The organism is Copranaerobaculum intestinale (assembly GCF_009831105.1).
Lineage (GTDB): Bacteria > Bacillota_I > Bacilli_A > Erysipelotrichales > Erysipelotrichaceae > Copranaerobaculum > Copranaerobaculum intestinale.
Map to the genome: position 1 here is coordinate 287945 of NZ_WUUQ01000002.1, position 57671 is coordinate 345615.

Annotated in this window: 61 protein-coding genes and 1 other annotated feature (2 of these 62 running past the window's edge); of the genes, 47 read left to right on the plus strand and 14 right to left on the minus strand. The window is 43.2% G+C overall.

Annotated elements, in window-relative coordinates:
• A protein-coding gene (gene rnjA, locus GSF08_RS06195) for a ribonuclease J1 (protein WP_160624965.1) crosses the window boundary here: on the minus strand, positions 1-767 show its start. The gene continues 1105 nt to the left of window position 1, outside the view; 767 of the gene's 1872 nt are visible here — the first part of the coding sequence; it begins with the start codon at positions 765-767; its stop codon lies off the left edge, out of view.
• Between the two features lie 90 nt (positions 768-857).
• Complete coding sequence (gene def, locus GSF08_RS06200) at positions 858-1412, minus strand: peptide deformylase (protein ID WP_160624966.1); 555 nt, start codon at positions 1410-1412, stop codon at positions 858-860.
• Positions 1413-1545: 133 nt separating this feature from the next.
• Between def and GSF08_RS06205 the strand changes: the two genes are divergently transcribed.
• The 8 genes from GSF08_RS06205 (at position 1546) to GSF08_RS06240 (ending at position 9708) form a co-directional block, all read left to right on the plus strand.
• A complete protein-coding gene (locus tag GSF08_RS06205) occupies positions 1546-2739 on the plus strand; it encodes an FtsW/RodA/SpoVE family cell cycle protein (protein ID WP_160624967.1) in 1194 nt (397 codons plus the stop codon).
• Between the two features lie 114 nt (positions 2740-2853).
• On the plus strand, positions 2854-3441 hold the full coding sequence (gene rsmD / locus GSF08_RS06210; RefSeq protein ID WP_347337996.1) for a 16S rRNA (guanine(966)-N(2))-methyltransferase RsmD: 588 nt from the start codon (positions 2854-2856) through the stop codon (positions 3439-3441).
• Positions 3434-3931, plus strand: coding sequence for a pantetheine-phosphate adenylyltransferase (gene coaD / locus GSF08_RS06215; protein ID WP_160624969.1), 498 nt, complete (start codon positions 3434-3436; stop codon positions 3929-3931). Before rsmD ends, coaD begins: the two co-directional genes overlap by 8 nt.
• Positions 3932-4079: 148 nt before the next feature.
• On the plus strand, positions 4080-5096 hold the full coding sequence (locus tag GSF08_RS06220; protein WP_160624970.1) for a YeiH family protein: 1017 nt from the start codon (positions 4080-4082) through the stop codon (positions 5094-5096).
• Positions 5097-5549: 453 nt separating this feature from the next.
• On the plus strand, positions 5550-6704 hold the full coding sequence (locus GSF08_RS06225) for a M20 metallopeptidase family protein (protein ID WP_160624971.1): 1155 nt from the start codon (positions 5550-5552) through the stop codon (positions 6702-6704).
• Between the two features lie 13 nt (positions 6705-6717).
• Positions 6718-8088: an aldehyde dehydrogenase gene (locus GSF08_RS06230; RefSeq protein WP_160624972.1), complete on the plus strand. Its 1371-nt coding sequence runs from the start codon at positions 6718-6720 to the stop codon at positions 8086-8088.
• Positions 8089-8098: 10 nt separating this feature from the next.
• Positions 8099-8956, plus strand: a complete 858-nt coding sequence (locus tag GSF08_RS06235; RefSeq protein ID WP_160624973.1) for a ribokinase — start codon at positions 8099-8101, stop codon at positions 8954-8956.
• A 182-nt stretch (positions 8957-9138) separates the two neighbouring features.
• Complete coding sequence (locus GSF08_RS06240) at positions 9139-9708, plus strand: GNAT family N-acetyltransferase (protein ID WP_160624974.1); 570 nt, start codon at positions 9139-9141, stop codon at positions 9706-9708.
• Between the two features lie 15 nt (positions 9709-9723).
• Here the strand turns inward: GSF08_RS06240 and GSF08_RS06245 are convergent, their stop codons facing one another.
• From GSF08_RS06245 to GSF08_RS06255, 3 genes are all read right to left on the minus strand, one after another.
• Positions 9724-10128 carry an HIT family protein gene (locus tag GSF08_RS06245; protein WP_160624975.1) on the minus strand — a complete coding sequence of 135 codons (405 nt, stop codon included), beginning with the start codon at positions 10126-10128 and terminating at the stop codon, positions 9724-9726.
• Positions 10129-10218: 90 nt separating this feature from the next.
• Positions 10219-11094 (minus strand): peptidylprolyl isomerase, encoded by an 876-nt coding sequence (locus tag GSF08_RS06250; RefSeq protein ID WP_160624976.1) that lies wholly within the window; start codon positions 11092-11094, stop codon positions 10219-10221.
• 14 nt (positions 11095-11108) lie between these two features.
• On the minus strand, positions 11109-12098 hold the full coding sequence (locus GSF08_RS06255; RefSeq protein WP_160624977.1) for a peptidylprolyl isomerase: 990 nt from the start codon (positions 12096-12098) through the stop codon (positions 11109-11111).
• A 244-nt stretch (positions 12099-12342) separates the two neighbouring features.
• Here GSF08_RS06255 and sufC point away from each other — a divergent pair, with 244 nt between their 5' ends.
• From sufC to sufB, 5 genes are read left to right on the plus strand one after another with little or no spacing between them, the layout of a single operon-like run.
• A complete protein-coding gene (gene sufC / locus GSF08_RS06260) occupies positions 12343-13164 on the plus strand; it encodes a Fe-S cluster assembly ATPase SufC (protein WP_160624978.1) in 822 nt (273 codons plus the stop codon).
• A gap of 1 nt (position 13165) precedes the next feature.
• Positions 13166-13966, plus strand: coding sequence for a SufD family Fe-S cluster assembly protein (locus GSF08_RS06265; protein ID WP_160624979.1), 801 nt, complete (start codon positions 13166-13168; stop codon positions 13964-13966).
• Positions 13959-15191, plus strand: a complete 1233-nt coding sequence (locus GSF08_RS06270; RefSeq protein ID WP_160624980.1) for an aminotransferase class V-fold PLP-dependent enzyme — start codon at positions 13959-13961, stop codon at positions 15189-15191. Before GSF08_RS06265 ends, GSF08_RS06270 begins: the two co-directional genes overlap by 8 nt.
• Before the next feature lie 13 nt (positions 15192-15204).
• A complete protein-coding gene (sufU, locus tag GSF08_RS06275) occupies positions 15205-15654 on the plus strand; it encodes a Fe-S cluster assembly sulfur transfer protein SufU (RefSeq protein WP_160624981.1) in 450 nt (149 codons plus the stop codon).
• Positions 15647-17047, plus strand: a complete 1401-nt coding sequence (gene sufB, locus GSF08_RS06280) for a Fe-S cluster assembly protein SufB (RefSeq protein WP_160624982.1) — start codon at positions 15647-15649, stop codon at positions 17045-17047. The genes sufU and sufB overlap by 8 nt, the downstream gene beginning before the upstream one ends.
• Before the next feature lie 106 nt (positions 17048-17153).
• On the opposite strand, the gene GSF08_RS06285 is transcribed toward sufB, so the two are convergent.
• From GSF08_RS06285 to GSF08_RS06300, 4 genes are all read right to left on the minus strand, one after another.
• A complete protein-coding gene (locus GSF08_RS06285) occupies positions 17154-18215 on the minus strand; it encodes a sensor histidine kinase (RefSeq protein ID WP_160624983.1) in 1062 nt (353 codons plus the stop codon).
• Positions 18203-18871, minus strand: coding sequence for a response regulator transcription factor (locus tag GSF08_RS06290; RefSeq protein ID WP_160624984.1), 669 nt, complete (start codon positions 18869-18871; stop codon positions 18203-18205). The genes GSF08_RS06285 and GSF08_RS06290 overlap by 13 nt, the downstream gene beginning before the upstream one ends.
• An 83-nt stretch (positions 18872-18954) precedes the next feature.
• Positions 18955-19620 (minus strand): ATP-binding cassette domain-containing protein, encoded by a 666-nt coding sequence (locus tag GSF08_RS06295; protein ID WP_160624985.1) that lies wholly within the window; start codon positions 19618-19620, stop codon positions 18955-18957.
• Positions 19621-19636: 16 nt separating this feature from the next.
• Positions 19637-20998, minus strand: coding sequence for an ABC transporter permease (locus GSF08_RS06300; RefSeq protein WP_160624986.1), 1362 nt, complete (start codon positions 20996-20998; stop codon positions 19637-19639).
• Positions 20999-21204: 206 nt separating this feature from the next.
• Here GSF08_RS06300 and GSF08_RS06305 point away from each other — a divergent pair, with 206 nt between their 5' ends.
• The 3 genes from GSF08_RS06305 to GSF08_RS06315 are packed head-to-tail and all read left to right on the plus strand — an operon-like array spanning position 21205 to position 23797.
• Complete coding sequence (locus GSF08_RS06305) at positions 21205-22362, plus strand: MFS transporter (protein ID WP_160624987.1); 1158 nt, start codon at positions 21205-21207, stop codon at positions 22360-22362.
• Between the two features lie 59 nt (positions 22363-22421).
• A complete protein-coding gene (locus tag GSF08_RS06310; protein WP_160624988.1) occupies positions 22422-23201 on the plus strand; it encodes an HAD-IIA family hydrolase in 780 nt (259 codons plus the stop codon).
• A gap of 41 nt (positions 23202-23242) precedes the next feature.
• Positions 23243-23797, plus strand: a complete 555-nt coding sequence (locus GSF08_RS06315; RefSeq protein ID WP_160624989.1) for a YqaA family protein — start codon at positions 23243-23245, stop codon at positions 23795-23797.
• Here GSF08_RS06315 and GSF08_RS06320 read toward each other — a convergent pair.
• Positions 23786-24451 carry a gamma-glutamyl-gamma-aminobutyrate hydrolase family protein gene (locus GSF08_RS06320; protein WP_160624990.1) on the minus strand — a complete coding sequence of 222 codons (666 nt, stop codon included), beginning with the start codon at positions 24449-24451 and terminating at the stop codon, positions 23786-23788. The two genes, GSF08_RS06315 and GSF08_RS06320, sit on opposite strands and share 12 nt — an antisense overlap.
• Before the next feature lie 382 nt (positions 24452-24833).
• On the opposite strand from GSF08_RS06320, the gene GSF08_RS06325 reads away from it, so the two are divergent.
• Together GSF08_RS06325 and GSF08_RS06330 are read left to right on the plus strand one after the other, a co-directional pair.
• Positions 24834-26018, plus strand: a complete 1185-nt coding sequence (locus tag GSF08_RS06325) for an alanyl-tRNA editing protein (protein WP_160624991.1) — start codon at positions 24834-24836, stop codon at positions 26016-26018.
• A complete protein-coding gene (locus tag GSF08_RS06330; RefSeq protein WP_160624992.1) occupies positions 26015-26521 on the plus strand; it encodes a GNAT family N-acetyltransferase in 507 nt (168 codons plus the stop codon). Before GSF08_RS06325 ends, GSF08_RS06330 begins: the two co-directional genes overlap by 4 nt.
• 121 nt (positions 26522-26642) lie before the next feature.
• On the opposite strand, the gene mnmL is transcribed toward GSF08_RS06330, so the two are convergent.
• Positions 26643-27584: a tRNA modification radical SAM protein MnmL/YtqA gene (gene mnmL / locus GSF08_RS06335; protein ID WP_160624993.1), complete on the minus strand. Its 942-nt coding sequence runs from the start codon at positions 27582-27584 to the stop codon at positions 26643-26645.
• 194 nt (positions 27585-27778) lie between these two features.
• Between mnmL and GSF08_RS06340 the strand changes: the two genes are divergently transcribed.
• From GSF08_RS06340 to aroD, 11 genes are all read left to right on the plus strand, one after another.
• Positions 27779-28462 carry a M48 family metallopeptidase gene (locus GSF08_RS06340; protein ID WP_160624994.1) on the plus strand — a complete coding sequence of 228 codons (684 nt, stop codon included), beginning with the start codon at positions 27779-27781 and terminating at the stop codon, positions 28460-28462.
• A gap of 19 nt (positions 28463-28481) precedes the next feature.
• Positions 28482-29312 (plus strand): DegV family protein, encoded by an 831-nt coding sequence (locus GSF08_RS06345; protein ID WP_160624995.1) that lies wholly within the window; start codon positions 28482-28484, stop codon positions 29310-29312.
• Between the two features lie 122 nt (positions 29313-29434).
• On the plus strand, positions 29435-30271 hold the full coding sequence (locus GSF08_RS06350) for a sulfide/dihydroorotate dehydrogenase-like FAD/NAD-binding protein (RefSeq protein WP_160625380.1): 837 nt from the start codon (positions 29435-29437) through the stop codon (positions 30269-30271).
• 1 nt (position 30272) lies between these two features.
• A complete protein-coding gene (gene gltA, locus GSF08_RS06355; RefSeq protein WP_160624996.1) occupies positions 30273-31658 on the plus strand; it encodes an NADPH-dependent glutamate synthase in 1386 nt (461 codons plus the stop codon).
• A 288-nt stretch (positions 31659-31946) separates the two neighbouring features.
• Positions 31947-32459, plus strand: coding sequence for a P-loop NTPase family protein (locus GSF08_RS06360; RefSeq protein WP_160624997.1), 513 nt, complete (start codon positions 31947-31949; stop codon positions 32457-32459).
• Positions 32460-32490: 31 nt separating this feature from the next.
• Positions 32491-32685, plus strand: a binding site (T-box leader).
• Between the two features lie 35 nt (positions 32686-32720).
• Entirely contained in the window at positions 32721-35123 is a 2403-nt protein-coding gene (leuS, locus tag GSF08_RS06365) for a leucine--tRNA ligase (RefSeq protein WP_160624998.1), read from the plus strand.
• A gap of 60 nt (positions 35124-35183) precedes the next feature.
• On the plus strand, positions 35184-35630 hold the full coding sequence (locus GSF08_RS06370; protein ID WP_160624999.1) for a type II 3-dehydroquinate dehydratase: 447 nt from the start codon (positions 35184-35186) through the stop codon (positions 35628-35630).
• A gap of 101 nt (positions 35631-35731) precedes the next feature.
• Positions 35732-36463: a YebC/PmpR family DNA-binding transcriptional regulator gene (locus GSF08_RS06375; RefSeq protein WP_160625000.1), complete on the plus strand. Its 732-nt coding sequence runs from the start codon at positions 35732-35734 to the stop codon at positions 36461-36463.
• A gap of 49 nt (positions 36464-36512) precedes the next feature.
• Positions 36513-37004, plus strand: a complete 492-nt coding sequence (locus tag GSF08_RS06380; RefSeq protein ID WP_160625001.1) for a GNAT family N-acetyltransferase — start codon at positions 36513-36515, stop codon at positions 37002-37004.
• A gap of 2 nt (positions 37005-37006) precedes the next feature.
• On the plus strand, positions 37007-37801 hold the full coding sequence (locus GSF08_RS06385) for an HAD-IIB family hydrolase (protein ID WP_249805938.1): 795 nt from the start codon (positions 37007-37009) through the stop codon (positions 37799-37801).
• Positions 37782-38540 (plus strand): type I 3-dehydroquinate dehydratase, encoded by a 759-nt coding sequence (gene aroD / locus GSF08_RS06390; protein ID WP_249805999.1) that lies wholly within the window; start codon positions 37782-37784, stop codon positions 38538-38540. Before GSF08_RS06385 ends, aroD begins: the two co-directional genes overlap by 20 nt.
• Positions 38541-38562: 22 nt before the next feature.
• Here the strand turns inward: aroD and GSF08_RS06395 are convergent, their stop codons facing one another.
• Positions 38563-39810 (minus strand): shikimate kinase, encoded by a 1248-nt coding sequence (locus GSF08_RS06395; protein WP_160625004.1) that lies wholly within the window; start codon positions 39808-39810, stop codon positions 38563-38565.
• 171 nt (positions 39811-39981) lie between these two features.
• Between GSF08_RS06395 and GSF08_RS06400 the strand changes: the two genes are divergently transcribed.
• The 4 genes from GSF08_RS06400 to GSF08_RS06415 all read left to right on the plus strand — a co-directional run bounded on the left by GSF08_RS06400 (position 39982) and on the right by GSF08_RS06415 (position 44578).
• Positions 39982-41376, plus strand: a complete 1395-nt coding sequence (locus tag GSF08_RS06400) for a GH25 family lysozyme (RefSeq protein WP_160625005.1) — start codon at positions 39982-39984, stop codon at positions 41374-41376.
• A gap of 10 nt (positions 41377-41386) precedes the next feature.
• Positions 41387-42739, plus strand: a complete 1353-nt coding sequence (locus GSF08_RS06405) for a cadherin-like beta sandwich domain-containing protein (protein WP_160625006.1) — start codon at positions 41387-41389, stop codon at positions 42737-42739.
• 122 nt (positions 42740-42861) lie between these two features.
• Entirely contained in the window at positions 42862-43545 is a 684-nt protein-coding gene (locus GSF08_RS06410) for a dihydrofolate reductase family protein (protein WP_160625007.1), read from the plus strand.
• A 352-nt stretch (positions 43546-43897) separates the two neighbouring features.
• Positions 43898-44578 carry a PHP domain-containing protein gene (locus GSF08_RS06415; RefSeq protein ID WP_249805940.1) on the plus strand — a complete coding sequence of 227 codons (681 nt, stop codon included), beginning with the start codon at positions 43898-43900 and terminating at the stop codon, positions 44576-44578.
• 585 nt (positions 44579-45163) lie between these two features.
• Here GSF08_RS06415 and rpsD read toward each other — a convergent pair.
• A complete protein-coding gene (gene rpsD / locus GSF08_RS06420) occupies positions 45164-45766 on the minus strand; it encodes a 30S ribosomal protein S4 (RefSeq protein ID WP_160625008.1) in 603 nt (200 codons plus the stop codon).
• Positions 45767-46065: 299 nt separating this feature from the next.
• Between rpsD and GSF08_RS06425 the strand changes: the two genes are divergently transcribed.
• From GSF08_RS06425 to ffh, 6 genes are all read left to right on the plus strand, one after another.
• Complete coding sequence (locus GSF08_RS06425) at positions 46066-47826, plus strand: septation ring formation regulator EzrA (RefSeq protein WP_160625009.1); 1761 nt, start codon at positions 46066-46068, stop codon at positions 47824-47826.
• Positions 47827-47837: 11 nt separating this feature from the next.
• Positions 47838-48968, plus strand: coding sequence for a cysteine desulfurase family protein (locus tag GSF08_RS06430; RefSeq protein ID WP_160625010.1), 1131 nt, complete (start codon positions 47838-47840; stop codon positions 48966-48968).
• On the plus strand, positions 48949-50169 hold the full coding sequence (thiI, locus tag GSF08_RS06435; RefSeq protein WP_160625011.1) for a tRNA uracil 4-sulfurtransferase ThiI: 1221 nt from the start codon (positions 48949-48951) through the stop codon (positions 50167-50169). Before GSF08_RS06430 ends, thiI begins: the two co-directional genes overlap by 20 nt.
• Before the next feature lie 45 nt (positions 50170-50214).
• Positions 50215-50496, plus strand: a complete 282-nt coding sequence (locus GSF08_RS06440; RefSeq protein WP_249805942.1) for a hypothetical protein — start codon at positions 50215-50217, stop codon at positions 50494-50496.
• Between the two features lie 79 nt (positions 50497-50575).
• The gene (locus tag GSF08_RS06445) at positions 50576-51364 is read left to right on the plus strand and encodes a putative RNA methyltransferase (RefSeq protein WP_160625012.1); all 789 of its coding nucleotides are present in this window, start codon (positions 50576-50578) and stop codon (positions 51362-51364) included.
• Between the two features lie 72 nt (positions 51365-51436).
• Positions 51437-52819 carry a signal recognition particle protein gene (gene ffh, locus GSF08_RS06450; RefSeq protein ID WP_160625013.1) on the plus strand — a complete coding sequence of 461 codons (1383 nt, stop codon included), beginning with the start codon at positions 51437-51439 and terminating at the stop codon, positions 52817-52819.
• A 71-nt stretch (positions 52820-52890) separates the two neighbouring features.
• Here ffh and GSF08_RS06455 read toward each other — a convergent pair whose 3' ends face one another.
• A complete protein-coding gene (locus tag GSF08_RS06455) occupies positions 52891-54210 on the minus strand; it encodes an MFS transporter (RefSeq protein WP_160625014.1) in 1320 nt (439 codons plus the stop codon).
• Positions 54211-54357: 147 nt separating this feature from the next.
• Between GSF08_RS06455 and GSF08_RS06460 the strand changes: the two genes are divergently transcribed.
• The 8 genes from GSF08_RS06460 to lepB (GSF08_RS06495) all read left to right on the plus strand — a co-directional run.
• A complete protein-coding gene (locus GSF08_RS06460; protein WP_160625015.1) occupies positions 54358-54567 on the plus strand; it encodes a hypothetical protein in 210 nt (69 codons plus the stop codon).
• A 91-nt stretch (positions 54568-54658) separates the two neighbouring features.
• Positions 54659-54928 (plus strand): 30S ribosomal protein S16, encoded by a 270-nt coding sequence (gene rpsP / locus GSF08_RS06465; RefSeq protein ID WP_160625016.1) that lies wholly within the window; start codon positions 54659-54661, stop codon positions 54926-54928.
• 1 nt (position 54929) lies between these two features.
• Positions 54930-55178 carry a KH domain-containing protein gene (locus GSF08_RS06470; RefSeq protein ID WP_160625017.1) on the plus strand — a complete coding sequence of 83 codons (249 nt, stop codon included), beginning with the start codon at positions 54930-54932 and terminating at the stop codon, positions 55176-55178.
• Between the two features lie 33 nt (positions 55179-55211).
• Positions 55212-55712 carry a ribosome maturation factor RimM gene (gene rimM, locus GSF08_RS06475; protein ID WP_160625018.1) on the plus strand — a complete coding sequence of 167 codons (501 nt, stop codon included), beginning with the start codon at positions 55212-55214 and terminating at the stop codon, positions 55710-55712.
• A complete protein-coding gene (gene trmD, locus GSF08_RS06480; protein ID WP_160625019.1) occupies positions 55709-56434 on the plus strand; it encodes a tRNA (guanosine(37)-N1)-methyltransferase TrmD in 726 nt (241 codons plus the stop codon). The genes rimM and trmD overlap by 4 nt, the downstream gene beginning before the upstream one ends.
• 138 nt (positions 56435-56572) lie before the next feature.
• A complete protein-coding gene (rplS, locus tag GSF08_RS06485; protein ID WP_160625020.1) occupies positions 56573-56920 on the plus strand; it encodes a 50S ribosomal protein L19 in 348 nt (115 codons plus the stop codon).
• A gap of 51 nt (positions 56921-56971) precedes the next feature.
• Positions 56972-57568, plus strand: coding sequence for a signal peptidase I (gene lepB, locus GSF08_RS06490; protein WP_160625021.1), 597 nt, complete (start codon positions 56972-56974; stop codon positions 57566-57568).
• 45 nt (positions 57569-57613) lie between these two features.
• Positions 57614-57671 carry the 5' end (the start) of a signal peptidase I gene (gene lepB, locus GSF08_RS06495; RefSeq protein ID WP_160625022.1) on the plus strand. Its footprint extends 554 nt past the window's final position, so the window shows 58 of its 612 coding nt (coding positions 1-58); its start codon is at positions 57614-57616; its stop codon lies beyond the right edge, outside the window.

Consider the following 57671-nt stretch of genomic DNA (forward strand, 5'->3'; position numbering starts at 1 on the left):
GTTGCTACGATCAAGCGTCCATTGGTTTTTCTGGTGATTTCCAGGATCATCTGTGCTACCTTTTTTTCGGAAATTGAGAAATCCTCAACTCCCGAATTGGTAGAATCACTCATCAAAAGAGTAATGCCGATCTGTCCCATATACGCCATGATTTGATAATCCGCATTGGTTCCTACCGGAGTAAGATCAAACTTAAAATCTCCGGTTTCTACCACCCTGCCATTGGGGGTATTGATCAATACTCCTAGTGAATCAGGGATGGAATGCACGGTATTGAAAAACCCCACCGTGAAATGCTTCATATTGATCGAGCTGGAAGAATTGATCTCCCGAATTTTCACACTGCGCAGCATTCTGCGCTCCTCTAATTTCTTATTGATCAGTGCCACTGCAAATTTCGGAGCATAGATTGCTTCGATATCGACACTTTTCAAGAGAAAAGGTATCCCGCCGATATGATCTTCATGACCATGCGTGATCACCAATACTTTTCTTTTATGATTATTTTTTACCAGATATCCGAAATCTGGGATCACATAATCAACACCGAGCAAATTCTCTTCAGGGAAATGAACTCCGGCATCAATGATAAGAATTTCATTTTCGTGTTCAAAACAGTACATGTTTTTACCGATTTCACCTAACCCTCCTAAGGCATAGATCATCGTATCTGTACGTTTATGAAGTATTTTATGATTATCATTTATTTCCTTATTAATTCCTTGATGTTTACTTCGCGGTGCGCTTTTTTTGTTTGTAACTGTCATTATAAACTCCTTTCTGTAATAATCAGCACCTTATCTAACTATTTCTATTATAGCATAAGCCAAATTGTTTAAACATAAAAACGCTGTCCGTTATATTACGACAGCATTTTCGTCTTCCTTCCACGGATCAAATTGATCGATATGGTCATAAAACAAGACACCACTTAAATGATCGATTTCATGCTGTAAAACGATGGCTTCATATCCTTTGGCACGAATCGTAACGAATTCATCACGCAGTGCATCATATGCCTTTACGGTAATGCGGGCGTGTCGGAACACATGTCCAACATGTTCATCCTCTACCGATAAACAGCCTTCACCGTTTTCTAAGTAGGAATTCTGTACGGAATGGGATACAATACGCGGATTGATCAGGGCATGCTCGATCTTTGTATCGTCATCCAAATCAATGGCGATCGCCACCATTTGTTTCAGCACACCGACCTGTACGGCCGCAATACCGACTGCCGGCCGCAGGTTATCCTGCTCGCACAGCTCTGGATCATGGGAATTTTTTACATAGGTCAGCATGTCCATGATCAGCTCTCTATCTTGATCGGAAAGCGGAAGCTCCACTTTCTGAGAAGTTTTTCTCATAACCGGGTCATTATCTTTAACCACAACATCCATATTTATTTTCATAGATAACCTCCTTCCTCTGTAAACTCTATTCTTTATTCTAAACAATTTTTTTAAATAAAGAAAGTATTTTCATCTTCTTATTTAAAAAAACTATGAAATTGTGTAAAATAGAAAAAGATTAGGAGCGATGTGGATGAAGGACAAAAAAGTAAAGCTTGCCCTGCGAATGCCGGCAAAATATGATTTCTGGCTGCACCTCTCCATGCTGGTGCTGATCGCATTTGGATCGCTGATGATCATGTCGGCTTCGCTGGGGGAATCCGGTAAAAATTCCTTAGTGGTTTATACGACCGCCATTAAGCAGTTTGCTTTCGTGCTGCTCAGCTATTTTGTTATGTTGTTTCTGGCCAACCATTTCACGATGGTAAAAGCCCGCAAATACGGTCGGCCGATTGGGATCATCCTATTTTTGGTTCTGCTCTCCACATTGTTTTTCACCGATAACGGGACCGGCTCTCACGCATGGATCATCGTACCGCTTCCGTTTGTATCCTTTACCATCCAGCCGTCTGAATTTGTCAAAGTATTTTTGATTGTTATGATGGCTGTATCGATTGAGGTAACCGGACGGCGCAATTTTAGTATCTGGACCATTGTGAAGGTACCGGTGTTGTTTTTTCTGGCCTATGCGGCAGTGATTTTGCAGCAGCCGGATTTCGGTACGCTCGCGATCATTGTCATTATATGCGGGGTTTGTTTTTTGATTCCCAGTCATGTGAACTTGCGGAAATGGCAGAAATATGAAAAATTTTTAATTGTGCTGGGCTTTGCGGCACTGATCTTTTTGATGTCGAATGCCGGTTCGGGACTGCTGGAAAAGCTGCCGTTTGTCGGTTATCAGGTAAAGCGTTTTGAAATGAGCTTAGATCCGTTTGTATCGCCGTTCGGTGATGGTTACCAGCTGATCAATGGATTATATGCGATTGTGCACGGCGGCATTCTCGGAGTAGGGTTTGCCCAGTCTTCGCAGAAGTGGGGCTTCTTAACGCAGGCCAATTCGGACTATATCATGGCGATTACGATTGAAGAACTCGGCATTTTTGGATTGCTGATCGTAGTAATCGGCTATGTGATCATATTACAGCGATTGTTTCATTATGCATTTCTCACGAAGAGTGAGGGTTATAAGATCATTTTAATTGGTACTGCAATGTATATCTTTGTTCATTTCGCTCTCAATGTCGGCGGGATCAGCGGGATGATTCCGCTGACTGGTGTTCCGCTGCTGTTTATTTCAAGCGGTGGATCTTCACTCATATCGATCATGGCGGCCATTGGCATTTCCCAGGCGGTCATATCTCGCATTCGCCGTCAGGAGAACGGATAAAGTAAAAGAACTCCGGACACGGAGTTCTTTTAGAAAGGGAAGAGGAGAAACAAAGATTGGGGGGTTAGCATCTTTACCAGATGCATTCTTAATGTACCCCGTTAAAACCGCTTTATACATAAGGAGTTGAAAAAAATGCGAATTGTTGCAGGAAAGTATCGGTCACGTCCAATCAAAAGTGTACCAGGTGAGCATACCCGTCCCACTGCGGATAAGATCAAGGGAGCAATTTTCTCAAGAATCGGACCTTATTTCGAAGGGGGAAGGATGTTGGATTTATTTTCAGGCAGCGGTAATATGGGATTGGAATCACTGTCACGGGGAATGGATCATGTGGTTTTCTGCGATCACAATCATCATTCAATTCGCGTAATCAAGGAGAATATACATGCGCTGCGGGCTGACGGTGAGAGCGCAGTATGGAAATTGGATTATCGACAGGCATTGCGGCGCTGTTATGAGGAACATTTATGTTTTGATTTGATTTTTTTGGATCCTCCCTATGCTTTAGAGAATAAAGCGGACATTTTAAATCAAATCAGCAGCCTTGGACTGCTGAAGCAGGACGGCAATTTGATTTTTGAAACGGCGAAAACGGAAATTCTGCCGAATGAGATACATCATATCAAGCAGGTAAAATGTGCCGAATATGGAATTACTAAAATTACATACTATCAAAACGAGGTGAAAGAAGATGCATAAAACAGCGATATATCCGGGAACCTTTGATCCGATAACCAAGGGTCACATCGATGTTATTCAGCGCAGCGCCGCGATTTTTGATGAAGTGATTGTCGTGATTATGGATAATGCGGCCAAGCAGTGTCTGTTTACGGAAACTGAGCGGCTGCTGATGATCCAGGACGCATGCAGAGAAATACCCAATGTGAAAACTGATGTCGGTACGGGGCTGAGCGTGCATTATGCTAAGGAGCATGGCGCTCAGATCATGATAAGAGGTATCCGCGAGGTACTGGATTATGAATATGAGCTAAAGACAGCGACGGCTAATATGTGGCTGGCACCGGAAATTGAGACGATGTTTTTGCTGAGCCGGTCGGAATTTGCTTTTCTGTCTTCCAGTGCGGTAAAAGAAATTGCCATGTATACCGATCATTTAGAAGAATTTGTAACCCCGCTCACAGCCAAGAAACTAAAAGAAAAATTTCATTCTGACCAAAAACACGAGTAATCGTGTTTTTTATTGCTTTTGGATACTTTGGATAAGATATCTGATCGATGAATTCTATTCAGGTAAAGACAGCAAACATAAATAATGTTTGCAATTTATTACCATTTTTTATACAATGGAATGGTTTTGTAAGGAAGGATATGGAAGTATGGAAAAATGGAAACAACGAATACCCGGTATTATAGTATGTTTGGTGATCGCGGTTCCGGCTTGGTTTCTTGGACGGAAGCTGCCGCTGATCGGTGGTCCGGTATTCGCGATTTTGTTTGGCATGGTGATTGCGCTGATCAAGCGTCCCAGCGCTGAGATTGAAATAGGAGTAAAGTACACAAGCAAAGCTCTGCTTCAAATTTCAATCATATTATTAGGCTTTGAAATGAATCTTTACAATGTTATTGAGGTTGGTCAGCAATCTCTGGTAGTCATGCTGTTCACGCTGACATCGGCATTTTTAACTGCTTATTTTGTCGGTAAGCTGATGAAGCTTGAAAGTAAGACAACTACGCTGATCGGCGTTGGTACCTGTATTTGCGGCGGCTCGGCGATCGCTGCGACAGCACCGGTCATTCAGGCGGAGGACGATGAAGTGGCACAGGCTATTTCAACGATTTTTTTGTTTAATATTGCGGCGGTATTTCTTTTTCCGGCCCTTGGACACCTGTTGGGACTGAGTGATACGGGATTTGGTATGTGGGCCGGTACTGCGATCAACGATACATCCAGTGTGGTAGCGGCCGGCGCTTCTTGGAGCGCAGCGGCAGGCAACAACCTTGCGTTATCGCTGGCAACGATCGTTAAGCTGACCCGCACCCTAATGATCGTTCCGATTACCTTTGTGCTTGCTGTATATACTTCAAGTAAAGCAAAAAAGGCTGCCGAACCAGGAAGTAATTTTAATATTATGAAAATATTTCCTTGGTTTGTCATCGGTTTTATCCTCGCGGCGATCATAAATACCTTTGTACCGATGCCAAAGGGCTTGAGCCCTAATCTAGTGATGATCGGTAAGTTTATGATCGTTATGGCAATGGCCGCAATCGGCTTGAATACCGATTTGAAAAAGCTGATTACCAACGGTATGAAGCCGATCGGTTTAGGACTATGCTGCTGGTTTGCTGTGGCTGTTGTGGCTTTGATCGTTCAATCCTTTATGGGAACATTATAAAATATATGATTCCAAAATATACCCTCTTTACCGATTAACCCGATAAAGAGGGTATTTTTATATAGGATGCTTGGGGATAAAACTTGTATCGTTAGACCTCTGTACTGATATCCTGCTTGTAACAGCTGCAAATTTTGATATGAGGATAAGTGCTGGGTAGAAATTGATCAACTTGCTGATTAAGAGACAAACGGTATAAAATTATCATAAGGTTTTAATTCCCGATCAGAAACTTGAAATTAACATGTAAAATAAACAGATTTCCTTTATAATAGGAATAGAGGTTTAACGTATCGACATATGGAAATTCGCAGCACCCGCAAGTATGATCAATGGCAAGAAAGCTTTTATCAGATTTCTGTGAAAATTGTAGTATGAAGAAATTGCACAGAATTTGTTCATAAAACAATAAATAAGCAGGATATTTCAAACATATAGTAAGTTGAGGTGAAAATGATGAAAATAAGAAAAGAAATCATGGAATTGCTTCCGGAAGTGAAGCATAACCGCCGAGAGCTGCATCAGATACCAGAGATCGGTTTGGCTACGATAAAGACAAAGGAGTATTTGATTGAACAGCTGAGCGGTTATGGTGTTGATGAAATAAAGACCGGTTATGCAGAAAATGGATTTGCCGTATGGGTGCAGGGACAAAGCAGAGACGCGGTAGGTTTTCGCAGTGACATGGATGCCCTGCCGATTCAGGAAGAAACTACAGTCGCTTTCAAAAGTCATCATGAAGGAAATATGCACGCCTGTGGTCATGACGGTCATATGGCAAATATGCTGGCTTTGTGCCATTATATATGCAAGCACAAGAAACAGCTCAAGCAAAGTGTTTTGTTTATCTTCCAGCCCGGTGAGGAAGGGGATGGGGGAGCACGCCGTATGATCGATCAGGGACTGTTTCGGGATTATCCGATCCAACAGGTTTTCGGAACTCATTTGGTCGGCGATCTTCCCAAAGGCAAGATTGGATGTAAAGCTGGTCCGTTCATGGCACGAAACGGAGAAATTACGATCAAACTGTATGGACAAAGCGCTCACGGTGCTCAGCCGCATACCGGTAATGATATGAGCATTGCGATGAGCAGTCTGCTGCTTCAGCTTCAAACGATCGTATCGCGTAATATGGATCCGCTTCATAATACCGTCATCACCTTTGGTGAAATTCATTGCGGACAGGTAAGCAATGTTATTGCCGATCACGCGATCATGCGGGGGACAATGCGTTCCTTTACGGATGCGATGTATGAGAAAATGAAAATCAGAATGCAACAGATCTGCGATGGAATTGCGGAGAGCTTTCAATGTAAGGCGGAATTGTATATCGAGGACTGTTATCATGTAGTAGATAATGATGAAACCTTAAATGAATTATTGAAACAGGTATGCGGGGATGATTATCTGGAAATTGAACCACGGATGATCAGTGAGGATTTCAGTGATTATCAGCGGGAAGTTCCGGGGTTGTTCTATTTTACTGGAATTCAGGATGAGCGATACAATAAGAATATTCATGACTGTCAGTTTGATTTTGATGAAGCGGCGCTGTTAACCAGTGTTGAAGTCAATGTCCGGCTGCTGGAGGCCATGCATATTTTATAAAAGGAATGATAATATGGATATAAAAATGCTTGTGGAAACGCAGCGAGCCTATTTTAAAACACATCAAACCAAAGGCTATGCATTTCGCATGGCCGCTTTAAAACGTCTGGAAGAATGGATCACGCATCATGAAGATGCTATATCCGCAGCGCTGAAAGCGGATCTGAAGAAAGCGGAAATGGAGAGCTATTTCAGTGAGATCGGTATGGTGAAAAGTGAGCTGAGAGAGGCTCAGAAGCACTTGAAAAAATGGATGAAAAAGAAATATGTGACAACGCCGCTGGCGCAGTTTAAAGCCCGCAGCTATATTCTGCAGGAACCTTATGGTAATGTATTGATTATGTCACCTTGGAATTATCCGTTTTTATTAAGCATCGATCCGCTGATCGGTGCGATTGCGGCCGGAAATTGTGCGATTGTCAAGCCTTCCGCTTACGCTCCTGCCGTCTCGCATGTGATTGCGGAAATGATGACTGCTTGCTTCGATGAAGCATATGTCGCAGTTGTGGAGGGCGGTCGCACAGAGAATACAGCGCTGTTGGATCAGCGGTTTGATTTAATTTTTTTTACCGGCAGTGTGAACGTAGGAAAACTGGTAATGGAGAAAGCGAGTCGTTATGCAACACCGGTTGTATTAGAGCTGGGCGGTAAGAGCCCGTGTATTGTTGATCATAGCGATCATCTTGAGCTTGCGGCAAAGCGGATTGCATTCGGTAAATTTCTTAACAGCGGTCAAACCTGCGTTGCCCCCGACTATGTATTGGTGCAGCACAGTCTCTATGAACCGCTCTGTAGATGTTTGAAAAAGGAAATAGGTAATTTCTTTGGCAGCGATCCTCTGTTAAGCAAGGAGCTTCCCAAAATCATAAATGAACGGCATTTTCATAGACTATGTCATCTCCTGGATGCAGAACCGCATGTGATCGGCGGAAAACGAAATCTGGAAACATTGCAGATTGAACCGACCATTGCGGATGTCTGCACGTTTGATTCCGCCTTGATGCAGGAAGAGATATTCGGGCCGATTCTGCCGGTGATCGCATATGAAAAGCTTGATGAAGCCATCGGGTATATTCGCGAACATGATAAGCCTTTGGCATTATATCTGTTCAGCGATGATGCGAATACGGTTGATCGAGTGCTGAAGGAATGCAGCTTTGGCGGCGGCTGCATCAATGATACGATTATCCATCTGGCATCCTCAAAGCTGCCGTTTGGTGGCGTCGGTGCAAGCGGAATGGGACATTATCACGGATATTACAGCTTTGAAGCTTTCTCACATGCGAAAAGCATCGTTGATAAAGCGGTATGGATCGATATTCCTTTACGATATCATCCATATACAAAGAAAAAAGAAAAATGGATTCGACGGTTTATGAAATAGAGGTGAGCAAATGAAAACGATTAGTGTGGTTGGCAGCTTGAATGTCGATTATATGATTCAAACCGCCCGGTTGCCGATGCCGGGAGAAACACTATTTGCCGAAACGTTTCAAAAAATGCCCGGAGGAAAGGGAATGAATCAAGCAGTCTGCTGTGCTGATTTGGGCAACCATGTACATATGATCGGCTGTGTGGGCAAGGATGATCAGGGACAATTTCTGCTTTCAAAGCTTCATGAACATCATGTGGATACAAGCGGCGTATATCAGACGAATGCTTTGACCGGCTGTGCATTTGTGGCAACCTCTCCCGAGGATAATTCCATAATGGTCGTTAAAGGGGCAAATGATCAGGTTCGCATAGCGATGATTGATGAACAGGCAGATGTGCTTTTGAAAAGTGATATGATCATCGCACAATTTGAAATACCGATGGATACCGTCTCTTATCTGATTGATTTCTGTTATCGAAATCAAAAGTCCCTGCTGATCAACCCAGCTCCGGTGCATACTTTATCTGCATCTGATCTGGAAAAGATTACATATCTTACGCCGAACGAAAAAGAATTTGATTTTCTTTATCGGGAAGAGCGAGAACAAATACTGGCGGCAAATCCGCAAAAGCTGATCATGACTGCCGGCGGCAATGGTGTCTATGCGTACGATGGAAAAAAGCTGCTGCATATTCCGGCGGAAAAGGTAGAGGTTGTGGATACGACCGGAGCAGGGGATGCCTTTAATGGGGCCTTTGCCAGCGCAATAGTGAATGGACGAACCTTTATGGAAGCGCTTATTTATGCCAATCATATAGCAGCGTGCGCCATCCAGCATTTTGGCGCGCAGGCTGCCATTGCTGATTGTGAAGAATAAAAAGAGGATCTGCATTTTGCGGATTCTTTTTGCTTATCTCATTAAAAATATTATCCAACAGCAGGGGTTATGCTATACTGTTAACAGATGATTTCACTGCAAAGAGGAGGTATCTATATGAGGAGCACTACACACTGATATTTTTTCACAAGCTTTGATTGAAACAATGGAGGAAATATACAGTGAAATCAAATTCTTATGAATATCTATTCCTGGAAACCCAGGATCTTTATCTTCGTCCCTTTCAGGAAGCGGACGAAGCATATTTTGCCCGCTGGTGCAATGAACCGGAAAACCGCGGGAAAACAGGTCTGACTAGACCTATCACCCCAGATGCCCAATACCAAGCGCTTCATAAATCATCTTCCGATTCGATATGGTTTGCGATCGTGCGAAAGTCAGATCGGCAGGTGATTGGTGAAACCGGACTGCTGCGGATGTTTCCCGACTGGGGCTGTACCGATGTTTCCATTATGATCTATGATCCAAGCTATCAACATCAAGGCTATGGCAGACAAGCGCTTCTTGCATTGATGAATTATGCATTTGGCGATCTCCACATGCATCGGCTTGCGATCGGAGTAGTCGGCTTCAATCATGCGGCACTGACATTTTATAAAAGCATCGGCTTCAAACAAGAGGGAATTCAGGAAGAGGGGTATTACTACCATTATCAATATCACGATTTTATCATGATGCGTATCCTGAAAGGTGAATTTATTGCTTCCCAAACTAAAAAAAGAGCTCTTTGAAGCTCTTTTTTATGTTTATAGGGTATTCATCCGGATGTTGTCAGCAACCTCCTGCAGATTTTGTTTTGAACTTTCATGAAAGGTGAATTCCACGGCGTCATTTTCATCATAACGGGGTATGAGATGTACGTGAAAATGTTCAACCGTTTGCCCGGCAGCCTCATGGATATTACTTAACACATTGAGACCGGCCGCACCGGTTTTTTCCAAAATATGAGCGCTTAATTTTTTCACGACCTTCATAACGTGCTGATAGATTTCTTCATCACAGTCTACTAAATCGGCCGTATGTTTTTTTGGCATCACCAATGTATGGCCTTTGGTAACCTGCGATATATCTAAGATGGCCAATACTTGTTCATCCTCATAAATAACCTGTCCAGGTATTTCTTTCTGAATGATCTGACAGAAAATACACATCGTATTACCTCCTTTATTTTTTCTATATTGTATCACAATTCTGCATGCATAAGCGATGAAAAGAGACACTGAAACCAGTGTCTCTGCATGCTATTTCTGTACGATGTACGTCGGTTTACTCTCCTTGATGGAATTGTAAATATCAATATCGTATATGGTAAAGTTATACTTTTTTAAATAATATGTGAAAGCTTTGTCGGAGGCATCATCCAATTCTGTTACGGAAGCAATTGCCTCATCCTTGAAATTGTTAGGATCACTATCTACAACTTTTACGACATAAAATTTTCCGGTCGATGCATCACTGATCACTTCATCAATTAATGTATTCGCTTTTTTCACGCTCTTCATTTTGGTGAAGGCAACGGATGACATACCGGTAGTTTTTGAATTGACAACCTTTAAAGCACCATTGAAATTTGTTGTGTTACCGGTCTTTGCATAATCTGAGAAGTCTTTTCCGCCCTTGATCTCATCAAATACTTTTTTTGCAGACTCCTTGTCATCAAATACTAAAATCTGTGCTTTCATAGGATGATATTCATTCATCAGTGTCTTATAATTGTCACTGACATATTTTTTATTTAAAGCCTGTTTCTGCTGATCGACTAAGAAAATGTTCTTATAGTATTCTTCTTCGGTCTTATAGCCGCTGTTCTTTAAGTAATCTGCGAAGCTAGTACCAGCTGATTTCTTATAGTCTTCAAACGCAGCTTTTGCGTTGGTTTCCATTTCCTTGGTTACCGGTACTTCTTTATCGACGATCTGCTTCGTCACCTGTTCAATAACGGTGTTATAAGCGTTACTCATTTTCATTGTTGTATATAAATCTTCTTTTGTGATTTCCTGATTACCGACCTTGGCCACTACCTTATCACCATTTGAAATATCGGCTTTCGCATCACTGCATCCGCTCAGCGCCAATACAGCAGCCGCGGCACACGTGATCCATACGGTTTTTTTCATATCGCTTCAGCCTCCTATTCCTTGATGCCCATGTAATCCATCAGGGCTTTTTTCAATTCTTTATCTTTAAAATCAATTTTTAATTTTTTCGCCTGCTCCCAAATGATTGTGCTTCGCATTTCCGGATTGGCAGTCTGGATGGCTTTATATAAACCTTCCTTGGCATTTTTGTCCTTCATGATTGTATTCATGTCAGTTTCGTCAATTTTGATTTTATGCCAGCCGTTGTAGTCAGTTGAGCTTACTTGTACCCAATCGCTCACTTCGCCTTCCTTCATCGCAAAGGCTTTGTCTTTGAAAGCTTGTACGAAGCTTGTATCGGTATCCGCATAACCGAGGTTTCCGCCAGCTGCTTTTGATCCGGCATCATCTGAGTATTTTTTCGCTACCTTGGCAAAGTCTTCTCCTTTTGCCAGTGCGTCTTCAACCTTTTTCACTTTTTTAAGTTCTTTTTCAGTTGGGTTTTTAGGATCCTCCATCTTGATTAAGATATGAGAGACGACCCGAGGATTTTTTTCCTTATAAATCGGCTCAAACAGTTTTTTCAAATGCTTTTCAATATAACTGTTTGTCAGTTTATCAACTTTCAGATAATGCAGGAAGTAGTCCTCCAGTTCATCAGCACCATAGCCAATGCTGTTTAACCCCTTGCGCAGGAATTCATCAGTATCTGTACCATACTGAGCTTCTACCTGCTGACGGTATGCTTTTGCTTTTGTCTGTGCTTCCTCTTTCAGCTTGGAAGTCGTATCCACCGACTGATCGACAACGGCGCGTTCAAAATACAAATACATGACCGAACCGCCCATGCTGTTTTTCAAATCCTTGTATACATCTTCAGCAGAGATGTTTTTGCCGGAAACGGATGCAACCAGATCCTGGCCGTCGACGCTCTTGCCGGGCAGCTTGTCTTTATTGGTGTCATATGCGTAGAAAATCGCAAAGCTGACAAAGATAAGCGCGATCAGAATTACAAACCATTGTTTTTTTAGTATTTCAATCATGAAAATCCTCCTTAAAAAACGTTGTGTGCATGTACAGCAGCTTCCTTGTACATAATGGACATAAAAAATGTCCAAGCCTGTATTATTATAGTGTATTTCCTATGGAAATGCAATTTATATAGGCTTTTCACGCAATTTCCCACAAATCTTTGAGCATACTAGGAACACGTGTTCGAGATAATCGTTTCAATTGTTTCGATAGGGAAAATCTGCTATGATAGTACGAGCGAAAGGATGTGTGTTTATGAGTGAACTGTTAATCCACAATCTGCATGTTGATGTAGATGGGAAAGAAATATTAAAAGGACTGAATCTGCACGTGAAAAGTGGAGAAATTCATGCCTTGATGGGACCGAACGGGAATGGCAAATCCACCCTGTTAGCTGCTGTGATGGGACACCCGCGCTACCATGTGAGTGAAGGGGAAATCCTGCTTGACGGCAATAATGTATTGGATATGGATGTGGATGAGCGCAGCCGTGCAGGGCTGTTTTTAGGAATGCAGTATCCGGCAGAAGTGCCGGGCGTTACCAATTCGGATTTTTTGCGGGCAGCGATGAACGCCCGTGAAGAACGGCCGGTTTCCTTGTATAAATTCATCAAGGAGATGGAAAAAACGATCGGTGATCTTCAGATGAAACCGGACTTGGCACATCGGTTTTTAAATGAAGGCTTTTCCGGCGGTGAGAAAAAACGCAATGAAATCGTGCAGATGAAAATGCTTCATCCTTCGATCGCGATGCTGGATGAAATTGATTCCGGACTGGATGTCGATGCGTTGAAGGTTGTGGCGGATGCCATAGTGGATATGTATCAAAAGGAAGAGCTCGGATTGATCATCGTATCCCATTATGAACGATTTTATCAGCTTTTGAATCCAACCCATGCCCATGTGCTGATCGATGGAAAAATTGTTATGGAGGGTGATCATGAGCTGGTTTCCCGTATTGATGAGCAGGGGTATGACTGGATCATTGAGGAATTGGGAATTACGCTTGATGAACAAGAGGAAAAGCCACAGCCGCGGATGAGTCTTGGCAGCTGCGCGGTAAAGAAAGAGGCATAGTATGAAGCAGCTGGAAAAGGCAACACATTATGAATTCCATGAGGACGGCTGCTATCATCTTGTTTTAGACGGTGATTGTACGATCACTGTGGATGAACGCATAAACGTTCAGATATATTTCACATATGATAAAGAGCAGACAGATCAAAGGCTGGAGCTTATTGTGAAACCCGAGGCGCAGGTAAAGGGGCTGTTTTTGGCACATGCCCGGTCTGCGGGTTCCCTTCATCATCATTTTCGGGTAATGCGGGATGCCGGCTTGCAAATCGGATACGGAGAATTGCAGGAGGGTTCCATAGATGCGGACATTGTTTGTGATTTGGTGGAGACGGGGGCAAATGCAAGACTGCTTCATACCTGCTTAGCAAATGAACACAAGCATTTTCATATTACCTGCAATCATTTAAAGCCGCATACTGAAGGGCTGATGGAGAATTATGCCGTCGTATCGGAAGACGGAAATTATCGGATGGAAGCCTGCGGTAAGATTGTTAAGGGGGCTTATGGCAGTGCATCGCATCAGCATACGCATGTGCTGACGATGAGTGAGCATCATCGCAGCGAGGTTATTCCTTTACTTTTAATTGATGAAAATGATGTAGAGGCTTCTCATGCGATGAGTCTTGGTCAGCCGGATCGCGAGCAACTGTATTATCTGCAAAGCCGCGGACTTAGTCATAAACAAGCGCTGGGGCTGCTGATGCTGGGGTATATCATGCCGTTATGTCATATCATATCTGACGATGATCTGCAAAAGCAGCTGCAGGAACTCATAGAAAAGAAGGTGGGACTATATGCTTGATCCAAATTTTTACCGCAAGGATTTTCCCATGCTTCAGCATCATCAGATGCAGGGGCAGGAACTGATTTATTTTGATAACGGTGCGACAACTTTTAAGCCGCAGCCGGTAATTGATGAAGTGATGCGTTATTACACCGAGGTGACATCCAATGCTCATCGCGGTGATTACGACTTGAGCTATCAGGTAGATACGGCATTTGAAAATGCCCGTGCCAGCATTGCAAAGCTGATTCATGCCGATCCATCTGAGATCGTCTATACCTCAGGCGCCAGCGGTGCTTTAAATCTAGTGGCATATGGCTTCGGCCGCAAATTCTTACAGGAGGGTGATATTGTGCTTTCAACCGAAGCAGAACACGCTTCCTGTATTCTTCCCTGGATGAAAACATGTGAGGAAACCGGGGCTGAGCTGGATTATATTCCGCTGGATGAGGAAGGACGGCTCACTCTGGATAGTTTTACGGAAGTAATGAATGAACGGGTCAAGATCGTCGCGATAGCACAGGTAACCAATGTGCTGGGATATCAGGCACCGGTAAAGGAAATCTGTGAAATTGCTCACCAGATGGGAGCGATCGTGGTGATCGACGGTGCTCAGTCGGTGCCGCATTTCAGTGTCGATGTGAAAGCGCTGGGCTGTGATTTTCTGGCATTCAGTGCGCATAAGATGCTGGGCCCAAGCGGGGTTGGCGCACTGTATGGCCGCTATGAGCTGTTGGATGCTATGGATACGTTTTTGCTGGGGGGCGGAAGCAATGCCCGCTTTGATATGTGCGGGAATATACTGCTGAAGAATCCGCCGTATAAATTTGAGGCAGGCACTCCTGCTATTGAGGCATCAATGGGATTTGGAGCAGCCTGTGAGTATTTGATGAAAATCGGTATGGACAATGTGCATGCCTATGAACAAGAGCTTCATCGCTATATGATTGACCGGCTTTCCAAGCTGGATAATATTATTTTATACAACGAGCATGCCGATGCGGCAATCGTCACCTTCAATGTGGCAGATGTCTTTGCCCAGGACGCCGCTACGTATTTTAATGCCCACGGCATTGCGGTACGAAGCGGTCAGCACTGTGCAAAATTATTAATTGATAAGCTGCAGACCGGTGCTACCATCCGGGCATCCTTGTATTTCTACAATACTAAGGAAGAGGTAGATCGTTTTGTAGAACTGGCAGCAAAGGCAAATCCTGAGAGCTGTCTGGATGTTTTCTTTTGAAAGGAAGGGTAGTATGGCTTCAATGTTGAATGATCCGATGGTGCTTCGCCAGATTATTATGGATCACTATGAATATCCCCGCAATCATGAATTGACGGACAATGAAAAATATCGGGAAAAGCATATGGCCAGCGATTCCTGTATTGATGATATACGGGTGCAGGCGAAAATCAGTGACGGGGTAATCGATGATATCCGTTTTGATGGTGTTGCCTGCACCATCTCCACGGCATCCACTTCCATTATGAGCGATCTTTTAAAAGGGAAAACGCTGGACGTGGCAAAGGAAATTATCGCGAATTATTACCGCATGATTGATCAGCAGCCGTATGATAAAGAGCTGCTGGAAGAAGCGGTTGCGTTCCATACGGTAGGTTCTCAGGCAAACCGCATCAAATGTGCGACAATCGGCTGGAAAGCCATCGAGCAGCTGATCGAGGAAAGTGAGTCTAAGCATGAGTAACCGTGATGTGTTGAAACAGGAAGAATATCAGTATGGCTTCCATGATGAAGATGTCAGTGTTTATAAAACCAAAAAAGGATTGCGCGAAGAAACAATCCGTGAAATATCAAGCATCAAACAGGAACCGGAATGGATGCTGGATTTTCGTTTGAAGGCGTATCGTCAATTTGAATCAATGCCGCTTCAGGACTGGGGCCCTAATCTGGATGCCCTGGCTTTTGATGACTATACATATTACATCAAACCGAGCGAAAAGCAGGGAAAGGATTGGGAAGAAGTACCGGATACGATTAAAAATACCTTTGACCGACTAGGAATACCGGAGGCAGAACAAAAGTTTTTAGCCGGTGTATCTACACAATATGAGAGTGAAGTAGTGTATCATAACATGTTGGAGGAAGTTGAATCCAAGGGGGTAATCTTCTTGGATACTGACAGCGCACTGCGTAAATATCCGGAACTGTTCAAGAAATACTTTGCTTCGATCGTTCCTTACAGCGACAATAAATTCGCAGCCTTGAATTCAGCGGTATGGTCAGGCGGAAGCTTTATTTATGTGCCGCCGGGGGTGAAGCTGGAAAAACCGCTGCAATCCTATTTCCGTATCAACAGTGAACAGATGGGGCAGTTTGAGCGTACTTTGATCATCGTGGATGAAGGTGCAGATGTGCATTATGTTGAGGGCTGTACAGCGCCTACGTATTCCAAAGACTCGCTGCATGCCGCTGTCGTGGAAATCTTCGTTCACAAGAATGCCCGCTGCCGCTATTCTACCGTTCAAAACTGGTCAGGCAATATTCTGAATTTGGTGACTAAGCGTTGTAAGGTAATGGAGAACGGCTCGATGGAATGGATTGACGGTAATATCGGTTCTGGGATTACGATGAAATATCCGTGCTGCATTCTGGCTGAAGAGGGTGCACGGGGAATGACGATTTCTATTGCCGTTGCCGGTAAAAATCAGATTCAGGATGCCGGAGCGAAAATGATTCATCTGGCGCCTAATACCTACAGCAACATCGTTTCCAAATCAGTATCCCGTAATGGCGGCGAGGTCAACTACCGCGGTACGATCCATCACGCACCGGGCGCTCATCATGCCAAAAGCAAGGTGGAATGCGATACTTTGATTCTCGATAAGGAAAGCCGCAGCGATACGATTCCGCTGAATATCAGCCGCAATCGGGAATCGCAGATTGAACATGAAGCAACAGTTTCCAAAATCAGTGAAGAACAGTTGTTTTATCTGATGTCGCGGGGACTGAAGCAGGAGCAGGCAACGGAAATGATCGTAATGGGCTTTTTAGAGCCGTTTACTCGAGAACTGCCAATGGAATATGCAGTGGAGCTCAATCAACTGCTGAAGCTTGATATGGAGGGCTCAGTCGGCTAATCGAATAATCCTAATGATTTAAACAATCAAAAAAATCATTCTATGCATGCTAAATAAATATAGAAAAAGCAGAAATTGGCGTAAGATTTTACGGATTTCTGCTTTTTTACGTTATGTTTTGTCTGTGATCAGCTAGTGGAAAAGCGAGGATAAAGGTACTTCCTTGATCAGGATAACTTTTGACATGAATAAATCCATCGCAGAGTTCACAAACATGACACACTAGGCTGAGACCGATTCCATAGCCGTCTTTTTTCAAGGTATGGATGCGGTATCCATAATCAAAAATACGCTCCTGCTGGACTTCGCTCATTCCTTTTCCGCGATCTTGCACATATAAAAGAACACTGTTATAGGCTTGACGAAGCGATACTTCAATCGGTTTTTGATCGCCGTATTTTACGGCATTTTCAAGCAGGTTGTCCAATGCTCGGCGAAGCCACTGCTCCTTTCCCAGGATACTGTAATCAGCTTCTTCATCAAATTGAAAAGACAAGGATGGATAAATGCTTCGATATCGGTCACACTGTTCTGCCGCAATCATGGCTAGGTCACAGATCGTTTTCTGCATATCCTGATGAGCGGACAATGCCAGTATGTCATCAATGGATTGTGACAGCTTATCAATATCTCTTGTAATCTGCGGATCATTTGATTGAATCCGTGCTTTCAGCAGCATGATCAGATTTTTCTGTTCATGTGAAATATAGGCATGCAGCCGTTTTTGATCTTCTTCAAAAGCGGTCATTTTTTGATGCAGGATCTGGTATTCTGCTTTTAAATCGTTTGCTTTCACCAAATCAATACGATCATATGATACCTGCATCAGATCATCGGCTATTTCTTTACTGTGTTTTTTATCCAATATGCGGACGCCATATAAAATGATAAATGAAAATAATAAAATACAGAAACAGATCATGGCAATCAATAGCGGCAGATATTGATAAAAAGCTTGTCGGAAATAATCATGCAGCTGCTTGGCGGTGATTGTTGAACGAGTGATTACTTGAGTGCGGAGATTGTCATAATAGTAAATTTGCGGAATATTCTGCATATCGGCATCGGATTTACTGATAAAGAAATAAAAAGATAAACAGATCATCAAAATGAGCAGAAAGGTGCCAATGCTGATCAAAAGCCATTTCTTTTTACTTATGGATGGCATAGAAAGTAACCTTTGCCCTTTTCATTGCATAATACCGATTTTCCGTCAATGATTAGTTTTTTTCGTATATTTGCCATATGGACCCGGATCACTCCGGAGAACGGATCAAATTCTTCATTATATACATGCTCGGCAATTTCACTATTTGAGATGATACGGGGATGCTGACTCGCGATATATTCAAGAATATCATATTCCTTAGGTGATAAAGCAATTTTTGTTTGATCCAGCAGAACGGTTCTGGTATCAACGTCGATGGATAATCCGGCGACTTCAATTTTGGATATCGGCCGACCGTGAAAGCGGCGAATCACCGCCTGGATGCGGGCATGAAGCTCTTTGAAATCAAAGGGCTTTGAAATATAATCATCGCTGCCAAGCTGAAGTCCTTTGACACGGTCTTCAATATCATTTCGGGCACTTACCACCAATACCGGACATGCTACTCCTTTCATACGCCACGCTGCCAGCAAATCAAATCCATCCTGATCAGGCAGATTTAAATCCAACAAAACCGCATCATATGTATTATCATGTATTTTTATATCAGCAGCTTCACCACATGATGCGTAATCACAGGCGTAGCCATATTCACAAAGACGCTCGATCATCAGCGCAAGCAGCTCTTCATGATCCTCAACGATCAACAGCCGCATCAAATCACCATCCTTTCTTTTCGTTTATAAACTATCAAAGGTACAAAGCTTACGTTTCAAGCTCTGTACCGTTGCTTATGAAGCTAACCAGCGTATACTAGATTTCCGCTGCTCATGCCCCAAATTTCATCAGCATATTTGGTGACTTTTTTTGAATGTGTAACGATGATTACACACTTGTTCTGATTGTGTGCAAGATCAACGAGTATTTTAATGATTTCTGCTTCAGTTTCCTGATCGAGATTTCCGCTTGGTTCATCAGCCAGCAGAATATTGGGATCATGAGACAAGGCACGGGCAATTCCGATCCGCTGCTGTTCTCCTCCCGATAATTTTAACACTTTCCGAAAGGCGGTTTTTTCATCAATTCCGACACTTTGAAGGAGCTGCAGAATATATTGCCGATCGTGGGTATGCTTCGACTTGCTGATTGCCATGGACAATTCAATATTCTCGTAGGCTGATTTATTTAATAACAAATTGTAGCCTTGAAAGATGACACCAATTTTATGAGCACGGTAATCATCACGGTCAGCTTTACCAAGATCGTTATTTTCATAAAGGATGGAGCCTTCGCTGCTGACATCCAATCCGGACAACAGGGAGAGCAAAGTTGTTTTTCCGGATCCGGACTTTCCGATAATACAATAGACCTTACCGGCTTCAAAATCAATATTAATATTTTTCAGCGCACGGCGTTTGGTATTTTCATACCGATAGCTTACATTTTTAACTGATAATAGAGACATATGTGTTTATCCTTTCTTAATTTCGTTCCCGAAGAATTCGCATCGGTTCGAATTTCATAGCATAATAGGAGCTCATGATACTTGCCAATAGGACTAGGAAGAGTGCAATGCCGCCTAGCTGCAATATGGAAGATATTTGCAGTACTGCATCAATATGTGTGATTGCGGTATGATCAGTAGCCAAACCACCGGAGAACGAGCTGCCAATGTTTTGGGATAAGCTGCCGCCCATTCCCTGAGAAGCTAATTTATCAGCCAGCATCATGTCTGTAATAGGCTGTGCCAGCAGACTGCCGATAATAAGGCCAATGGCAAGACAGACTACCATGATCATAGCAGATTCTAGCAGCATTTGAAGAACAATATTTCGCTTTTTCATACCCATTGCGCGAAGGACACCAATCTCGTATTTTCTTTCGCGTACTGCCAGCATAGATAGTAGCAGCAGAATAGTGGCTCCCAACACAAGTACCACACCGAGGAACACAGCGGCGACTGTGGACATTTGCTCAATCGGCTTGATAAATGCATTATAAGCAATATCATCGGTTTTTACAGAATAATAGTTTGATAATCCAGCTTTATAAGCTGCTTTTTTAAAGGCATCCAAATCTTTTGGATTTGATAAAAAGAAAGTTCCTTGCAAAATCGGGTTATAAGCATATTCTGAATTGATAAGGCGATCTGTCTTAGTAAAGATCTCACTGTATGTTTCATCATTTTCGCGATGGTAGATACCGCTGATGCGGAATGTCATCGGTTTTAAAACCGTACCTTCCAGATTTTGGTCATGGATATCCTTTGCCTGAAAGGTATCACCGATTTTAAAATGATTCAATTTTGCCAGCTCATCGGATATCACGGCTTCGTCTGCTGCTTTTGGAAATCTTCCCTCACGCAGCTGTGCTTCACGGCTTTGGAAAGCCAGCGCGTTGGATACATTGTCAAATCCGCTGATCTGCATATAAGGCACTCGAGCTCTTTCTAACAGTTCACCGACTCGCTGCATTTCAGTATAACGTTTTTCGATTGGTTCTTTGAAGGTGATCTCATCAGCGATTGCTTCCATGCTGGCCGCGTATTCAACCTTTTTTAGGTAGGGAGAAGCTGCCATTTTTTTGACGATCTCATTAGTAATCGGAGGAGTGGTAAAATCTTCATTTTCGTTAAATTGATTTGCGATTTTTTTATAATCCGGTTCTATATAAACCTGAGTACTGAGCTGATCCTTATATTCTTTAGCGATCTCATCCGTATTGTCACGAATGACGATGGCGACACAGCTCATCGTTATTACGAGCAGAAATATAACTGCAATCATAATATTTCTGCCGGCATTTTGAAAAATATTGCGAAAAGCATTTTTAACAATATACATAATATACCTCATTTCTTTCATCATGTACCACATCTTAACACAGCCTGTGTTAATTTTAAGGCAAGATTTGTGAGGCTTACGGTGATTATTTAAAAAATATGAAGTTGCTGAATTTGATGCTGATACCTCACTGATAATCTTACTGTTTTGTTGACAGTATGAAACCTATCAACTTTTTCCATACTAAAAAATGAGGATGTGAAGGTATGAAAAAAATCGGTCCGGCGGTTTATCTAATGAATTTTTTGGCTTTTTTTGCGATATCTATGGTGAATACCCAAATGATACCGTATTTGTCTAAGGTGGGATATGGGGTCATGGAGCGTGGGTATATTTTGGCTGCTAATTCCATTGTCGCGATCGGCGGACAGCTGCTGTTTGGTTATTTGTGTGATCGCTGCCGCAAGATTCGCCGTTTCTTCGGCATTGCCTATGTTTTACTGCTGTTCAGCAGTATCGCGATGTTTGTCGTGCAGCAAGAGCTTTTCTTTTATCATCTGTTTACGGTAGCGTTAATGGGCGGTATGGTAAAGGTCATCATGGGTCTGGATGAAACATGGATGCTGGAGCTTGATCAACAAAACTACGGCAAGCTGAGGGCGGCCGGAGCCATGGGACTTACGATTGGATCTCCGATCGCCGGCTATTTGATACGACAGTTTTCTTATATGTCATTGGTATACAGCATCATCGGTATATCAATCCTGCTGTTTGTCTGTTTAAAGAAATCTCCGGATGCCAAGCGTGAGGGGGATGAACGGGTGAATTTTAAGAGCTTGGGTCTGCTTTTAAAAAATAAAGCATATCTATTATTGGTTACGATCTTTCTGCTGGTCTATATGATCGGTACAGCGGATCAGTATGTCGTAATCGATAAGATGCTGGCAATCGGGGCAAACAACGCGCAGGTGGGCTTTAAATGGGCATTGCAGTCATTTATGGAAGTACCATTGTTTTTAGGTGCCGCTTGGATCTTGAAAAAGTTTAAAAACTATACGCTTTTGATCTTTGGTACGGTGATGTATTCTTTGAAATTTGTCTGCTATGGCTTTTCGTTTCATCCTTGGATGATCATTGCGACGACTACCTTGCAGCTGGTTACACTGCCGATCATCATGCTTACCAGTAAGGTGCTGGTAAATGAGATCACACCTAAAAAGCTGCAGTCCAGTGCTCAGATGTTCGCGATGGCGATCTTTATCGGGGTCAGCGGATTGATCACGCCGCTCATAACGAGCTTTCTTTGTGATCATATTGGTTATGACTGGACGCTGTATACGGTTGCGATTTTTGGCATCGTACCGTTTCTGTTGATTCTTTGGTACAAGCACATGGATAAAAGTGATTATCAGCAGTCGAAATAATCGATGTGATTTCATAAGGAAGATGATATAATAGGAACGCTGAGAAGGGGTGGAAATGAATGAAAGCTTCAGAACGCACCTGGCTCATTGATTTGGATGGTACCATGTATAAGGGAAATCAAAATATTGAAGGAGCCAGAGAATTTATCGCTTTCTTACAAAAGCAAAAGGCAGAGTACCTGTTTGTTACCAATAATGCGACCAGAACGTGCCTTCAAAACGCAGAGCATATGCAAAAGCTTGGTTTCACCAACCTTTTTGAACGTGATTTTTTTACCAGTGCGATGGCATCGGCCAGCTATATTGCCCGTCATTTTGATCAGCGCAGAGCCGCATATCTGGGCGAAGCGGGGATGGAAGAAGCGCTGCTTGCAAATCATTTTCAAATTTGTGAGGAGCACGCCGATTTTTTATTTGTCGGACTGCAGAAGCAGGCTGATTTTATGGATTACAGCCGTGCTCTGAATATTCTTTTGGGCGGGGCAAAGCTGGTTGGAACCAATGCTGATCGGCGGCTGCCTGATGGTGATGATTATCTGATCGGTAATGGGGCGGTTGTGGAAATGCTGAGCTATGCCAGCGAACAGCTGCCGATTATGATCGGCAAACCCAATGCTTCCATGATGGAAGAGGTCATGCTGTATCTGGGCAAAGCAAAAAGTGAATGTATCGTTTTGGGTGATAATCTTGAGACCGATATTGCATTTGGCATGAATAACGAAATGAATACTGTCTTTGTAAGCAGTGGCGTACACACTTTTGAAGACGTGAAAAAATGTCATAGTAAGCCATATATGCAGGTGTCTGATTTATATGAATTAATGGAATTACTGGTATAATGAAAAAGCAGATACGATAAACTGAAGTAGGAGTGATGTTTATGGATGTATCTACTTTTTTTATCGTATGGCGGGATCTCGGACTGTTTTTGTATGCGGTTTTGAAAGCATTTCTGCCGCTGCCTTCACTGGAGGTTATCCTGGTGCCGCTGTGTATTACGAGTCCTGAACGTTGGATCATCTATTCACTGGAGGGAGCAGCCGGGACATTTATCGGTGGGGCAATCGGATATTTTATCGCGTACTGCATGGGACGTTCCGCACTAAGCCATATGGCAAGTGAGAAGGATATCGTAAGCGGAGAGCGATTGATGGAGCGCTATGGCATGCTGGCGGTATTCATCGGCGGCGTTACGCCGATTCCGGATTTTCTGCTTGCGTATTTAGCCGGCTTTACTCATATGTCCTTCTTAAAATTCACCTGTACCGATGCGATCGCAAGGCTTATGCGATCCCTGCTGGTAACAGGCGTATTAAAAGAGCTTGGTACGGTCATGAATGTAGATCGTTATGGAACAATTTTTTCATTTGGCATCATGGCCATTTTATTGCTTCGATGGCTGTTTGATAAAGTAAAAAGCCGCTCAGCGAGCTGAACAGCTTTTGATAAAAGCGGGAATTATCCGATCGGATTTACCCATTCGTTCGGGATGCCACTGCACTGCCCAGACTGGTAAAGAATCGTGCTGGAACGCTTCAATCGTACCATCGGGATGCGTTGCGGCAATTTGCAGATGATCGGCGAGCTTGGCAATGCGTTGATGGTGATAGCTGTTAATGAAGATCGGTTCTTCATACAGATTGCTCATAAAGGTATGATCGTGAAGTTTTAAAGCATGCATCGGCTGAGTTCCATCACTTTGCGCGTGTTCTTCTTTATTAAAATGCTGCTGCAGCGTACCGCCGAAATAGACGTTCAATACCTGAAGACCGCGGCATATACCCAAAATCGGATTGCCGGCTTTCAAAAAGGCTGAGATCAGCGCATAATCCAGCGCATCAATCGGCCGCTCATAGATATGTGCAAGCGGATGTAACGGCTCTTGAAAATAAGCGCTGTCCATATCATTGCCGCCTGGTACTAATAAAGCATCGCACTGCTTGGCAAACCAATCACTCTGATCATAGCTCATCGCCATGATGAGGCTTGCACCTGCCTGCTGGAAGGCATCCGTGTAAAAAGCATTACAGAAATACTTCTCCATGCCATCCAGAATCTCACAGCGGGCAGCTACTGCTATCTTTAACATAAACATCCAACCTTTCCCAATATACTATGTTAAATCAAGGAAACTTCTCCTGTATCATAGCGTAAAATTTACACAATGAAAAGAGATGTTTTAAAATGTTCGTTTTATACCCGAGAAGGTATAATTAATCGTAGTATTTTATTGACAAGGTTTTGAAAAACCAGTATGATTATTGCAGGTAGAGATACCTCGTGGAAGTATTTCGCTAGTCTATCTTTTCTTCCCCCACCCATATGGATAGATTAGTATCTCCCCCAAAAATTATGATATACTTCCACGCAATCAACGAAAAAAAGACGTCTTAAGGGATGTCTTTTTTTATCTGTGCTTCGCTTTGCTTTATGCTATAATGTAAATTATAGATAAAAGCAAGGGAGTGGTGATGATGTTTAATCCATATTATGATGACTGGATGAAATTAGAGCTAGACACAGCGGTGCTGGAGGTTAGGGAAGCAGCGGGGAAATACTGGCATGCTTTTGAGGAAACCGTCTTTTATCCGGAAGGTGGCGGCATGGATCGGGATACGGGTACGATCAATGAACATGAAGTGCTGGATTTAAAGACGGAAGATGACAAGGTATGGCATCTGCTGGATGAGAAAATACAGGGTCGTGTCCATATGCGTGTGGATAAGGATCAACGGGTGATGAAATGTCAGGTACACAGTGCATCACATTTGATGTGCGGAATTATGAACAAGGTTTATCATGCGGATACGATCAGTTTTTATATGAATGAACATGACAGCGGAGCTGAAATGGGTTTTGAAACGTTTAATGATGAAATCATGAAGGAGCTGGAACGGCTATGCAATGATTACATTTTACAGGATCTGCCAATTGAGATTATTTATCCGACACCAGAGGAAGCACAGCAGCATGTGCTCGACGAAAAATTAAATCATGAAGATCTGCGTGCAGTGATCATCGGAGATATTGACTATAATATGTGCGGCTGCATTCATGTGCCGAGCCTTCGCTACCTGCAATCGTTTAAATTTTTAAACTATGAAAAAACGACTCGCGGTTACAAAATCAACTTCGTCTGCGGAGAGCAGCTGTTACAAACCTATGGCAAACAGATCAAGGTGCTCGCGGACAGCGCTAAGAGCTTAGGCGTGCCGCAGTTGAATCTGAAAGCGGGTATAGACAAGCTTCAAAGTGAATTGAAAGCATCGAAAAATGAAGCGAATAGCTGGAAGCAGCAGGTAATCGAGCTGAAAGCAAAAATCATGCATGAAGAAGCAGAAGCACCGTGTCTGTTTCATGAATTCGACGATATGGATATTAAAACCTTTCAGGGCTTCTGTTCTTATTTTGTGCGGAATTATGAGCATGGTATCTTCTTTCTATGCAAGGTCGAGGATCGCTGTCATGTGATGATATCTCACAGTAAATCTTTTGCCTATCCGTGCGGAGAACTGTTTAAAAAATTATCGGCTGAATACGGACTGCGCGGCGGCGGAAATCCATCCATGGCGCAGGGCGGCGGGGAGTACAGCGAAGCGCTGGTCAACGCCTTGAAGGCTCTTTGCGATGAACAAAATCAGAGTGCCGCATCATGAATGTAACGATTCGGCCGCTGGTTATGAGCGATTTGCCGGATATGGTGAAAGCCGCAAATGATCAGGGCGTATCTGCTTTTTTGCGAGATCGCTTCCCGTATCCGTATACTGAGGAAGCCGGCCGCAGCTATTTGGAATTTTGTGAGAATGCCGATCCTTCGCAGACACTGCAGTATGCAATTCTTGTCAATGGAAAATTTGCCGGCACAATCGGCGTTGAAAAAGCGTGTGATGTATATCGCTTGAACGGTGAGCTTGGCTACTGGCTTTGTCGATCCTATTGGGGGCAAGGGATCGCTACCAAGGCTGTTTCGCTTATGGTGAAGGAAGCTTTTGCCAAGCTGGACATCAACCGTATTCATGCAGAGGTATTTGAACCCAACAAGGCATCTCAGCGGGTTTTGGAAAAAAACGGCTTTGTAAAAGAAGGTCATTTTCATAACAGTGTTATTAAATACGGGCAAATCATTGATTCCGTTATTTATGCAAAATTACTGAAATGATATTATTTACTGAATGATAGAGAATAGCGATCATTATGCGGAAGTTATACGATAATAGATTTTTATGCATAATCTCAAATGAAAAGTACATCCTTCAATTTTGAGTTGAGATGTACTTTTTTTATTTTTGTAAATATTTACCCTGCCAGCTATTCCGCCGTGCAAGCTCTTGATCAATGCCGTTCAGCACTTTCTTTTTATCAGTTGTCCATACCGGAGCGATGAGATCACATGCACGTCCGTCACCGGTTAACCGCTGGATAACGATTGATGAAGGTATGCGTTCCAGCTGATCGACAACTAGAGAGATATAGGCATTTCGAGACATGATCGGAAAAGGAGTTTGTTCATAAAGCTCTGCGAGCCGTGTGTTTTTCAGGATATGAAGCATGTGAAGCTTTAAGCCATGGATCGGAAGTTTTCCCACCCGTACTGCATTATTCAGCATTTGCTCATAGGTTTCACCGGGAAGTCCGTTAATGAGATGAACAACCACTTTTAAATCGGTATCCTTCAGCTTATTGATAATATTCAAAAAGGTTTGATAGGAATGCCCGCGGTTCATCAAATTTGCTGTTTCATCATAGGTGCTTTGCAAACCGAGTTCAATCCAAACCGGCTTATGTTCACAAAGGGACTGCAGATATGTAATTTTCGCATCGTCGAGTGCGTCTGCTCTTGTGCCGATTGATATGCCGGCACAGTCGTCCAGCTTCAAAAACGGCTCAAAGCATTCTTTCAGTTTGGCGATGCTGCCATGGGTGTTGGTGAAATTTTGAAAGTAAGCGATGCCTCGGCATTTCGGCCATTTTGCCTGATACTGCTGTTTTCCGGCCTCATACTGCGCAATTAGATCAAGTGTACGTGACTGGGTGAATTCTCCGCTTCCTTGTTCACTGCAGAAAATACAGCCGCCGACACCGCAGGTACCATCCCGATTGGGACAGCTGAAACCGCCGTCCAGTGCAATTTTAATCAATTTCTCGTGAAACTGGGTTCGCAGGTAATAATTCCAGGTATAATAGCGCTTATTATCGGATGAAAAAGGAAATGGATTTATCATGTTGTTCCTCCTGCTCGTTATTGTATCATAAGGACATATGAAAATCATGGAAGTTCTTATAATTTATCTTTTCAAACAGCACCCTTTGGGATATAATATGTAATACGCAATACATCTAATCATAATCGTGATGTAATAAATTTTCATCAATTTATAATTGGTAATTATTGGAATGTGCAGGGGTGAGTATCGAAATGATCAAGGAAAGAGAAAAAATTCAATGTGCTACCTGCCCGGTGCAGTATGTCCTGGTTTATAAACAGGTTAAAAACATCAATATGCGGATAAATGATCACGGGGATGTCGTGGTTTCTGCTAATCCGATCGTATCTAAAAAGCGTATTGATGATTTTGTTGCGAGTAAATATCTTTGGATTCAGGAACACCGTGATAAAGTGCAGCACCGCAATGCAGTATGCCAAGAGGATGCTTCTTTGTTTATGCTGTTCGGCCGTGAGTTGAAAATCAAACATTTATGCGGCAGTATGAATCGGGTGTGGTATGATGATAATAACCTATATGTACAGACGAAAAAGGGTCAGAATTACCAAAAGGTGCTTGATGCTTTTATCGATCAGCAGTGTCATGATGTGTTTGAGGACATTGCACACATTACGCGGCGGATTTTGAAGGAGTATGATCTTCCCAACGCAGATATCAAAGTGCGGCGCATGAGCCGCCGCTGGGGAAGCTGTATACCTGCGAAACAGCAGATTACACTAAGCCGCAGACTGATTCATTATCCGATAGAATTCATTGAATATGTAGTGATGCATGAATTTGTGCACTTCATCCAGCCAAACCATTCCAAAGCCTTTTACGCAATTATCGAATCGCATATGAAGGATTATAAGCAGCGTATTGAACTCGCTGCCTGATCATAAGAAGGAGACTGCCATGAAACTGATTACTGATACTTCGGCTTTATACACGATTCAGCAGGGGGAAGCAAGGGGGTTCACAGTAATACCGCTCTGTGTGAGCATTCATGACCAGCATTATCGAGACTTGTGTTTTGATAGTGCTGTTTTTTATGAAGAAATCAAAGCCGGCTACATTCCGACTTCTTCTCAGCCGCCGATCGGAGAAGTTATTGAAATCTATGAACGCTATCCAAATGAAGAAATTTTACATATTTGTATGGCTGACGGTCTTTCCGGTACCTATCAGAGCGCTTTAACCGCAAGAGAGAGCATATCCGACAAGGAACGCGTAACTGTGCTGAATTCACAAACGCTGTGCGGTCCTCATCGTTATTTGGTGGAAAAGGCTCATCGGCTGATGCTGGAGGGCAAAGTGATGAAGGAAATCGTTGCTTCACTGCAAGAAAGCATTTCCAAAACAAATTCCTTTTTGATTCCGCAGGATTTTGGTTTCTTGAAGCGGGGAGGACGGCTGAAGCCCGCTGCCGCTACGCTGGGCGGATTGCTGAAATTAAAACCGGTGATGATGGCGGTGGACAACGGCACACGGCTGGATAAGTTTACGATCAGCCGGACACTTACGCAGGCAGTCGCAGCAGTGCTTGATTTTTTTCAGAAGCAGGGAGTAAATGGGGATTATCATATTTACGTTGCCCATAGCCGGGCTGAGAAAGCAGCCTTGAAGATTATGGATGCCCTGCAGGCAATATTCCCTGATGCTGTATATGAAATGCTGGAGCTGTCTCCTGCTTTTATCACCCAGGGCGGACCTGATTGTATAGCTATCCAGTACATTCATAAGTAAAAGTTTAAAAGGCAGATACGTCTGCTTTTTTTTCTTGCTTTATTTACTTGGCTCACATTGCGTCAAGTCATGAAAGAGCGTAAAATAAACATATGATAGTACAAAATGGAAAGGAGAATATGATGTATCTTATAACCAAGAAAGAAGTGCTGAATCCAACCGTTACCAAAATGGTTGTGCAGGCACCGTTTATTGCCAAAAAGGCACAGCCCGGACAGTTTATCATTTTACGGGTACAGGAACAGGGGGAACGAATTCCGCTGACCATTGCGGATTATGACCGTGAGGAAGGAACGATTACGATCATTTTTCAGATCGTAGGACGTACCACCAAGCTCTTGAATATGTTGAATGAGGGTGACAGTATCTTGGATTTTGTCGGACCGCTGGGAAAACCGACTGATATCAAAAATAAGAAGCATGTCTGTGTTGTCGGCGGGGGTGTCGGCTGTGCGATCGCTTATCCGGTTGCCAAGGGACTTCATGAACAGGGGGCAAAGGTTACAGCGATTGCCGGTTTCCGTTCTCAGGACCTTGTGATATTAGAAAAGGAATTTCAGCAGGTCAGTGATTTTCATTTGATCAGTGACGATGGTTCGACCGGACGCAAAGGGCTGGTTACCGATGTGTTGAAAGAATTGATTGAAGCAGGTGAGAAATTTGATGAGGTCATTGCGATCGGACCGTTGATCATGATGAAATTTGTCTGTATGCTTACAAAAGAATACAATATTAAGACCATGGTATCCATGAATCCGATTATGATTGACGGTACCGGCATGTGCGGCGGATGCCGCCTGAAAGTGGGCGATGAGACAAAGTTTGCCTGTGTTGACGGACCGGATTTTGACGGTCATCTGGTTGATTTTGATGAAGCGATATCACGATCTCGCACATATGCGGATTTTGAAGCGCAGGAGCGGGAACGCGAGTGTCATTTACTGAAGGAGGGTGCTTAACATGCCGAATATGAGTTTAGAAAAAGTGGCGATGCCAGTGCAGGACGGCATGGTTCGCAGTCAGAACTTTGAGGAGGTAACCCTTGGCTATAATGAAGCCATGGCGAAGGAAGAAGCTGAACGCTGTCTGCACTGCATCAATAAACCATGTGTTGCCGGCTGTCCGGTAGGTATTGATATTCCAACCTTTATTGAACAAATCAAGGAAGGCGATATGGAGGGTGCCTATCACACGCTGAAGCTGTCCAGCTCACTGCCTGCGGTATGCGGCCGCGTATGCCCGCAGGAATCGCAGTGTGAACAAAAATGTGTACGCGGTATCAAGGGGGAAGCCGTGGCGATTGGCCGGCTGGAGCGATTTGCGGCAGATACACATATGGCAAAGGCGGTTGAAGCAATCAAGCAGCCGGTGAAAAACGGCCATAAGGTTGCGGTGATCGGCGCCGGCCCGGCGGGGCTTACCTGCGCCGGTGATCTGGCGAATGCCGGCTATGAGGTTACCATTTATGAGGCCCTGCACGAAGCAGGCGGTGTCTTGGTCTATGGTATTCCGCAATTCCGTCTGCCCAAAGAAATCGTACATCAGGAAATTGACAATTTAAAAAAGCTGGGCGTTGATATTGAAACCAATATGGTTATCGGCCGGGTTTTAACGATTGAGGAATTGTTTGAAATGGGCTTTGAGGCAGTCTTTATCGGCACCGGTGCCGGCCTGCCCAATTTTATGAAGATGCCGGGAGAAAATTTGAAAGGAGTATACAGCGCCAATGAATTTTTGACCCGTATTAATTTAATGAAGGCCTATGAAGAAGGAGTGGATACACCGATCCAGCATGCTAAGAAAGCCGTTATTGTCGGCGGCGGCAATGTAGCGATGGATGCGGCGCGCTGTGCCAAACGACTGGGAGTTGAAGAAGTCAGTATCGTATATCGCCGTTCTTTAGAAGAGCTTCCGGCGCGTAAGGAAGAGGTGGAGCATGCCATGGAAGAGGGCATCAAGTTTGAGCTGTTGACCAATCCGATCCAGGTGCTCGGTGATGAACAGGGCTGGGTGAAAGGCATGGAATGCGTACGGATGGAGCTGGGTGAACCGGATGCCAGCGGACGCCGCCGTCCGATTGCAGTTGAAGGAAGTAACTTCATTATGGATATTGACTGTATGATCATGGCAATCGGCACTTCTCCAAATCCTCTGATCCGCTCAACGACCCAGGGATTAGAAGCTAATCAGCACGGCTGTATCGTGGCGGATGAGAACGGACTTACGTCACTGCCGGGAGTGTATGCCGGCGGTGATGCGGTAACCGGTGCGGCGACGGTAATTCTGGCAATGGGTGCCGGTAAAAAAGCTGCACATGCCATTGACGCATATTTGATGAAGAAATAAAAAAATATCTGAAAGGGGTTACATTTTATTACAGGATGTGGTAAAATACGAATAGAAGAAAGGGAAGACCTTCTTCTAAACCATCATTTTTTTCATTCTAACACCCTCTTTCAAAACACTTAGGCAATGTTTTGAGAGAAGCTATTTGTGTATTCTTTACATTCCTTCCTTTTATGTAATCGCACAAATGCAAATGTTTCTTATTCATATTTCCTTTCAATTACATGTTTAAGACACTGTAAAGCACAGACGACGGTCTGTGTTTTTACATTACGGGAGGTACAGTTTATGAAAATCCATATCATCGGAGCCAGCGGCAGCGGAAAATCAACCCTGGCCGGTAATTTGTCAAAGCTGCTTCAGATACCGCATTATGATCTGGATGATATATTCTGGGACAATACGCAAAAGACTTATGGAGTAACCATGCCACTGGCGAAACGAAGCCGCATCTTTCATTCGATTTTGCTTCAGGATGCGTGGATCATCGAAGGTATTTATACTAGCTGGATTCAAGAGTCGCTTCAGCAGGCGGATCATATCATCCTATTGGATATATCTCTTGCAAGCTGTCGTTGGCACGTCATGAAACGTTTTTTCAGACGAAAGCTCGGATTGGAGAAAAGCAAGCGGGAGTCCTTGAAATCCCTTGTAAAGCTGCTTTATTGGATGAGTGGTGATCATTTGTCAAAACAGGAATACTTTGCGATGATCGAGGAACGATTTCCGCTTAAAACGGAACATTTAAGAACCGCCCAGCAGATAGAGGAAATGATTATCGGTTTTGAAAACGGCAGTTGACGGAATCGGCTTTCTTTTGTATACTAAACGAGTAAAAGCTATGAAACAGAGCAGTAGCGTCAAGTTGCCTGTGATAGAGATCTGATGGCTGGTGGAAATCAGAACAGTAAACGACGTGAACTCGCTGTGGAGCTGATGGAAATCCGTATTTTCCCGCGTTAAGGGTTGAAGGGCATATCCAGAAGGATATGAACTAAGGTGGTACCGCGTATAAAACGTCCTTAGAAGGACGTTTTTTTATGTTCAGAGAGGTGGATAAAAATGGCTACATTTGATCACAAGACCATTGAGAAAAAATGGCAGAATTATTGGCTTACCAACAAAACATTCGCGTGTGATACGCATGATTTTTCAAAACCGAAATACTATGTGCTGGATATGTTTCCGTATCCGAGCGGAAACGGTCTGCATGTCGGGCATCCGGAAGGGTATACGGCAACTGATATCATTGCCCGCATGAAGCGTATGCAGGGCTATAATGTGCTGCATCCGATGGGCTGGGACGCGTTCGGACTTCCGGCAGAACAATTTGCCATCAATACCGGACATCATCCGGCGGAATTTACGAAAAAGAATATTGATCATTTTCGGGAACAGATTCAGGCGCTAGGATTCTCTTATGACTGGGATCGGGAAATTTCGACCACTGATTCCGACTATTATAAATGGACACAGTGGATTTTCCTGAAGTTATATGAAAAGGGTCTTGCTTATGTGGCGGAGATCCCGGTGAACTGGTGTCCAGAGCTTGGTACTGTGTTGGCCAATGAAGAGGTAATCGACGGCAAAAGTGAGCGGGGCGGCTTTCCGGTCATTCGTAAGCCGATGCGTCAGTGGGTATTGAAAATTACTGCTTATGCAGAGCGATTGTTAGAAGACCTGGAGCTTTGCGACTGGCCGGCTTCCACCAAAGAAATGCAGATCAACTGGATCGGTAAATCGCAAGGGGCAAACGTTATCTTTAAAATTAAAGATACTGATAAAGAATTTACCGTCTTTACGACCCGGTGTGATACGCTGTTTGGTGCAACCTATTGCGTCATGGCGCCGGAACATCCGTTCGTGGATGAGATAACCAGTGAAGCGCAAAAAGCTGAAGTAGCTGCTTACAAGCAGGTGTGCGCGATGAAATCCGATATGGAGCGCACCGAATTGAATAAAGATAAGACCGGTGTCTTTACCGGTGCATATGCGATCAATCCGGTCAACGGTAAGGAAGTGCCGATCTGGATTTCCGATTATGTATTGGCAAGCTATGGTACCGGTGCTATCATGGCGGTACCTGCTCATGATGACCGGGATTATGCCTTCGCCAAAAAATTCGGATTGGAAATCAAACCGGTGCTGGCGGGCGGCGATGTCGCAAAGGAAGCATTTACCGAAGATGGGTTACATATCAATTCAGAATTTCTAAACGGTATGGACAAGCAGACCGCGATCGATACGATGATCGAATGGCTGAAAGAACATCAATGCGGTGAGGCCAAGGTTACGTATAAGCTGCGCGACTGGCTGTTCTCCCGGCAGCGATATTGGGGCGAACCGATTCCGATCATCCATATGGAGGATGGAACGATGCGTGCGGTGGACGTCGATGAATTGCCGCTGGAGCTGCCTGAAACGGATAACTTCAAGCCTTCCGGAACCGGTGAATCACCGCTAGCTCATTGTGAGGATTTCCTACATGTGGAGATTGATGGCGTCAAGGGTATCCGAGAAACAAATACCATGCCGCAATGGGCTGGCAGCTGCTGGTATTATCTGCGCTATATTGATCCGCATAATCATGAAGCGCTGGCTGATCCGGAATTGCTGAAGCATTGGCTGCCGGTCGATCTATATGTCGGCGGGGCAGAGCACGCGGTCCTGCATCTGCTGTATTCCCGTTTCTGGCATAAAGTGCTGTATGACTGCGGTGTGGTTCCTACGAAGGAACCATTCCAGAAGCTGTTTCATCAAGGGATGATCCTCGGTGAAAATAATGAAAAAATGTCAAAATCTCGCGGCAATGTTGTGAATCCGGATGATATCATTTTGTCTCATGGCGCCGATGCGCTGCGGGTTTATGAAATGTTCATGGGACCGCTGGAGGCAGCGCTGCCATGGAGCACAACCGGCTTGGACGGCGCACGCCGCTGGATCGATCGTGTCTATCGTTTGTTTACGCAGCAGATTCAAATCGTCAAAGAAAATGACGGCAAGCTGGATCGCAGCTACCATGCGATGGTGAAGAAGGTCACCGGTGATGTGGAAACACTGAATCTGAATACTGCCATTTCAGCAATGATGGTATTTGTCAATGATTGTTACAAATGTGAAACGATCTGCCGAAAGTATGCGGAAGGATTTGTTAAAATGTTTGCCTGCTTCGCTCCGCATATCGGTGAAGAAATCTGGTCTGAAGTCTTTCATCATGAGGGAACGATCGCCTATGAACCATGGCCAATTCATGATGAATCCATGCTGGTTGAAGATGTGGTTGAAGTCATTGTTCAGGTCAACGGAAAGCTGCGCGGCAAATTCAGCGCTGCGGTTGGTACGGATGAAGAAGCGCTCAAAGAACAGGCATTGCATATATCCGCCGTGCAGACTCAGCTGGCCGATAAAACCGTTCGTAAGATCATTGTAGTAAAGGGCAGGGTCGTAAATATTGTCGCAAATTAAACGGAAGTCGTCTTCCGTTTTTTTTAATCCGTATTATAATGAAGAAAAGGATGTGATGTTATGAAACTGATGATTCTGAACGGCTGCAATCTGAATATGATGGGGATCCGCGAAAAAGAAGTATACGGTGATGCAGACTATAACGCACTGTGCAGGACGATCGAGCAAGCGGCGAAACAGCTTCAGGTGCAGGCGGATATTTTTCAATACAACGGCGAGGGAGACTTGATTGATGCACTGCAGCGGGCCTATTTTGAGGCGTATGCCGGAGTTGTGCTCAATGCCGGAGCCTATGCCTGTTATAGTTATGCGCTGTATGATGCGATCAAAAGCATACATGATCGCGTTCCGGTCGTGGAAGTTCACATTACCAATATGCATGATCGTGAAGAATTTCGATCGCATAGTGTGATTGCGAAGGCATGTGCTGGCTATATCAGCGGCTTTGGTTTTTCAGTATATGAGCTGGGCATGCGGGGACTCCTTGAATATCAGCGTACGGTATAAATCACAGGTATTCATCCGTAATTGGCGAAAAGTAAGTAATATTTGTCAGCTATATGAATATCTGCTATAATAGACAAGGAAAATTTGGAGAGTGATAAATCATGGGTAGACATTTCGAGGTGCGTGCCGCCGCTATGGCGAAAACCGCAAATGCAAAAGCAAAAGTATATTCCCGCTTTGGTAAAGAAATTTACATGGCGGCGAAAAGCGGTGTCCCTGATCCGGATATGAATGCAGTATTAAAAAAGACAATTGAACGGGCAAAAGCAAATCAGGTTCCTGCTGATGTCATCAAACGGGCGATTGAAAAAGCCAAAGGCGGATCAACGGAAAATTATACAAGCTCGATGTATGAAGGCTTTGGTTCCGGTGGTCTGGCAACAGTCATGGTAGAATGCCTTACGGATAACGCGAATCGTACGATTGCGGAGCTTCGCGGAGCTTTTAATAAATCACATGCGAAGATCGGTGTATCCGGTTCAGTAGCATTCAATTACGATCATGTCGGAATGCTGGTGTTTGACTATGCTGATGAAGAAGCGATGATGGATGCTTTGATCATGGCCGATGTTGAGCTGAAAGATATTGAAGTTGATGAAGGACATATGAGTGTAACGGTTGAGCCGCAGGATCTGAATAAAGCGAAAGAAGCAGTAGAAGCACTGATCCCGGAAGTGAAATTCGATGTAATGGAGCTGATGATGCTGCCGCATGAATACGTTGAACTGGAAGGCGAAGACTTGATGCTGTTCAAACGTCTGCTGACCATGCTGGATGATGTTGATGATGTACAGAATGTTTATCACAATGTGTCCAATGTAAACGAGGAATAAAAAAAGACAGCCGGATATTTCCGGTTCTTTTTTTCATAGGAGTGAAAATATGGAAATTGTATCAGCTTCATATGAGGATATTGCGGATATTGTAGAATTGTATCAGCAGATCGTGCAGTTTCAAGACCAAATGGGGCAATCGCAATGGAAACAGTCTGATGTCACGTGGGATGCGTTGACCGAAATCTATTCGCTTGAGCATTTCTATATTGCCCGAATGCAGGGTGAAATCATCGGAGCATGCATCATTGCAGATTATGATCCGATCTACTGGCCGAAGACTCCCCGTCATGAGAGTCTGTATATCCATAAGCTTGCGGTGCATGAGGATTGGCGAAAAAACGGAGTCGGCGTGGCTTTCTTAGAATTTTTTAAACAGGAAGGCAGAAGGCGGGGATTGGACGAGGTACGTCTGGATGTCAGAGCTTATAAGGATAAGCTTCGCAGCTTTTATGAACGCAATGGTTTTACGCTGGTACGAATTGCGTCTATTTTTGATGATTACGATACAGCTTTGTATCATGCTCGATGGGAGGATTAGCAATGCGCAGAAAATATTTTTTCTTTGATATCGACGGAACGCTGACGAATAATCCGCAGGGAGGAAATATTCCTGCTTCGACAAAGGCCGCAATACGCGAACTTCGCAGAAAGGGACATTTTCTGGCGATTGCGACCGGACGCGCTTATGCGATGGCAGAAGCTTATCTTGATGAATTCGATTTTGATAATATGGTGAGTGATGGCGGAAATGCCGTGACGATCAATCGGAAATTGCAGGGAATCGAACCGCTTGATAAAAAATTGGCGGTTACCCTGATCGATGAATGTGAAGCCAAGGGAATACCATGGGGTGTCAGCTATGAAAATGCCCGCTGCCGCTGGTGTAAAAACACGGCTTTTTTAAAACGTACCAGAGATTCTTACATGGAAACAAAAATTGATCCGGATTTGGATGTTCATGAACTGTCTGAAATCTATAAAGTATATGTTTGCTGTGATGAGGGGAGCGAAACTGCTATACAGGGACTAAAGGATTTACCATATGCTCGCTATCATCCGGATTATGTATTTGTTGAACCCGATGACAAGGCAAAGGGAATCTATAAGATCATGGATTATTTTCATGCTCCTTATGAAGACGTTGTCGTATTCGGTGACGGTAAAAATGATTTGAAGATGTTTCGTGAGGAATGGACAAGCATTGCCATGGGCAATGCAATTCCGGAACTGAAAGCAAAGGCAACGTTTGTGACCAAAAGCGTGGATGACGGAGGAATTGCATATGCATGCCGCCATTTCGGCTGGATAGACGGTGATGAAAATGAAGCCGCTTAACGGGTCTGGCTGCATCCTTTCAAAAGAACAACCGAAAATCTGTGTTCCGCTGACGCCCTCGGATGAAAAGGAGCTGAAGCAACAGCTTGAAATGATTCATCGACAGTCGGCGGATATTGATTTGATCGAATGGCGTGCTGATTACTGGCAGGGGGAGCTGAAGGATGGCTTATCCGCCGTATCAAATCAGCTTCAGAACATTCATAAACCAGTGATATTTACAATTCGAACCGCGGCGGAAGGCGGTGAAAAAGACATAGCTTTAAGCGAATATGAGCACATGATCAGAATGTCATTGAAGTTTCCGTGCTTTATGATGTATGATCTTCAATTAATGCTTGTAAAGCAAAAAGCCGATCGGATGCGGATGCTGTTAGATGATCTTCACCGACATAATAAATGGATCATTCTTTCTTATCATGATTTTCAAGCGACCCCTTCCAATGAACAGATGCTTGCTATCTTAAATGAACAGGAGGCGTTGGGAGCTGATCTTGTAAAGCTGGCAGTTATGCCGCAAACAGAAATGGATGTTAAACGGCTGATGGAGGTCAGCAGTCTTTTTACCCAAACTCATGAAACCATGGCAATAACGATTTCCATGGGTGAATTGGGGGTTAAATCGCGCATTCAATTAAAGGAAACAGGAAGCTGTATCAGCTTTGCAACAGCTTCTGCCGCCAGTGCCCCGGGTCAGCTTCCCGCTTCCTCACTGCGCAAACTGCTTCAAACTCAATAACCAAAAGAAAACGGAAATCTAATTACAGGTTTCCGTTTATTAGGCTTTGTAAGATTTGCTGAATGGTATGATCAAGTGATTGATCGTTGTCGATGATAAGATCAGCAGCTTTTTCATATAACGGCAGCCTTTCCTGATACAGCTTTTTAATTGCCTGCGGACTGCTTGACAGCGGCCGGGTTTCATCACTGATCAATTCGGATAAAGGGCGTCGCAGCCAGATTATCAGCCCGTTTGACTGCAAGGCCTGAATGTTTTCATAACGCAGTACCGCGCCGCCGCCGGTTGCGATGATCAGATTGTTTTGAACGCCGTACTGCCTGCATACTTCACTTTCACGATCACGGAAAGCTGTTTCCCCATGGGCTTGAAAATAGTCCGGAATGGACATGTTCACAGTTTCCACAAGCTTTTGATCGAGATCGACGAACGGACGCTGCATGATCCTGCTCAACTGTCTGCCTATCGTGGTTTTACCAACACTTGGCATACCGATCAGAACCAGATTGCGGACACGCTGATGGAGCGATTGGTAAATATCATCAATTCGGGAATTATCAATTTTCTGATTTTGAAAATGCTCGACCGCGTATTTTGCCTGTGCAACCAGCATTTCTAAACCGTTTACGGCTTTTATGCCAAGCTGTTTAGCTTCTATCAGCAGCTTTGTTTTTAAAGGATTATAAATGATATCGATTACGGCTTCACACTTTTGAAAATTATGCAGATCAAGCGGTGAAGATTCTATTTTAGGATACATCCCTACCGATGTGGTATTGATGATGATGTCAGCATCCGTACAGGTGCGATAACATTCCTCATAGGAGATTGTTGCGGCATAGGGAGTGCGGTTTACGATGATGATCGTTCCTGCTTTCAAATATTTCAATACTGCCAGCACAGCCTTGGAAGCACCGCCATAGCCCAATACGATTACCTTTTTGCGCGCAACATCTATCTGATGCCGTTTCAGGGTATATAAAAATCCATCAAAATCGGTATTGAATCCATATAGCTTTCCGTTTTGATTCACAATAGTATTTACCGCTTGAATGGCCTTTGACCGCTCATCCATGCCGGCAAGATAAGGAATGACTTGCTCTTTATATGGAATTGTTACATTGATTGCCTGAAATTTACGGTGTTTCATAAATGCTGGAAAATCTGCGCTTGCCACCGGCATCAAATCATATGTATAATCAGCCAGCTGTTCATGTATTTCTTTTGAATAGCTGTGACCCAGTGTTTCTCCTATCAATCCATATTTCATTTCAGATTCCTCACTTCTTACTAATAATGATAATAGATAGTGAAAACGAAAGCAAATAAATTTCATAATCTTTACCAGCGTAAGTTTCCGTTTTCACATAAATTATTTCTTTTTATTTCTAGTGGGTATGGTATACTTATTATACAAATTTTAATGGGATGTGGAATAGCTATGAAAAAATTGTTGTGTATTATTTTTGTCGGTGCAATATGTATCATGAATCAGTCCAGTGTTCATGCGGAAGACAGCGGTAAATCCACTGGTCTTTTTGATGATGTGGAGATTGTTACAGATGAGAATGCGGTACCCATTGATCGCAAGGACATCAGCGGAATGAAAAACGCAGAAATGGGCGATACTGTTGCGGCGCTCGATCACACTATGCAGCGCAGTGCGGCCGCGCCGTACTGGACGAATACCGGTGGTGTAAAACGCTTTTATGATGCGAACGGAAATATGATGTATCATGCTGGTTCAAAAATGATCATCGATGTATCTGAGCACCAGGGCGTTATTAACTGGGATCAGGTGAAAGCTGCCGGAATAGATGGCGCAATCCTGAGGATCAGCTATGGTTATGAAAATGGCTATGATAAGCAGTTTGTGCGAAATGTTCAGGAATGTAACCGGCTTGGGATACCTTATGGAATTTATATGTATAGCTATGCATATGATGCGAATTTCGCATATCATGAAGCGGCAGATGTGGTGAATCTGCTATCCAAGGTCCAGGTGAATTTATCTTATCCGATCTATTATGATATTGAAGGATTTGATCCCTTTTATCATTTAGGTGTCGTTCGGTATCATCCGACTTCACCATCACAATATGAATCAATCATTGCGACCTTTATCAATTATATGAATACGCATGGTTATGCTGGGAAAGTTCATGTATACAGTTATCGAAACTATCTGCAAAATGCATTGAACAGTTCTAAAATATTATCATATGTTTCCTGGATTGCTGCGTATACCCAGACGCTTGGTTATACGAATACCTTTTACAATGGTGTTCAGGGTTGGCAGTATACCAACAGCGGTTCAGTAAAAGGTATCAATGGACGCGTAGATATCAGCTGTTTCAGTGATTTCATGTATAATGCGAGTGTGTCAGCCAGTGTGCCAGAAGCGGTTACGGAGAAATTAGCAGAAAAGAATATTAAATTCAATGCCGGCTATCTTACCGGATTTCAGCTGAATTCGGATATCAGTGCTTTGCAGTCATCGCTTGCCGGTCTTGGTAAGGTTACTTTGTATGGTATAAACGGTAATGTGATCACATCGGGGATAGTTGCCACAGGACAAACGATCACGATTGAAATGAATAGCCGTGCTGCTGATCAGGTATACAAGATGGCGGTGGTAATCCGTGGTGATGTAAACGGGGACGGTAAAATAAGTGGCATTGATTATGTGAAGGTAAGGAATAAAATTGATGGGAAATCACAATTTAATTCTATAGAAAGTTTGGCTTCAGATATTAATAACGATGGGAAGATTAGTGGGATTGACTATGTGAGAATAAGAAATCATATAGACGGTAAAACGACAATTACGCAATAAAGGAGACAGCATGAAAAAATTTAGAAACAGATTTATTGTATTACTTGTTTGCCTGATGTTTATGGTTGGACAACACAGCGAAATTTATGCCGGCAATATGTGGGCGAATGCTTCTCCTACATCTGTCAGGGTTGGAAGTAACTTTACTGTTACAGTTGGATCATCCAATTTATTTATTGAGGGAATAAGCGTTACCTGTTCGGGATGTACAATTATCAGTGGAATCAGTGGCAGTATTGATAAAGGTGAAACTAAGAATATTGTCGCTCGCTTGAATTCTTCGGCAGGTGCAACGGTTACTATTTCTGGTACCGCAACAGATTATGATAACCCTAATAGTGATTTTCCAATATCGACCTCTGCGCATGTTTCAGCAGCCACGAATAGCGGCGGCGGTTCCTGGACTCCCAGCGGCGGCGGTTCATCCAGCAGTTCTCAGACAACGCCACAGACTCCAGATCCAGAGGATGACACACATTCTAAGGATAACGATTTAAAAAGTTTGAGCGTTAGTGAAGGAAAATTGACCCCTGAATTTTCAAAGGATACAACTTCCTATAATGTTAATCTGCCGGCAACTGCGAAAAAGATCACGCTGAAAGCAGAAGCAAATGATACCAAGGCAACCGTAGAAGGAACCGGAGAAAAGGCTCTGGAGCCTGGTGATAATGATTTTGATATTACCGTAACGGCAGAAAATAAATCGGTGAAAGTATATAAAGTAAAAGTAATCGTCGATGAAAAACCATTAATGTATTTGAAATACAACGGGGTAAAGCTCGGTGTGGTAAGGAATGTCCGCAATGCTCCGATACCTCCGAATTTTACGGCGACAACGCTGAAAATAAAGGGTAAAGAAATTCCTGCCTGGAAAAATGAGGCGATGAAGAAAACCATTGTCTATCTGATGGATACCAAAAATAATAAACAATTCTATTTGTATGAAAACGGAAAAGTTACCAGTACATTTACCTATACAAAATTGCTTGGCCGAGAAGTGTTTTTGATCGATATTCCAAAAGCGCAGCAGCGCCGAACCGGCATGAACTATCAGAAACTGACCATAGAAAATGTCACAGTTATGGGTTGGACATTCGATGAAAAATCAATGAAAGATTATGAACTGATTTATGTAATGGATTTGGATGGTAAATGTCGTTATTATCAATATGAAAAATCACAGCATACCATTCAGCTTTATTCCGGTGCTGCGGCAGTTACGCAGAGTGAATATACCAAACAGGTAAAGGATTTAAAAGCTGGGAGAACAGCGATGACTTATACTGCGGTCGCACTAGGTCTATTGGCAGCTGGTCTTGGCTGTTATGCAGCTTATCTCACCATTCGCAAAAAGAAATCATGAGTGTTTTAAAAAACTCCTGCAATATGTTATGTAGCAGGAGTTTTATTATCCCTAAAAGTAACGATAGGAATTTAAGCTTCTTTGACGTATAATGATGACAAGTTCATTGAAAGGAGCTTACTATGAAGAGACCGATTACTACCTTGTTTATGCTGATGTCACTGGATGGGAAAATAAGCACGGGTGCTACGGATGCATTTGACGTTGATCAGGATTTTCCAACCCTTCCAGGATTATGTGAGGGACTTCATCAGTATTATGAAATCGAACAGACCACCGATCTTTGGTCGTTAAATTCAGGCAGGGTTCAGCAAAAACTCGGGGTGAATGAAAAAGCATTTCCTGAAACTCAATCCGCGGTCAGTTTTGTGCTGGTCGATAACCATCATTTGAATGAACATGGGATTGCTTACTATACCCATTTTGCGAAGCGTGTCGTGATCGTCACATCTAATAAAAATCATCCTGCCTATCATGTATCAGCTGATAATTTGGACATTATCTTTCAGGCTTCATTCAGTGCAGCATCAATGCTGGAAACATTGTATCATCAGTTTGGCTGTGAGCGATTGACAATTCAATCCGGAGGCACACTGAATGCTCTTTTCTTAAGAGAAAAAGTATTCGATTACATCGATATTGTGATTGCCCCGGTCTTGATTGGCGGTAAGCAAACTTCTACTTTAATTGATGGGGATTCATTGATGAAGCTTGATGAATTACATAAACTCGGAATTTTGAAATTGATTGATTTGGTGAAGCTGGAACATTCTTATGTAAGAGTGCGTTATCAGGTCATCGGTTAGATTATCCAGCAGAAAATTGACAGAATCGGATAATCAGCATACACTATAAGTAAATACTTTGATGCAAGATTAAGTGATGAAAGATGGTCAGCGAACCCATAATGGTGAGAGGTGGGGACATTGGAACTCATGGATTACACTTGTTGAGTAGGGTCATTGAAAATGAAGTAGATGATTTCGCATGGAGGCGTTATTTCCTAATAAAGATGCGCACTGTTTTTTTAAGTGCGAATCAGGATGGCACCGCGTCAAAGCACGTTCCTGTTTGGAATGTGCTTTTTTTATGGAGGGAGTGGTGCTGAAAAAAAGCTGTATTTAATGAAGGTGAATAAATTTTGAAAGGAGCTTTACCATGAGAAAACAGAGTTTTAATTTACACACACATACCGCACGGTGCGGTCACGGGGAAGGTTTGGACATTCAATATGTGAACAGTGCGATTGATGCAGGGTTTAAACTCCTCGGATTCAGCGATCATATTCCGTTTCCACAGATACAACAGCCGCAGTGCCGCATGAATTATGAACAAAAGGATGAATATTTGACCAGCATCCGTAATCTGAAAAAACAATTTCAGGGGATCATCGAAATAAAGGTTGGATATGAAATAGAGTATTTTGAAGATCAGCAGGAGTATTTACAGGCGATGCGGAAAGAATGTGACTATATGATTTTAGGACAGCATCTGAATACAATGGATTACGAATATGACTGTTATTGTTCTGATAAAGATACTGTAATGTATGCTTTACAAATTGAACAGGCTTTATCTCAAAACTTAATCATGTGTGTTGCGCATCCCGACTATTACATGCTAGGAAGGAGATATTTTTCAAAAGCATGTCAGCAAGCTGCTCATCGCATTGCCAGGGCAAGCATTCAGTATGATGTGCCGTTGGAAATCAATTTGAATGGATTTCAATATGGTAAAAAGATGTATCGTTTTTTGATCGTCCTAACTATGAGGAAGAACGATATCCATATCCGTTTCGTGAATTTTGGGAGATCGCTGCCAATTATGGCTGTAAAGTAATATATGGCTATGATGCACATTCTCCAATAACCCTGCAAGAGCAGTATCGAGAAGAATTAGCAGCTAATATTCTGCATGACATACCTTTGCGTTTCTTTTCAAAAATGAAATGGAAATAGATAGACTCGGAATTTTTTGATTTGTGAAACCGGTTTTCAGAATGAAAGTACTTGTGTGTATGTGAATGCCTGCATGTACACCGGCATAGCTTTACTGATACCAAAGCATTATGAATCACAAATGATAAACAATTATGAAGCTTTTATGTAAAGCCAAAAGAGTTCCTGTTGTTTGTGATTAGGATCTTGCGGTAGAGATCAATCATTTATTCTTAGAAAGTAGATGAAATCAATTCAGATCCTATTTTATACGGCAGGCCGAACCCTCCCGAGCTGTAATTAGTCACATTGCGTTGAAAAAGGTTGTATCTTGCAGTGCTGAAACACAAATGACTGTTTGCGAGGAAGTCATTGAGTATTAGACAGTAATATGGAAATGAAGATTCAAAAAAGTAGCGAGAGATATGCTCTTTTTTAGCTTCAACAGCATAAAAAAAGCCTTTTTCTAAAGGCTTTTTTGTAGTTATTACCGGTTGTAGAATTCTACGACCAACAGTTCGTTGATCTCAGCATTCAATTCGCTGCGCTCCGGCAGACGAAGGTAAGTACCTTTCTTCGCATCTTTATCGAAGTTAACGAATGCAGGTGTGTGCAGAGTAGCTTCCAGAGATTCTGTAATAGCTTTCATATTTTTTGATTTTTCTTTGATTTCAATTATGGAACCAACTTTTACCTGTGCAGAAGGAATATCAACCTTCTTACCGTTTACCAGGATGTGTCCGTGGTTAACCAACTGACGAGCAGCGCGGCGAGTGCGGGCAATACCCATGCGGTATACGATGTTGTCTAAGCGAGATTCCAGCATGAACAAGAAATTGTCGCCCTTAACACCTTTCATTTTAGATGCTTTTACGAAAGTGTTATAGAACTGACGTTCATTGATTCCGTACATGTTGCGGATTCTCTGCTTTTCACGCAGCTGTAAACCGTAGTTGGTTAATTTTACACGTTTTGTAGGTCCGTGCTGACCTGGTGCATACTGACGTTTCTGAAGTTCTTCACCAGTTTCCAAAATAGAGAAACCTAAGCGGCGGGAAACCTTCCAAACCGGTCCGGTCATTCTTGACATAATTATGTCCTCCTTATTGTTTTATGAGCCATAAAACAATAACAGGCCGCAAATCATCATTCCAGGGTGTTCATACATACGATATCCTCGCTTATAAGCAGCTAAGTTACACGATATCCCGTATATTTATATAGTACGTTATGAACGCCTTCTGCAAGACTTTGCATGCTGCTATCATTTTGACGCTAATATACTATAACAAAGCAAAAAGGAAAAGTCAATTTTTTCTTTTTGATACGTGAAAAAGAACTAAAAAAAAGCATGAATATATGTTACAATATGAACAGTGAGGTGTTCGTATGGGAAATTTTATCGCTAACGTAAAAAAAGTCATATCTGGAGATGTGTTTCTTTATATAGCCATTGGTCTTGCGGCAATCATTGTGATTACGATCGTCATGGTGGTCATCCGCCGCCGCGATGCGAGAAAGCTGTTGGATGAGCTGGAGCTTCGTTATAATTCAGTGAAGAATATCCCGCTGGCATTCAAGGTGAATAAAGCGGTTGCACTCTCCCGTGTAAATAATGCAGTAGCTGAACACGTGGAACAGATCAAGAACGATTTTGATGAAGTGCAGGAGAAACTGAAAGAATGCTCGGTTATGCTGGCTGAGGCTGATGATCTTGTGTATATGCATAAGTCAAAAGCGGGTCGGGCAATGATGGAAGATATTGATATTCAGCTGACGATTTGTGAAGAGAGCGTTGGACGGGTAAATGAAACACTGGACAGCGTGCTGGAACAGGAAAATGAACAGCGGGTTCAGATCAATACGTTAAAAGAGAATTTCCGTGAGGTGAAAAGCCGTTTATCAAAGAATCGTGCGGTCTATAATCAGAGCATGGATTACTTGGATCAGGAAGTTACGCAGATTGAAAAAATGTTTTCGTTGTTTGAGGAATGGATGTTTGCTTCGGAGTTCTCTAAAGCTGCTGATCAGCAGCAGGAAATAGCTGAGCATATCGAAAATCTGGAACACCTGATTGAAACGCTGCCGCCGCTTTATGAACTGGCAAAGGGCGTTTTGCCAAGAGCGATTGATGAAGTCGGATATCATTATGCCCAAGCAAAAAATATCGGCGTGTATCTTGATCACTTGGATATTAAGAAAAATCTAGAAATTATCAGTGATATGCTGAAGGAAGATTTGAATAAGCTGAGAAGCGGTGACTGTGACCGGGTTCGGGAGAACTTGCTGGAAAGTCAGGAACGTCTTTCTCAGCTGGCAGAACAAATTTCCAAAGAGGAACGCGCTTATCATGAGGTGATGGGCAGTGTGGATGTCCTTTATGAAAATGTAAAATCGATCAATCGGGATGTTGAAGATATCGAACAGTTGTATAGCCGTGTGTATGAACGCTTCGGCTTTGAAAATTGGAATGATCGGCTCAAAGAAACCGATCAGAAGCTGACTGATCTCAATGAAATGAAACGCAGCCTGGAACGAATTATCTTGGAAAAGAGCGTTCCGTTTACTACCGTATTGCTTACATACCGCAGCTTGGAGCAGAGCTGTTCAGCATTCCAGGAAGATATCTCAAAAATGAAAGAGAAGCTTCAGCAGGCATGCAGTGATGAAGAACGTGCAAAGAAGCAACTGGTTAAGCTGCAGCTGATCGTAAACGAAATCCGCGTTAAAACAACGAAGCATCGACTGCCGAGTATTTCCAATCAATATGAAGAGGATCTAAAACGAGCACAGGAATGGATTCAAAGAGTAGAGGGGCTGCTTCGCTCCACTCCGCTCGATGTCAAAAACTTAAATGAAACACTGCGCCAGGCAATCGATTACATTTACACTTTATATAATAGTGTAAACAATTTGGTCGGCATGGCGATTATGGTAGAGAATACTATCGTATTTGGTAATAAATTCCGTTCTTCCTACCCGGAAATTGATTCTGAACTGACAAGAGCAGAATTGTGTTTTCGCAACGGACAATATACAAAGGCTTTGAAAATTTCCATTGCGGCGATTGAAAAGCTGCATCCGGGAACCTATGAAAAGCTGATGAAGCATGATACAAAGGATCCGGAATTAACGGCAGAAACCGTATAAGGAAGGTTACTATGGTGTATTTAGATTATGCGGCGACCACACCTTTGAATGATGAGGTGTTGAACGCTTATACAAAACTATTGAAACAATATTACGGCAACAGTGATTCGCTTCATGCGCTGGGCAGAGAAGCGGCGAAATTGATGGAAACCGCCAGAGAGCAGATCAGTGATCTGCTTTCTGTTCGAAAAGAGGAAGTGCTGTTTACTTCCTGCGCAAGTGAGGCGAACAATCTGGCTTTAAAAGGATATGCCTTTCACTATCAAAAGCGGGGAAAGCATCTGATAACCACTGCGGTTGAGCATTCTAGTGTTCTTCATACGATGGAACAGCTGGAAAAACAGTTTGGTTTTGAGGTTAGTTATCTTCCGGTCAACGAACAAGGCAAGGTCGAACTGGAAAGCTTGAAGCAGGCGCTGCGCAAGGATACGATTTTGGTTTCATGCATGCTTGTCAATAATGAATCCGGTGCGATCAATGATATAAGCGTTTTAGCAGACTATGTACATGCGTTCAGTCGTGCGGCCTTTCATATGGATGGGGTGCAGGGGCTTGGTAAAGTGGAGCTGCCGCTGGATGCAGTGGATATGGCAACCTTTTCAGCTCATAAAATCTATGGACTGAAGGGAAGTGGACTGCTGATAAAAAAACAGCATGTTGAACTGCTTCCGCTGATTTCGGCTGGCCAGCAGGAACAGGGACTGCGCGGCGGCACCAGCAATTCACCTGTGAATACCGTATTTGCGAAAACTTTGCGGCTCGCCTTAGAAAAGCAGGCCGAGCATACCGCTTATGTCAAGGGACTAAATGACTATCTGCGTGAGGAACTGGCAAAGCTGGATCATATTATCATCAACAGCGATCCATCCGGCTCACCGTATATCTTAAATTTCTCTTGTCTGAAGATCGGCAGTGAGATCATGCTGAATGCGTTGGATGAACGGGGATTTTGTGTTTCTGCGCAAAGTACCTGTGCTTCCCACACCAAAGCACATTCTTATGTGCTGAGTGCGATGGGGCTTGGTGAGGTAAGGGCAACCCATGCTGTGCGAGTATCGCTTTCTCATCTCACCAAACAATCAGAATTGACTTCATTTATTGAAGCATTGAAGGAGATTATCCATGACTATCAAATCAGATAAAGTAGTATATAATCATATTTTGGTGCGATATGGGGAACTATCTACCAAAGGAAAAAATAAAAAAGATTTTATCAGCCGCCTGCTTCATAATGTGAAAAATGCACTGCGTGAATTTCCGGCACTCACTTATGAAAAGACTCACGACCGGCTGTATATTATGCTGAATGGAGAAGATGCTCATAAAGTGAGTGATCTGCTGGCTAAGGTATTTGGTATCAGCTCATTTTCCTTTGCGATTAAAGTACCATCCGATATGGAAGAAATTCGCAGTATGGCGCTGAAGGTAGCGAAAAATAGCGATGCGTTAACCTTTAAGATCGTATCCCGCCGTTCCTTTAAACAGTTTCCACTTATTTCCGATGAAATTAACCGTGCCGTAGCTGCCGATATTCTAAGACAGACCGAACTGAAGGTTGATGTGCATGATCCGCAGCTGCGGATTCAGATTGAAGTGCATCAGTTTGATACTTACATCATGATTAATACCATACCAGGTGCCGGCGGTTATCCAGTTGGGGTAGGCGGCAAAGCACTGGTGATGCTGTCAGGCGGCATTGATTCACCGGTTGCATCCTATTTAACTATGAAACGCGGAGTTGCGATTGAATGCATTCACTATGCTTCTCCGCCATATACTTCCAAGCGGGCTCAGGAAAAGGTACTGCAGCTGGCAGCGAAGGTTGCAGGCTATCAAGGACATATTCGGGTTCATATCGTACCCTTCACAGAATTGCAGCTGGCCATATACAAGCATTGTGATGAAAGCTATGCGATTACAATTATGCGCCGTATGATGTATCGGATCGCCCAGCGGGTTTGTGAAAGACAGAACTGTTTGGCGATCGTGAACGGAGAAAGCATTGGACAGGTAGCATCTCAGACACTGGAAAGCATGCAGACGATCAATCAGGTCGTACAAATTCCAGTGATCCGTCCTGTTGTAACAATGGATAAGCTGGAAATCATCGATCTGGCAAAGCATATTGATACGTATGATATCAGCATTCAGCCGTTTGAAGACTGCTGTACGATTTTCACCCCTAAAAATCCGGTGACCAAGCCAACCTTGAAAAAGGCGGAAAAGCTGGAGTCCTTTTTTGATTTTGAACCGCTGGTGGAAGCCTGCGTTGAACAAATCGAAACGATCAATGTGTATCCAGGGACAAAATTTTCCATTGAGGAAAATGCGGATTTATTTTAGTATATAGCTTGCTTACCTTGCCATACTAACAGCGAGGTGAGTAAAATGGATATCAGAAAACAGTATCAGAACGAGCAGAATCAGTACAATCAGAACAATTCCTCAAATCTGCAGAAGGAATACAACCAGAATCAGCAGGTTCAGGAAGATCTGTATCAGTACGAGATGGGCATCGAACTGGGCGCTGACGTAGAAGCTGATAAAAAGATGCATGAAAAAGAGTATCAGAAACAGCAGAATCAGTTCCAAAATCAGCAGAACCAATTTCAAAATCAGCAAAACCAGTTCCAGAACCAGAATCAAAACCAGAACTGCAATAAGCAGTAGGTAGATTGAGCACCCGTTTGGGTGCTTTTTTCATGGCTGATCCTATGATATACTGTTTAACAGCGAAAGAGGTGATACTATGATGATCTGTCCAATCTGTCATCACGTGTTAATGCGTGAACTGAACAGCTATACTTGTATTCATAAACACAGCTTTGATATTGCGAAAAGCGGCTATGTCAATCTTTGGCCGGGAAATCATAAAGGCAGCGGTGATGATAAAGAAATGGTAAAAGCACGTACATTATTTCTAAATACGGGGCATTATCAACTGTTTCAGCAAACCTTGATTGATTTGACAACAAATTTGAAACCTTCGGTACTGGCAGATGTAGGGTGTGGGGAAGGCTATTATACCAATGTATTGGAAAATTGTCTGGACGCGTGTGATGTCTATGGCTTTGATGTATCAAAAAGTGCGCTTCAGCATGCTTCTCGTCAAAACTCCAGGATTCATTATGTTATCGCTTCTCTGTCAGATTTACCGCTGTCTGATGAAAGCGTCGATGTTATAACCGATGTATTTGCGCCGGTGGATGCACAAAGCTTTCATCGGGTACTGAAACAGGATGGTTTTTTGATCAAGGTCGGTCCCGGTCGTCAGCATCTTCTGGAAATGAAGCAGGTGCTGTATGATAAGGTCTATGAAAATGATGATGCGGTTGCAGAATATGATGGTTTTGCGCATGCGAAACGAATTGTCAAGACGCAGCAGATCGAGTTGACATCAAATTTGGAAATACGGTCATTGTTTCAGATGACACCTTATTATTGGAAGAGTCCGAAACAGTCGGCCGGCAAGCTGAAAGCCATGGATGATTTACCGTTAACGACACAGTTCTGTTTTGATATATACAAACGAAAATAATATTTTGCAGAAAAGCAGTTTCTTGCTATAATAGAATGCAAGTGGATACGTGAGAAAGGTAGTGGAGAGAGTATGGCATTTGAATCTTTGACAAACAGGCTTTCCAAAGCTCTGAAAAATATTACCGGTAAGGGGAAATTAACCGAAGCCAACATGAACGAGATGCTGCGTGAAGTGCGCATGTCGCTGTTGGAAGCTGATGTAAATTATCGGGTAGTAAAGGATTTTATCGAACACGTTAAGATTAAGGCAATGGGCGTTGAGGTCATGAGTTCGCTGAATCCAGGCCAGATGGTCGTAAAAATCGTTCATGATGAAATCGTTGAGCTTTTAGGCACTCAGGAACAGGGGCTGAATTACAAAACAGCAGGTATTACAACGGTGATGATGGTCGGATTACAGGGGACTGGTAAGACAACTGCAGCGGCGAAGATCGCAAATGTTATCCGTAAAAAGCAGTCTCGCAAACCGCTTCTTGTTGCGTGTGACCTGATCCGTCCGGCAGCGGTTGAACAGTTGAAAACCCTAGGCGCTTCAATCGATGTAGAGGTATTCTCGTTAGGAATTGAAACACCAGCTCTTACAACCGCGAAAAAAGCTCTGGAATATGCACAGGAACAGGGTTATGATACAGTAATTTTCGATACTGCCGGACGTTTGCATATTGATGAAGAGTTGATGCAGGAGCTGGCGGATATCAAGGCTGCAGTACATCCTGATGATATATTGCTGACCGTGGATGCGATGACCGGACAGGATATCGTAAATGTTGCCCAGTCCTTTCATGATCAGCTGGCCGTTACCGGTTTGGTTTTGACCAAGCTGGACGGCGATGCGCGCGGCGGCGGTGTGCTTTCAGTACGGGCAATTACTCAGGTTCCGGTGAAATTTGTCGGACTTGGTGAAAAGATCGATGATTTGGATATTTTCTATCCGGAACGTATGGCTGACAGAATCCTGGGCATGGGTGATATCATGACGCTGGTGGAGCAGGCACAGGATAAAATGGATATGGAAGTATCCCAGAAGAGTGCTAAACGAATGATGAGCGGACAGTTCACATTAGAAGATATGCTGGAACAGTTCCGTCAACTCAAAAAAATGGGATCATTAGGCGGCATGATGAAGCTGATTCCGGGCATGAGCCAAATGGCGGGAAAGATCGATGAAGCGAAAACCGACAAGCAAATGAAAATGTTTGAGGCGATTATTCTAAGTATGACCAAAGAGGAACGCCAGAATCCGGATATCCTGAAAGCTTCGCGTAAAAATCGCATTGCGGCCGGTTCGGGCACAAAAGTGAGCGACATCAATCAGCTGATCAATCGTTATGAGAAAACGAAGGTAGCGATGAAGCAGATGGGAGCGATGGCCAACGGCGGTAAAATGCCGAATATGAAGGGCATGGCAGGAAGCAAGCCCAAGAAAAATAAATTTCGAACCAGAAGATTTTAAGTAAAAAAAGCATTCTGTATCCGGCAAGATATCAGAATGCTTTTTTTGTTTCAATCAAAACTTGTTTAAGATCATTTTTGAATGAAATAGTGATAAGCATCACCGTTCAGTATCAATGGCTGAGGATTCTTTAAGGCTTTGAGACCGTAATCGCCCTTGTCAGAATGCAGTGTTTTTGCGGCCAAATAGCCATTCTTTGTTTTCATGACCCGATAATACCAAGTGATATCCAGAGTTTCACTTTCAACCCCGCAGGATGCGGTTTCGGTAGTGGCAACTTCCATAAAGAAATCTGTATCATCTCCGGCTGATTTTGTGACAGAATGCAGTGTGACATCAACGCTGCAGGAAGTTCCTTCACCACCCTGATGATTCATTGCTTTGGATACCAGCAGCGCGATATCACCTAAATCATGACTGGCTGTATCAATCTTATACATATTGTATTCATCCTTAAAAGCGGATAAATCAGGATCGTTTCGGATGATACTTTTCATATCGGAAACAAGCGATTTACCTTTTTCCGCTGGAGTGGGAGTTTTGAAGTTTTCTGAATAATCGGTACTGGTTTTCTGATAGATCGTCTTTTTCAAGGTTGTCAGGTCCAGCATGACGATGGAGCTGCCTTTTTTGATTGATCCCTGCTTGGTGAAGGTAAGATCTTTACCGTAACCGATTACCATCATCGGTTCGCCTTGAGCGTTGTTAAGTACAACCGCAGTAGTTCCCACTTCTGTTGCATTCGATAAATCATATACGGCCTTTTGATCAGTCAGCTGTAAAGGTTCAATTTCAATTTTCTGTTTTCCCGACTTCCAGCTTCCCTGAAGCTCAGCCGCCGGATGGTAATAGGAATTGCGTCCACGCTCACCGTTAGCCATGACATAGACATGCTTACTGCCATTGCTTTCATAGGTAAAGGCGGCTATATCATCAGTCAGCCAATGGATAGTATAATTGGTTACAGGGGTATTCAGCGGCTGAGGACTTGCGGCGAATATAAACCACGTTTTTTGATAGACTGCAGCCTGCTTGGTATCTTGATCGATCTTTACAACCATCGGTTTATCAAAGCTCCCAAAAGAAACCACACAGGAGCGTAAACCGCCGTATTGAAGCATATATCCAAAATTTAAGAGAAGGATGATGCCGCCAGCTGCCAGTGTATAAAGGTGATATCGCTTTGTATTACGCAGCAGATAGATACCGCCAACCAGCAATAAAATAATCATGGTGTTGATCAGATAGGGAAGAACATCCCATACATATTCATAACCCTTGACCTGCAGAAACAGATAATAGAAAGCTTGTGCCATGATCAGCATGAATCCGATGATAAAACAGCTCCAGCTGATGATTCGAGTTTTTTTCAGCATATGCGATACAGGCATGGTACACCATGCGTCTCCTATATTTGCAAGTATTATAACGCAGAATTGATTTCGGTAAAAGAATTTCTGTTTTTTTTATTCTTTTAGAGATAATGTATTATGAAATGATTTTCATGTATAATTAGCTTTAGAAACTGGGAGGTGTCTATGCGATATAAAGTACTGTTCTTTGCGGCTTGTCTGCTGTTGGGATTGGGAGCGTTTGAATCGATGGGAGGTTATTTTTCAATAGCCAATCAGAAATCGGCGGTTAGTATGCCTGCCTATTACGGTTTGGCCAACGGCTGGCTGTTCTATTTGCTGGCGCTGCTGATGTTTGTGGTTCGATATATGATGATGAAGAAAAATAAAAAATGAAGTGTAAAGTAAAAAGCCTTGACACCTTTATAGATACATGATATTCTTGTACCGTTGAAAAAGAAAATAGAAAACCACAGGAGGATATAACATGGTTAAATTAAGATTAAAAAGAATGGGTTCTAAGAGAAAACCTTATTACCGTATTGTCGCGGCTGATTCTCGTTTTCCAAGAGATGGACGTATTATTGAAACAATCGGTTCTTATAATCCGACAAAAAATCCGGCTGAAGTAAAGGTTGATACAGAATTGGCATTAAACTGGTTACAGAAAGGTGCCCAGCCTTCTGACACTGTACGTAACATTCTGTCCAAAGCAGGTGTTATGAAACAGCTGCACGAAGCGAAAAACGCAAAATAATATGGTTGATTACGAGAAAACGGTATTGGATCTGGTTCGTCCTATCGTTGATGACAAAAATTCACTGTCCGTAAAAGTGATGCCGAGTCTGGACGATCGTGAGATTCTGCTTTATATTTATGCCAACAGTGATGATGTGGCACGCTTGATCGGCCGTAAGGGTGCGATGGCGAGTGCAATCCGTCAGATGATGTCTGTGGCATCCCGTAAAGAAGATAAAAGAGTTACCATTAAGTTTGAATCATATTAGGATGCTGATCGCATCCTTTTTTTGGAGGTAAGTATGGAGTATATCAAAATAGGAGCGATTGCGGGCACACATGGACTGCGCGGTGAAGTCAGTGTGAAATCCTTCACGCAATTCAACGATATTCGCTTTGCCAAGGGCAGTATCATCTTTCGTGAAACATCATCGGGCATGCAGGAATTGAAAATTGTCTCGATGCGCCAGAAAACCGATCGGATCCTGCTTCAATTGGCAGGCTATGACCACATTGAACAGGTAGAAGCATGGAAAGGTTCACTGCTTTACATTCAGAAGGATCAGCTTCATGAATTGGATGAGGATGAGGTTTATTATTTTGAACTCATGCATTGTCAGGTGGTTGATATGGAAGGCCGATTGTTGGGGGAAGTGAGCGATCTGATCGAAACCGGCAGCAGTGTAGTACTGCGGGTGAGTGGTGATAAAGAAATCCTGATTCCATATGTAAAAGCGTTTGTGAAAGAAGCAGATATAGCGGCCAAGCGCATCGTTGTTGAATTGCTGGAGGGAATGGTATGAGAATCACCATGCTGACGCTGTTTCCGGAATACTTTGACAGTTTCCGTACAACCTCGATCATCAAGCGGGCGTTGGAGCGGGAGCTTGTTACTTTTGAAACGGTGAATTTCCGCGACTATACTCTTGATAAACACAATAAGGTAGATGATACTCCATGCGGCGGCGGACAGGGAATGCTGCTGTCAGTACAGCCGATCGCTGACTGTCTGAAAGCAATTCGTACACCGGGTTCGCTTGTGGTGATGATGACCCCGCAGGGCCGTACATTTAATCAGCAGACTGCACATGAATTTGCTGATATTTCACATCTGATCATTTTATGCGGTCATTATGAAGGCTTTGATGAACGGATTCGTTCATATGTAGATATGGAAGTGTCACTCGGTGATTTTGTACTAACCGGCGGAGAGGCTGCTGCGGTGGTAATCGCAGATGCGGTTATGCGTCTGCTGCCAGGCGTCATTCTTGAGGATTCTCATGCGGATGATTCTTTTGAGAACGGCCTGCTGGAGTATCCGCAGTATACGCGTCCGATTGAATTTGAAGGAAAAACTGTTCCGGAGGTGCTGATGAGCGGTCATCATGCGAATATCCGCAAATGGCGGCTGGAACAATCGCTTCGCCGAACTATGGAAAAACGTCCGGATTTATTGGAAAACCGAACCTTCACCAAAGAAGAACAAAAACTCATGAAGCAGATTCAGGAAACCGATGAAGAATAACCGATTTTTGGGAAATAAATTCTTTACAAGCGACCAGGAACATGCTATTATGATATGGCCTATTGGCACGCGAGTTCCGCTGAACATCATGATTCATGAGCTTCGACGTAAAACAACTTGAAAAGGAGTGCCGTAATTATGAACATGAATTTAGTAAATGAAGTAACCAAATCACAGTTAAAGAAAGATGTACCGACCTTTCGTCCGGGTGACTCAGTACGCGTTCACGTAAAGATCAAAGAGGGTGACAAATCTCGTATCCAGAACTTTGAAGGTGTGGTAATCAACAAGCAGGGCGGAGGAATCAATGAAGTGTTTACCGTTCGTAAGATTTCCAACCAGATTGGTGTGGAAAGAACCTTCCCGGTACATTCACCGATTATTGACAAAATTGAAGTGATTCGCCACGGTAAAGTCAGAAGAAACAAATTATACTACCTGCGCGGCCGTTCTGGTAAAGCTTCTCGTATTAAAGAAATTCGTTAATCGAACAAAAGCCGGCGTTGTCGGCTTTTTGTTTGTTTGAAAGGAAAGCTTATGAAAGATCATAATCATGTAAAGAAAGATAACGAAAGTATGGATAACCGAATTAAAAAGGAGCTGCTGTCACTTGTGAAGATCTTTGTAATTTGTTTAGTCAGCGTATATCTGATTACAAATTTTATCGCAAAGCCGATCCGGATTGAAGGGGAAAGCATGTATCCGACGCTGCAGGATGAAGAGCTTGGTCTTACCAATGTTTTTGCGGCGAAGTTCCAGAAGCTGAAGCGTTTTGATGTGGTGATCGTGAATATTCCAGACCGTGATGAATATTGGGTGAAACGGATCATCGGCATGCCGGGAGATACGGTAGCGGCTAAGGATGATCAGGTGCTGGTGAACGGAAAACCAATTAAAGAGCCTTATTTGAATAAAAAATATGTGAAGGGCATGCGGAATAATCTGGGAATGTTTACAGAGGATTTTCAGCCGGTCAAACTGGGAAAAGGTGAATTTTTCTTAATGGGTGATAATCGTCCCCGTTCTGTTGATTCACGCTATTACGGGCCGTTTAAAAAGGATCAGATCATCGGCCGCAGTGTCACCATCCTCTATCCGTTTGATAAAATGAAGGTCGTAAAAAATGACTTTTAGCAATCCTTGTTTATGGTATACTGAATAGGTAAAGGAATGATGAAAATGAATAAAGAGCAAACGCCGTATAAAAAGCGGCATGACTATCTGTTAGAAGTACTTG

What these genes read in the sequence shown, in the direction of transcription:
- GSF08_RS06375 (WP_160625000.1), top strand. Translation starts at nt 35,732, where the DNA reads ATGGGTAGACATTTCGAGGTGCGTGCCGCCGCTATGGCGAAAACCGCA.
- GSF08_RS06460 (WP_160625015.1), top strand. Translation starts at nt 54,358, where the DNA reads ATGCGATATAAAGTACTGTTCTTTGCGGCTTGTCTGCTGTTGGGATTG.
- GSF08_RS06315 (WP_160624989.1), top strand. Translation starts at nt 23,243, where the DNA reads ATGGATGTATCTACTTTTTTTATCGTATGGCGGGATCTCGGACTGTTT.
- GSF08_RS06440 (WP_249805942.1), top strand. Translation starts at nt 50,215, where the DNA reads ATGGATATCAGAAAACAGTATCAGAACGAGCAGAATCAGTACAATCAG.
- mnmL (WP_160624993.1), bottom strand. Translation starts at nt 27,584, where the DNA reads ATGATAAATCCATTTCCTTTTTCATCCGATAATAAGCGCTATTATACC.
- GSF08_RS06265 (WP_160624979.1), top strand. Translation starts at nt 13,166, where the DNA reads ATGAAGCAGCTGGAAAAGGCAACACATTATGAATTCCATGAGGACGGC.
- lepB (WP_160625021.1), top strand. Translation starts at nt 56,972, where the DNA reads ATGAAAGATCATAATCATGTAAAGAAAGATAACGAAAGTATGGATAAC.
- GSF08_RS06290 (WP_160624984.1), bottom strand. Translation starts at nt 18,871, where the DNA reads ATGCGGCTGTTGATCGTTGAGGATCATGAAGAGCTGCTTGCGCTGATG.
- GSF08_RS06330 (WP_160624992.1), top strand. Translation starts at nt 26,015, where the DNA reads ATGAATGTAACGATTCGGCCGCTGGTTATGAGCGATTTGCCGGATATG.
- GSF08_RS06405 (WP_160625006.1), top strand. Translation starts at nt 41,387, where the DNA reads ATGAAAAAATTTAGAAACAGATTTATTGTATTACTTGTTTGCCTGATG.
- GSF08_RS06345 (WP_160624995.1), top strand. Translation starts at nt 28,482, where the DNA reads ATGAAACTGATTACTGATACTTCGGCTTTATACACGATTCAGCAGGGG.
- GSF08_RS06295 (WP_160624985.1), bottom strand. Translation starts at nt 19,620, where the DNA reads ATGTCTCTATTATCAGTTAAAAATGTAAGCTATCGGTATGAAAATACC.
- GSF08_RS06270 (WP_160624980.1), top strand. Translation starts at nt 13,959, where the DNA reads ATGCTTGATCCAAATTTTTACCGCAAGGATTTTCCCATGCTTCAGCAT.
- rpsD (WP_160625008.1), bottom strand. Translation starts at nt 45,766, where the DNA reads ATGTCAAGAATGACCGGACCGGTTTGGAAGGTTTCCCGCCGCTTAGGT.
- GSF08_RS06235 (WP_160624973.1), top strand. Translation starts at nt 8,099, where the DNA reads ATGAAAACGATTAGTGTGGTTGGCAGCTTGAATGTCGATTATATGATT.
- rplS (WP_160625020.1), top strand. Translation starts at nt 56,573, where the DNA reads ATGAACATGAATTTAGTAAATGAAGTAACCAAATCACAGTTAAAGAAA.
- rpsP (WP_160625016.1), top strand. Translation starts at nt 54,659, where the DNA reads ATGGTTAAATTAAGATTAAAAAGAATGGGTTCTAAGAGAAAACCTTAT.
- sufU (WP_160624981.1), top strand. Translation starts at nt 15,205, where the DNA reads ATGGCTTCAATGTTGAATGATCCGATGGTGCTTCGCCAGATTATTATG.
- GSF08_RS06415 (WP_249805940.1), top strand. Translation starts at nt 43,898, where the DNA reads ATGAGAAAACAGAGTTTTAATTTACACACACATACCGCACGGTGCGGT.
- GSF08_RS06410 (WP_160625007.1), top strand. Translation starts at nt 42,862, where the DNA reads ATGAAGAGACCGATTACTACCTTGTTTATGCTGATGTCACTGGATGGG.
- thiI (WP_160625011.1), top strand. Translation starts at nt 48,949, where the DNA reads ATGACTATCAAATCAGATAAAGTAGTATATAATCATATTTTGGTGCGA.
- GSF08_RS06305 (WP_160624987.1), top strand. Translation starts at nt 21,205, where the DNA reads ATGAAAAAAATCGGTCCGGCGGTTTATCTAATGAATTTTTTGGCTTTT.
- GSF08_RS06385 (WP_249805938.1), top strand. Translation starts at nt 37,007, where the DNA reads ATGCGCAGAAAATATTTTTTCTTTGATATCGACGGAACGCTGACGAAT.
- GSF08_RS06370 (WP_160624999.1), top strand. Translation starts at nt 35,184, where the DNA reads ATGAAACTGATGATTCTGAACGGCTGCAATCTGAATATGATGGGGATC.
- GSF08_RS06255 (WP_160624977.1), bottom strand. Translation starts at nt 12,098, where the DNA reads ATGATTGAAATACTAAAAAAACAATGGTTTGTAATTCTGATCGCGCTT.
- rimM (WP_160625018.1), top strand. Translation starts at nt 55,212, where the DNA reads ATGGAGTATATCAAAATAGGAGCGATTGCGGGCACACATGGACTGCGC.
- GSF08_RS06245 (WP_160624975.1), bottom strand. Translation starts at nt 10,128, where the DNA reads ATGTGTATTTTCTGTCAGATCATTCAGAAAGAAATACCTGGACAGGTT.
- GSF08_RS06325 (WP_160624991.1), top strand. Translation starts at nt 24,834, where the DNA reads ATGATGTTTAATCCATATTATGATGACTGGATGAAATTAGAGCTAGAC.
- leuS (WP_160624998.1), top strand. Translation starts at nt 32,721, where the DNA reads ATGGCTACATTTGATCACAAGACCATTGAGAAAAAATGGCAGAATTAT.
- GSF08_RS06230 (WP_160624972.1), top strand. Translation starts at nt 6,718, where the DNA reads ATGGATATAAAAATGCTTGTGGAAACGCAGCGAGCCTATTTTAAAACA.
- def (WP_160624966.1), bottom strand. Translation starts at nt 1,412, where the DNA reads ATGAAAATAAATATGGATGTTGTGGTTAAAGATAATGACCCGGTTATG.
- gltA (WP_160624996.1), top strand. Translation starts at nt 30,273, where the DNA reads ATGCCGAATATGAGTTTAGAAAAAGTGGCGATGCCAGTGCAGGACGGC.
- GSF08_RS06395 (WP_160625004.1), bottom strand. Translation starts at nt 39,810, where the DNA reads ATGAAATATGGATTGATAGGAGAAACACTGGGTCACAGCTATTCAAAA.
- GSF08_RS06220 (WP_160624970.1), top strand. Translation starts at nt 4,080, where the DNA reads ATGGAAAAATGGAAACAACGAATACCCGGTATTATAGTATGTTTGGTG.
- GSF08_RS06380 (WP_160625001.1), top strand. Translation starts at nt 36,513, where the DNA reads ATGGAAATTGTATCAGCTTCATATGAGGATATTGCGGATATTGTAGAA.
- sufC (WP_160624978.1), top strand. Translation starts at nt 12,343, where the DNA reads ATGAGTGAACTGTTAATCCACAATCTGCATGTTGATGTAGATGGGAAA.
- GSF08_RS06310 (WP_160624988.1), top strand. Translation starts at nt 22,422, where the DNA reads ATGAAAGCTTCAGAACGCACCTGGCTCATTGATTTGGATGGTACCATG.
- GSF08_RS06225 (WP_160624971.1), top strand. Translation starts at nt 5,550, where the DNA reads ATGATGAAAATAAGAAAAGAAATCATGGAATTGCTTCCGGAAGTGAAG.
- GSF08_RS06455 (WP_160625014.1), bottom strand. Translation starts at nt 54,210, where the DNA reads ATGCCTGTATCGCATATGCTGAAAAAAACTCGAATCATCAGCTGGAGC.
- GSF08_RS06320 (WP_160624990.1), bottom strand. Translation starts at nt 24,451, where the DNA reads ATGTTAAAGATAGCAGTAGCTGCCCGCTGTGAGATTCTGGATGGCATG.
- GSF08_RS06470 (WP_160625017.1), top strand. Translation starts at nt 54,930, where the DNA reads ATGGTTGATTACGAGAAAACGGTATTGGATCTGGTTCGTCCTATCGTT.
- GSF08_RS06400 (WP_160625005.1), top strand. Translation starts at nt 39,982, where the DNA reads ATGAAAAAATTGTTGTGTATTATTTTTGTCGGTGCAATATGTATCATG.
- GSF08_RS06425 (WP_160625009.1), top strand. Translation starts at nt 46,066, where the DNA reads ATGGGAAATTTTATCGCTAACGTAAAAAAAGTCATATCTGGAGATGTG.
- GSF08_RS06445 (WP_160625012.1), top strand. Translation starts at nt 50,576, where the DNA reads ATGATGATCTGTCCAATCTGTCATCACGTGTTAATGCGTGAACTGAAC.
- GSF08_RS06250 (WP_160624976.1), bottom strand. Translation starts at nt 11,094, where the DNA reads ATGAAAAAAACCGTATGGATCACGTGTGCCGCGGCTGCTGTATTGGCG.
- aroD (WP_249805999.1), top strand. Translation starts at nt 37,782, where the DNA reads ATGAAAATGAAGCCGCTTAACGGGTCTGGCTGCATCCTTTCAAAAGAA.
- ffh (WP_160625013.1), top strand. Translation starts at nt 51,437, where the DNA reads ATGGCATTTGAATCTTTGACAAACAGGCTTTCCAAAGCTCTGAAAAAT.
- GSF08_RS06360 (WP_160624997.1), top strand. Translation starts at nt 31,947, where the DNA reads ATGAAAATCCATATCATCGGAGCCAGCGGCAGCGGAAAATCAACCCTG.
- GSF08_RS06430 (WP_160625010.1), top strand. Translation starts at nt 47,838, where the DNA reads ATGGTGTATTTAGATTATGCGGCGACCACACCTTTGAATGATGAGGTG.
- trmD (WP_160625019.1), top strand. Translation starts at nt 55,709, where the DNA reads ATGAGAATCACCATGCTGACGCTGTTTCCGGAATACTTTGACAGTTTC.
- GSF08_RS06285 (WP_160624983.1), bottom strand. Translation starts at nt 18,215, where the DNA reads ATGCCATCCATAAGTAAAAAGAAATGGCTTTTGATCAGCATTGGCACC.
- GSF08_RS06340 (WP_160624994.1), top strand. Translation starts at nt 27,779, where the DNA reads ATGATCAAGGAAAGAGAAAAAATTCAATGTGCTACCTGCCCGGTGCAG.
- GSF08_RS06205 (WP_160624967.1), top strand. Translation starts at nt 1,546, where the DNA reads ATGAAGGACAAAAAAGTAAAGCTTGCCCTGCGAATGCCGGCAAAATAT.
- GSF08_RS06350 (WP_160625380.1), top strand. Translation starts at nt 29,435, where the DNA reads ATGTATCTTATAACCAAGAAAGAAGTGCTGAATCCAACCGTTACCAAA.
- coaD (WP_160624969.1), top strand. Translation starts at nt 3,434, where the DNA reads ATGCATAAAACAGCGATATATCCGGGAACCTTTGATCCGATAACCAAG.
- GSF08_RS06300 (WP_160624986.1), bottom strand. Translation starts at nt 20,998, where the DNA reads ATGTATATTGTTAAAAATGCTTTTCGCAATATTTTTCAAAATGCCGGC.
- sufB (WP_160624982.1), top strand. Translation starts at nt 15,647, where the DNA reads ATGAGTAACCGTGATGTGTTGAAACAGGAAGAATATCAGTATGGCTTC.